General features: G+C 40.5%; 56 protein-coding genes and 2 pseudogenes (2 of these 58 cut by a window edge). 35 read left to right on the top strand and 23 right to left on the bottom strand.

From position 1 onward, the window contains the following. The 4 genes from queE to FTU75_RS02075 all read left to right on the top strand — a co-directional run. Nucleotides 1–385, top strand: partial view of a 7-carboxy-7-deazaguanine synthase QueE gene (gene queE / locus FTU75_RS02090; protein WP_180023340.1) — the 3' portion only. Its footprint begins 326 nt before the window's first position; the window shows 385 of its 711 coding nt (coding positions 327–711); its start codon lies off the left edge, out of view; its stop codon occupies nucleotides 383–385. A 29-nt stretch (nucleotides 386–414) separates the two neighbouring features. After that, the gene (gene queC, locus FTU75_RS02085) at nucleotides 415–1086 is read left to right on the top strand and encodes a 7-cyano-7-deazaguanine synthase QueC (RefSeq protein WP_078190349.1); all 672 of its coding nucleotides are present in this window, start codon (nucleotides 415–417) and stop codon (nucleotides 1084–1086) included. Nucleotides 1087–1099: 13 nt separating this feature from the next. Beyond that, nucleotides 1100–1507: a hypothetical protein gene (locus FTU75_RS02080; protein ID WP_078192024.1), complete on the top strand. Its 408-nt coding sequence runs from the start codon at nucleotides 1100–1102 to the stop codon at nucleotides 1505–1507. 134 nt (nucleotides 1508–1641) lie between these two features. Beyond that, nucleotides 1642–2100 carry a peroxiredoxin gene (locus FTU75_RS02075; protein ID WP_111883962.1) on the top strand — a complete coding sequence of 153 codons (459 nt, stop codon included), beginning with the start codon at nucleotides 1642–1644 and terminating at the stop codon, nucleotides 2098–2100. Nucleotides 2101–2159: 59 nt separating this feature from the next. Here FTU75_RS02075 and FTU75_RS02070 read toward each other — a convergent pair whose 3' ends face one another. Then, nucleotides 2160–2759, bottom strand: a complete 600-nt coding sequence (locus FTU75_RS02070) for a LysE/ArgO family amino acid transporter (protein ID WP_180115005.1) — start codon at nucleotides 2757–2759, stop codon at nucleotides 2160–2162. Nucleotides 2760–2898: 139 nt separating this feature from the next. Here FTU75_RS02070 and FTU75_RS02065 point away from each other — a divergent pair, with 139 nt between their 5' ends. Further along, the gene (locus tag FTU75_RS02065) at nucleotides 2899–3786 is read left to right on the top strand and encodes a LysR family transcriptional regulator ArgP (RefSeq protein WP_180115004.1); all 888 of its coding nucleotides are present in this window, start codon (nucleotides 2899–2901) and stop codon (nucleotides 3784–3786) included. 16 nt (nucleotides 3787–3802) lie between these two features. On the opposite strand, the gene FTU75_RS02060 is transcribed toward FTU75_RS02065, so the two are convergent. Both FTU75_RS02060 and FTU75_RS02055 read right to left on the bottom strand, forming a co-directional pair. Beyond that, nucleotides 3803–4369: a YceI family protein gene (locus tag FTU75_RS02060; RefSeq protein WP_180115003.1), complete on the bottom strand. Its 567-nt coding sequence runs from the start codon at nucleotides 4367–4369 to the stop codon at nucleotides 3803–3805. A gap of 85 nt (nucleotides 4370–4454) precedes the next feature. Continuing rightward, nucleotides 4455–5024 (bottom strand): nicotinate-nicotinamide nucleotide adenylyltransferase, encoded by a 570-nt coding sequence (locus tag FTU75_RS02055; protein WP_180023337.1) that lies wholly within the window; start codon nucleotides 5022–5024, stop codon nucleotides 4455–4457. A gap of 106 nt (nucleotides 5025–5130) precedes the next feature. Between FTU75_RS02055 and FTU75_RS02050 the strand changes: the two genes are divergently transcribed. Together FTU75_RS02050 and FTU75_RS02045 are read left to right on the top strand one after the other, a co-directional pair. Next, on the top strand, nucleotides 5131–5931 hold the full coding sequence (locus tag FTU75_RS02050) for an enoyl-CoA hydratase-related protein (protein WP_078192396.1): 801 nt from the start codon (nucleotides 5131–5133) through the stop codon (nucleotides 5929–5931). A 95-nt stretch (nucleotides 5932–6026) separates the two neighbouring features. After that, nucleotides 6027–6800 (top strand): nitroreductase family protein, encoded by a 774-nt coding sequence (locus FTU75_RS02045; protein WP_180009959.1) that lies wholly within the window; start codon nucleotides 6027–6029, stop codon nucleotides 6798–6800. A gap of 174 nt (nucleotides 6801–6974) precedes the next feature. Here the strand turns inward: FTU75_RS02045 and FTU75_RS02040 are convergent, their stop codons facing one another. Continuing rightward, a complete protein-coding gene (locus tag FTU75_RS02040; RefSeq protein WP_180115002.1) occupies nucleotides 6975–7292 on the bottom strand; it encodes an NGG1p interacting factor NIF3 in 318 nt (105 codons plus the stop codon). A gap of 15 nt (nucleotides 7293–7307) precedes the next feature. Further along, nucleotides 7308–8189 (bottom strand): LysR family transcriptional regulator, encoded by an 882-nt coding sequence (locus FTU75_RS02035; protein ID WP_180115001.1) that lies wholly within the window; start codon nucleotides 8187–8189, stop codon nucleotides 7308–7310. 156 nt (nucleotides 8190–8345) lie between these two features. On the opposite strand from FTU75_RS02035, the gene FTU75_RS02030 reads away from it, so the two are divergent. Then, nucleotides 8346–10088 carry an FAD-dependent monooxygenase gene (locus FTU75_RS02030; protein WP_180115000.1) on the top strand — a complete coding sequence of 581 codons (1743 nt, stop codon included), beginning with the start codon at nucleotides 8346–8348 and terminating at the stop codon, nucleotides 10086–10088. Between the two features lie 41 nt (nucleotides 10089–10129). Here the strand turns inward: FTU75_RS02030 and FTU75_RS02025 are convergent, their stop codons facing one another. The 5 genes from FTU75_RS02025 to FTU75_RS02010 form a co-directional block, all read right to left on the bottom strand. Continuing rightward, nucleotides 10130–10585, bottom strand: coding sequence for a hypothetical protein (locus tag FTU75_RS02025; protein ID WP_180114999.1), 456 nt, complete (start codon nucleotides 10583–10585; stop codon nucleotides 10130–10132). A 78-nt stretch (nucleotides 10586–10663) separates the two neighbouring features. Further along, on the bottom strand, nucleotides 10664–10792 hold the full coding sequence (locus FTU75_RS18310; protein WP_257223223.1) for a KGW motif small protein: 129 nt from the start codon (nucleotides 10790–10792) through the stop codon (nucleotides 10664–10666). 327 nt (nucleotides 10793–11119) lie between these two features. Beyond that, complete coding sequence (purL, locus tag FTU75_RS02020; protein WP_180114998.1) at nucleotides 11120–14956, bottom strand: phosphoribosylformylglycinamidine synthase; 3837 nt, start codon at nucleotides 14954–14956, stop codon at nucleotides 11120–11122. A 388-nt stretch (nucleotides 14957–15344) separates the two neighbouring features. Continuing rightward, entirely contained in the window at nucleotides 15345–16373 is a 1029-nt protein-coding gene (locus FTU75_RS02015) for a M20/M25/M40 family metallo-hydrolase (protein WP_180114997.1), read from the bottom strand. Between the two features lie 147 nt (nucleotides 16374–16520). After that, nucleotides 16521–18155 (bottom strand): arylsulfatase, encoded by a 1635-nt coding sequence (locus tag FTU75_RS02010; RefSeq protein WP_180114996.1) that lies wholly within the window; start codon nucleotides 18153–18155, stop codon nucleotides 16521–16523. 206 nt (nucleotides 18156–18361) lie between these two features. Between FTU75_RS02010 and FTU75_RS02005 the strand changes: the two genes are divergently transcribed. From FTU75_RS02005 to pal, 13 genes and pseudogenes are all read left to right on the top strand, one after another. Next, nucleotides 18362–19702: a deoxyguanosinetriphosphate triphosphohydrolase gene (locus FTU75_RS02005; RefSeq protein ID WP_180114995.1), complete on the top strand. Its 1341-nt coding sequence runs from the start codon at nucleotides 18362–18364 to the stop codon at nucleotides 19700–19702. Nucleotides 19703–19812: 110 nt separating this feature from the next. After that, nucleotides 19813–20415, top strand: coding sequence for a Holliday junction branch migration protein RuvA (gene ruvA / locus FTU75_RS02000; RefSeq protein ID WP_180114993.1), 603 nt, complete (start codon nucleotides 19813–19815; stop codon nucleotides 20413–20415). 245 nt (nucleotides 20416–20660) lie between these two features. After that, on the top strand, nucleotides 20661–21668 hold the full coding sequence (gene ruvB, locus FTU75_RS01995) for a Holliday junction branch migration DNA helicase RuvB (protein WP_180114991.1): 1008 nt from the start codon (nucleotides 20661–20663) through the stop codon (nucleotides 21666–21668). A gap of 97 nt (nucleotides 21669–21765) precedes the next feature. After that, the gene (locus tag FTU75_RS01990) at nucleotides 21766–22413 is read left to right on the top strand and encodes a hypothetical protein (RefSeq protein ID WP_180114989.1); all 648 of its coding nucleotides are present in this window, start codon (nucleotides 21766–21768) and stop codon (nucleotides 22411–22413) included. Nucleotides 22414–22437: 24 nt separating this feature from the next. Then, nucleotides 22438–22563, top strand: coding sequence for a hypothetical protein (locus FTU75_RS18305; RefSeq protein ID WP_257223222.1), 126 nt, complete (start codon nucleotides 22438–22440; stop codon nucleotides 22561–22563). A gap of 66 nt (nucleotides 22564–22629) precedes the next feature. Further along, a complete protein-coding gene (gene ybgC, locus FTU75_RS01985) occupies nucleotides 22630–23037 on the top strand; it encodes a tol-pal system-associated acyl-CoA thioesterase (RefSeq protein ID WP_078190367.1) in 408 nt (135 codons plus the stop codon). A 27-nt stretch (nucleotides 23038–23064) separates the two neighbouring features. Next, entirely contained in the window at nucleotides 23065–23763 is a 699-nt protein-coding gene (gene tolQ, locus FTU75_RS01980) for a protein TolQ (RefSeq protein WP_180114986.1), read from the top strand. Further along, nucleotides 23763–24212 (top strand): protein TolR, encoded by a 450-nt coding sequence (gene tolR / locus FTU75_RS01975; RefSeq protein ID WP_078190369.1) that lies wholly within the window; start codon nucleotides 23763–23765, stop codon nucleotides 24210–24212. The genes tolQ and tolR overlap by 1 nt, the downstream gene beginning before the upstream one ends. A gap of 3 nt (nucleotides 24213–24215) precedes the next feature. Beyond that, a complete protein-coding gene (gene tolA / locus FTU75_RS01970) occupies nucleotides 24216–25583 on the top strand; it encodes a cell envelope integrity protein TolA (protein ID WP_180114984.1) in 1368 nt (455 codons plus the stop codon). A 264-nt stretch (nucleotides 25584–25847) separates the two neighbouring features. Then, nucleotides 25848–26168: pseudogene (locus FTU75_RS18300) on the top strand (cell envelope integrity protein TolA); the annotation flags it as partial. A gap of 79 nt (nucleotides 26169–26247) precedes the next feature. Further along, a complete protein-coding gene (locus FTU75_RS01960) occupies nucleotides 26248–26769 on the top strand; it encodes a TonB C-terminal domain-containing protein (RefSeq protein ID WP_257223684.1) in 522 nt (173 codons plus the stop codon). 192 nt (nucleotides 26770–26961) lie between these two features. After that, on the top strand, nucleotides 26962–28245 hold the full coding sequence (tolB, locus tag FTU75_RS01955) for a Tol-Pal system beta propeller repeat protein TolB (protein ID WP_171263728.1): 1284 nt from the start codon (nucleotides 26962–26964) through the stop codon (nucleotides 28243–28245). Between the two features lie 68 nt (nucleotides 28246–28313). Continuing rightward, nucleotides 28314–28883 carry a peptidoglycan-associated lipoprotein Pal gene (gene pal, locus FTU75_RS01950; RefSeq protein WP_180034379.1) on the top strand — a complete coding sequence of 190 codons (570 nt, stop codon included), beginning with the start codon at nucleotides 28314–28316 and terminating at the stop codon, nucleotides 28881–28883. 268 nt (nucleotides 28884–29151) lie between these two features. Here the strand turns inward: pal and FTU75_RS01945 are convergent, their stop codons facing one another. Then, nucleotides 29152–29349, bottom strand: a complete 198-nt coding sequence (locus FTU75_RS01945; protein WP_078190373.1) for an NF038105 family protein — start codon at nucleotides 29347–29349, stop codon at nucleotides 29152–29154. 184 nt (nucleotides 29350–29533) lie between these two features. Here FTU75_RS01945 and FTU75_RS01940 point away from each other — a divergent pair, with 184 nt between their 5' ends. From FTU75_RS01940 to FTU75_RS01920, 5 genes are all read left to right on the top strand, one after another. Beyond that, entirely contained in the window at nucleotides 29534–30508 is a 975-nt protein-coding gene (locus tag FTU75_RS01940) for a class 1 fructose-bisphosphatase (RefSeq protein ID WP_078192041.1), read from the top strand. 52 nt (nucleotides 30509–30560) lie between these two features. Next, on the top strand, nucleotides 30561–31337 hold the full coding sequence (locus FTU75_RS01935) for an RNA methyltransferase (RefSeq protein ID WP_180114980.1): 777 nt from the start codon (nucleotides 30561–30563) through the stop codon (nucleotides 31335–31337). 160 nt (nucleotides 31338–31497) lie between these two features. Further along, entirely contained in the window at nucleotides 31498–32112 is a 615-nt protein-coding gene (locus tag FTU75_RS01930) for an RNA polymerase sigma factor (RefSeq protein WP_180034434.1), read from the top strand. Further along, a complete protein-coding gene (locus FTU75_RS01925; protein ID WP_078190377.1) occupies nucleotides 32109–32429 on the top strand; it encodes a hypothetical protein in 321 nt (106 codons plus the stop codon). The genes FTU75_RS01930 and FTU75_RS01925 overlap by 4 nt, the downstream gene beginning before the upstream one ends. After that, nucleotides 32419–32823 (top strand): DUF3106 domain-containing protein, encoded by a 405-nt coding sequence (locus FTU75_RS01920; protein WP_078190378.1) that lies wholly within the window; start codon nucleotides 32419–32421, stop codon nucleotides 32821–32823. Before FTU75_RS01925 ends, FTU75_RS01920 begins: the two co-directional genes overlap by 11 nt. 88 nt (nucleotides 32824–32911) lie before the next feature. Here the strand turns inward: FTU75_RS01920 and FTU75_RS01915 are convergent, their stop codons facing one another. The 4 genes from FTU75_RS01915 to cxpE all read right to left on the bottom strand — a co-directional run bounded on the left by FTU75_RS01915 (nucleotide 32912) and on the right by cxpE (nucleotide 39221). Continuing rightward, nucleotides 32912–35326 carry a CSLREA domain-containing protein gene (locus FTU75_RS01915; RefSeq protein ID WP_180114978.1) on the bottom strand — a complete coding sequence of 805 codons (2415 nt, stop codon included), beginning with the start codon at nucleotides 35324–35326 and terminating at the stop codon, nucleotides 32912–32914. 24 nt (nucleotides 35327–35350) lie between these two features. After that, complete coding sequence (gene rbtA, locus FTU75_RS01910; protein ID WP_180114976.1) at nucleotides 35351–37162, bottom strand: rhombotarget A; 1812 nt, start codon at nucleotides 37160–37162, stop codon at nucleotides 35351–35353. A 118-nt stretch (nucleotides 37163–37280) separates the two neighbouring features. Beyond that, nucleotides 37281–37985, bottom strand: coding sequence for a DnaA regulatory inactivator Hda (gene hda, locus FTU75_RS01905; RefSeq protein ID WP_078190380.1), 705 nt, complete (start codon nucleotides 37983–37985; stop codon nucleotides 37281–37283). A gap of 18 nt (nucleotides 37986–38003) precedes the next feature. Continuing rightward, entirely contained in the window at nucleotides 38004–39221 is a 1218-nt protein-coding gene (gene cxpE / locus FTU75_RS01900; protein WP_180021921.1) for a chloramphenicol efflux transporter CxpE, read from the bottom strand. Nucleotides 39222–39355: 134 nt separating this feature from the next. On the opposite strand from cxpE, the gene purM reads away from it, so the two are divergent. From purM to FTU75_RS01885, 3 genes and pseudogenes are all read left to right on the top strand, one after another. Further along, a complete protein-coding gene (gene purM / locus FTU75_RS01895) occupies nucleotides 39356–40426 on the top strand; it encodes a phosphoribosylformylglycinamidine cyclo-ligase (protein WP_078190382.1) in 1071 nt (356 codons plus the stop codon). 9 nt (nucleotides 40427–40435) lie between these two features. Continuing rightward, a complete protein-coding gene (purN, locus tag FTU75_RS01890) occupies nucleotides 40436–41065 on the top strand; it encodes a phosphoribosylglycinamide formyltransferase (protein WP_180114973.1) in 630 nt (209 codons plus the stop codon). A 411-nt stretch (nucleotides 41066–41476) separates the two neighbouring features. Further along, nucleotides 41477–41791: pseudogene (locus FTU75_RS01885) on the top strand (META domain-containing protein); the annotation flags it as partial. Nucleotides 41792–41869: 78 nt separating this feature from the next. Here the strand turns inward: FTU75_RS01885 and FTU75_RS01880 are convergent. After that, complete coding sequence (locus FTU75_RS01880; RefSeq protein ID WP_180114971.1) at nucleotides 41870–42679, bottom strand: alpha/beta fold hydrolase; 810 nt, start codon at nucleotides 42677–42679, stop codon at nucleotides 41870–41872. Next, on the bottom strand, nucleotides 42676–43701 hold the full coding sequence (gene sppA / locus FTU75_RS01875) for a signal peptide peptidase SppA (protein ID WP_180063185.1): 1026 nt from the start codon (nucleotides 43699–43701) through the stop codon (nucleotides 42676–42678). The genes FTU75_RS01880 and sppA overlap by 4 nt, the downstream gene beginning before the upstream one ends. Before the next feature lie 127 nt (nucleotides 43702–43828). Here sppA and FTU75_RS01870 point away from each other — a divergent pair, with 127 nt between their 5' ends. Further along, nucleotides 43829–44797 (top strand): lysophospholipid acyltransferase family protein, encoded by a 969-nt coding sequence (locus FTU75_RS01870; protein ID WP_180114969.1) that lies wholly within the window; start codon nucleotides 43829–43831, stop codon nucleotides 44795–44797. Nucleotides 44798–44829: 32 nt separating this feature from the next. Here FTU75_RS01870 and FTU75_RS01865 read toward each other — a convergent pair whose 3' ends face one another. The 3 genes from FTU75_RS01865 to FTU75_RS01855 all read right to left on the bottom strand — a co-directional run bounded on the left by FTU75_RS01865 (nucleotide 44830) and on the right by FTU75_RS01855 (nucleotide 49308). Then, a complete protein-coding gene (locus FTU75_RS01865) occupies nucleotides 44830–47289 on the bottom strand; it encodes a DNA internalization-related competence protein ComEC/Rec2 (protein WP_180114967.1) in 2460 nt (819 codons plus the stop codon). A 107-nt stretch (nucleotides 47290–47396) separates the two neighbouring features. Continuing rightward, the gene (gene lolD / locus FTU75_RS01860) at nucleotides 47397–48080 is read right to left on the bottom strand and encodes a lipoprotein-releasing ABC transporter ATP-binding protein LolD (protein ID WP_078192053.1); all 684 of its coding nucleotides are present in this window, start codon (nucleotides 48078–48080) and stop codon (nucleotides 47397–47399) included. Then, on the bottom strand, nucleotides 48073–49308 hold the full coding sequence (locus FTU75_RS01855; RefSeq protein WP_078190389.1) for a lipoprotein-releasing ABC transporter permease subunit: 1236 nt from the start codon (nucleotides 49306–49308) through the stop codon (nucleotides 48073–48075). Before FTU75_RS01855 ends, lolD begins: the two co-directional genes overlap by 8 nt. Nucleotides 49309–49336: 28 nt before the next feature. Here FTU75_RS01855 and FTU75_RS01850 point away from each other — a divergent pair, with 28 nt between their 5' ends. Continuing rightward, nucleotides 49337–49906, top strand: coding sequence for a PilZ domain-containing protein (locus FTU75_RS01850; protein WP_180114965.1), 570 nt, complete (start codon nucleotides 49337–49339; stop codon nucleotides 49904–49906). A gap of 7 nt (nucleotides 49907–49913) precedes the next feature. On the opposite strand, the gene FTU75_RS01845 is transcribed toward FTU75_RS01850, so the two are convergent. Both FTU75_RS01845 and FTU75_RS01840 read right to left on the bottom strand, forming a co-directional pair. Further along, entirely contained in the window at nucleotides 49914–50819 is a 906-nt protein-coding gene (locus tag FTU75_RS01845; RefSeq protein WP_180114957.1) for a DMT family transporter, read from the bottom strand. Between the two features lie 5 nt (nucleotides 50820–50824). After that, complete coding sequence (locus tag FTU75_RS01840; protein WP_372491130.1) at nucleotides 50825–51313, bottom strand: YaiI/YqxD family protein; 489 nt, start codon at nucleotides 51311–51313, stop codon at nucleotides 50825–50827. 265 nt (nucleotides 51314–51578) lie between these two features. On the opposite strand from FTU75_RS01840, the gene FTU75_RS01835 reads away from it, so the two are divergent. Next, nucleotides 51579–52511, top strand: coding sequence for a hypothetical protein (locus FTU75_RS01835; protein WP_180009976.1), 933 nt, complete (start codon nucleotides 51579–51581; stop codon nucleotides 52509–52511). Between the two features lie 603 nt (nucleotides 52512–53114). On the opposite strand, the gene serC is transcribed toward FTU75_RS01835, so the two are convergent. Next, a complete protein-coding gene (serC, locus tag FTU75_RS01830) occupies nucleotides 53115–54194 on the bottom strand; it encodes a 3-phosphoserine/phosphohydroxythreonine transaminase (RefSeq protein ID WP_180114955.1) in 1080 nt (359 codons plus the stop codon). A gap of 348 nt (nucleotides 54195–54542) precedes the next feature. On the opposite strand from serC, the gene FTU75_RS01825 reads away from it, so the two are divergent. The 3 genes in view from FTU75_RS01825 to FTU75_RS01815 are tightly spaced (at most 21 nt apart) and all read left to right on the top strand, a layout consistent with a single transcriptional unit that may run on beyond the window. Beyond that, nucleotides 54543–56030: a TolC family protein gene (locus FTU75_RS01825; RefSeq protein WP_180114953.1), complete on the top strand. Its 1488-nt coding sequence runs from the start codon at nucleotides 54543–54545 to the stop codon at nucleotides 56028–56030. Nucleotides 56031–56051: 21 nt separating this feature from the next. Further along, complete coding sequence (locus FTU75_RS01820) at nucleotides 56052–57215, top strand: HlyD family secretion protein (RefSeq protein ID WP_180114951.1); 1164 nt, start codon at nucleotides 56052–56054, stop codon at nucleotides 57213–57215. Nucleotides 57216–57217: 2 nt separating this feature from the next. Then, on the top strand, nucleotides 57218–57671 hold the 5' end (the start) of the coding sequence (locus FTU75_RS01815; RefSeq protein WP_180114935.1) for an ABC transporter permease. 677 nt of this gene lie beyond the right edge of the window; the window shows 454 of its 1131 coding nt (coding positions 1–454); the start codon lies at nucleotides 57218–57220; its stop codon lies beyond the right edge, outside the window.

Raw genomic sequence — 57671 nt, 5'->3', positions numbered from 1 at the left:
CTCATTAGAAACCAGCGGTGCTTTAGATGTCTCTAAAGTTGATCCGCGTGTTTCTAAAGTTATGGATTTAAAAACCCCAACTTCGGGTGAAGTTGCACGAAATTTGCTTAGCAACTTCGATCATCTAACTCAACACGACCAAATCAAATTTGTGATTTGTAACCGTGAAGACTATGAATGGTCAAAACAGCAAGTTGAGCGCTATAAGCTAAACGAAAAAGTTAGCACCATTTGGTTCTCCCCTGCATTCGCAGTAGAAAAAGGTGCGGTTCGTTTACCTCAACTTGCACGTGATTTAGCACAATGGATTTTAGAAGACCATCTCCCTGTTCGCTTCCAATTGCAATTACATAAGTTGCTTTGGAACGATGAAACTGGTCGTTAAGTTTTAAAGAATTATTTGGAGTAATGCATATGCGCCCTCGTGCCATAGTTTTATTGTCTGGCGGCTTAGACTCAACCACTTGTTTAGCTTGGGCTCAAGCGCGTTATGAATGTATCGCCTTGAGTTTTATGTATGGTCAACGTTCTACGACAGAACTAGATGCTGCTCGTGAGTTAACTAAGCAGGCTGGTGTAGAACATCGTGTTATTAATATCGATTTAGGTAACTTAGGTGGCTCTGCGTTAACTGACCATAGCATTGAAGTTCCTGATCATGAACAAGCCGGTATTCCTGTAACTTATGTACCAGCGCGTAACACGATTTTCTTGTCATATGCTTTAGCTGCGGCGGAAGTTTTTGGTGCAGAAGCGATTGTCATTGGTATTAATGCAGTTGATTACTCAGGCTATCCAGACTGTCGTCCAGAGTTTATCGAAGCATTTGCCAACATGGCTCGCCTTGCAACAAAGGTTGGCGTTGAAGGAAAACCACTTAAATTTGAAACACCTCTGTTACATTTATCCAAAGCAAATATCATTCGCTTAGGTATAGAACATGGCGTAGACTACAGTCAAACGGTGTCTTGCTATCAAGCAGATGACCAAGGTCGTGCTTGCGGTAAATGCGATAGCTGCCGTCTTCGTAAACAAGGTTTCGTTGACGCAGGTGTTGAAGATCCGACACGTTACATACCGAAATAACAAGGTAGGGTTTATGAAAAATTTAAAATCAAACATTATTCTTTCTGCTGCTTTCTCTGCAGCTGCATTGTTTGCTTCAGTTGCACACGCTGACAACGACAAGCTTCAACAAGCATATAAGAGCACTAACGTAAAATCTTCGTTAATTAATGTTTGTAAAGAAGAAACTGGCAAAGGTAAAAAACTAACTGCCGCTGAAGTTAGCAAATACTGTACTTGTGCTGTTGAAGCAGATGGTCGTTTAACCAATGCTCAAAAATGGGAAATCCAAAGCACAATCAACCAGAAGAAAAGCCCTGCAACACTCGCTTTTGTTCAAAAACAAAATAAAGACCTTCAAGCATGTTTTGGTCCTCAGTTAACAGGTAAATTAAAAAATTTAACTGAAGAAGCAATGAAATCTGCTCAAGCGAAAAAATAATTTTCGTCTTAAAAAAGCCTGCAAATGCAGGCTTTTTTATTGCTTTAAGTTCAAAGTAAATTCTGTATGATGGTCATATTTCACATACTTTGTTTAAGCCCCTTTAGGGATAAGACACGAAAAAGGAAATCTTCATGACTGAAATTAGCTTACCAAATCAAACCTTTCCAACTACCTCAGGTGAAGTTAACCTTGCGGAACTTAACAATGACTGGCTGATTGTTTACTTCTACCCTAAAGATTCAACACCGGGATGTACGACGCAAGCCATTGGGTTTTCATGCTTAAAAGATCAGTTTGATGCGCTTAATACACCAATCTACGGCATTTCTCGTGACTCGGTTAAAGCCCATCAAAACTTCACTGAAAAGCAAAATCTAAGCATTGATTTAATCAGTGATAAAGAAGAAGTGCTATGTCAGCATTTTGACGTGATTAAAGAAAAAAATATGTATGGCAAAAAGGTTATGGGCATCGAACGTTCAACCTTTATTTTCCATCATGGCAAGCTGGTAAAAGAATATCGCAAAGTCAAAGCTGCAGGCCATGCAGAACAAGTCTTAGAAGATTTAAAAGCACTACAAGCAGCATAAAAGTAATGATTTGAGCCTGCTCCTATAGGAATGGGCTCAAACTTAATAAGAGCTTCTAACTAGAGCAATAATGAAATTGCAATTCCCCACATCACAACGCCAATAATAAAGTCTAAAATTTTCCATGCCTTTGCACTTTGGAAGAGCGGTAATAAATAGCGCGCGCCAAATCCGAGGACAAAGAAAAATACCCATGAAGCTGTAATTGCCCCAATCGCAAAATATACGGCTGTCGATTCAAACTTCGTGGAAATAGATCCAATCAGCACAACCGTATCGAGATACACATGTGGATTTAACCACGTTAAAGCCAAGCAAATCAGTACCAGTTTCAATAATTTGGTTTCATTCTTCTCACTGGGCGCTAAACTGCTCGAAGTTTTAAAGGCTTGCAGAAAATGCTGTGCCCCATAAACTGTTAAAAACGTTGCGCCTAAATATTTCGCTCCACTCACAATTTCCGGATGACTTTCAACCAATTGGGAGAATCCGAGCACTCCCAATAAGATGAGTATCGAATCAGAAGCTGCGCAAATAGCACAAAGCCAAAAGACATACTGCTTTTTTAACCCCTGCTTGAGAATAAACGCATTTTGCGCACCAATCGCGATAATTAGGCTAAATCCAATTGCGAGCCCTTGCATATAACTGTGCAACATTTTTTAACTACACTTTCAAAGCATTAAATGAATGTTGCTATTATCGAAGCTTATTGTTAAAAATAAGTATTTATAAATAAATATCATTATAACTAAGTTTTTCTTAGTTTATAAAATTTCTAATGCTCATAGGTGACTCATGCTACAAAGCAAACATAGTGAAGCATTTCTTGCGGTTGCTGAAACAGGAAGCTTTGAACAAGCTGCACTACGTTTAAACATTACGGCATCTGCGGTCACGCTCAGGCTGCAAACTTTAGAAAAGAAATTAGGTCATGTGCTCATTGTACGTGAACGTCCGTGCCGCCCAACACTTGCAGGCCAATCTTTATTGCATTATTTACAACACAGCAAATTATTAGAACATAATTTTCTGCAAAATCTAACAGGACAAACGGGGAATGCTTTCTATCAAGTCAATATTGCAACCAATGCTGACTCACTTGCGACATGGTTGCTTCCGCTACTCAAAAATCTCTTAATTGAAGAAAAAATCGTGATTCATTTTCAGGTCGATGATCAGTCACAAACTCATCATTTATTAGAAGCAGGACTAGTCAATGCCTGTGTCACAACAGAATCGGAAGCCATGAAGGGCTGCATTGCAGAATATTTGGGTGAAATGCATTATCGATTTGTAGCAACCCCTGATTTTATCCAAAGATGGTTCGGTCAAGGCGTGACGCGAAATGCCTTAAGGGCTGCGCCTGCACTGATTTTTAATGAGAAAGATGACCTGCATACACAATCGATTCAGAAAAATTTCGGACTCAATCCTTCACAATATCCGCATCATTTCATTCCCTCTTCAACGGCATTTTTTGATGCCATTACGATGGGCTTGGGCTATGGATGGTTACCCGACTATCAAAGCAAAGACTTATTAGCAGCGGGAAAATTGATAGAGCTTTCAACAGAACTCAGTATTGATTTAGCCTTGTATTGGCATCATTGGAACCAACAATCAATTCAATTACAGAAAATAACTGCTTTTATGCTACAACACGCCAAAGATCATATGTGTTGAAGCCAGCAAAATAGGGTTATTCAATCCGCCATTGGCCTTTGAGCTGTATCAATACTTGCTCACCAACACCACCAAGTGCTTTACGCATACCAAAATCACTACGTTTAATGGTTGCTAAAGATTGAACATCCAACACTTTTGGATTTTGTGGACTAGGGGCAAGTGTGGTATCGAAGATCACAGGCTTAGTGATGCCACGAATGGTGAGATCCCCTCGAATCATATACTTGGCATAAGCCACGGGTTCGATTTGTTTACTGACAAACTTCACTTGCTTAAATTCAGCGGCATCAAAATATTCACTGCCCAAGATTAATCCTTTCAAGCTTGGGTTACTAAAACTGATGCTATCCACATCTAACACTAAATGCGCTGAACCTTTATGCGGAATTTCAGGATCAAATTTTAGGTTCGATTGAACCTTATTAAAGCGGCCTTCTACAATAGACAGCCCCACAGATTTAATACCAAAAGTGACCTGACTATTAGGCGTTAGCGTCCATTCAGCAGCATGTAGGGGAAATACGCAGCATAAAGCGAAGGCTCCCATATATTTTGCAAACGTTCCCTGACGCAAATTCATGTTTTTCTCCTGAATAAAACACAGCCTAAAAGCACTACAATGTTTATTTTTTACTCCATTGTGGTGCTAGAAATTTAGCGTTTTTTTATAGCAGATTTGTTTTATCCTGAGTCATAAATTTGTGTTGAAGTTGTTTATAAATGTCTGTCTGTTGAAATTTTTGCAAAAAATCAATGGTACCTTGAGGAAAGGCATCTCTTTCAATTTCACCACGAAAATACGCTTCACGTACTGGTGTCGCAGAAATCGCCCCTTCTAGACTATCCAGCTCAACCATTTCCCACTCGGGGAAGAATTTTAAATAATAAGAAGAATCATCTTTAAAATGCCCGATCAAACCGACTTTTGCATTCGTTTCAACTACATCATCTACCAAAGATTTGACTAACTTTTGCCATTTTTCATCGTTATATACATCAATCACATGCACAAACTTGATTCGCTTCTGATCTTGCTCTGAAAAATTCGACAGGATCATCTGCTCACGTTCTACAGCCAAAAATGGATTTTTGATATTACGTTCATTTTGCGCCGAACCCAGTGCTAAAAGCACATATTGACTTTGTTGTAAGGCAATTTTAATGGTTTGCAAATGCGCTAAATGGAACGGCTGAAAACGCCCAATGAAAACCAAATAATCAAATGTATATTTCATATCAAATCAAACTTTTTATGAACTGAGCAGTTGTGCCACAGGCTGAAATATGCGACATAATGTCGAGCATAAAATCAAAACGAAACTTTTACGCAAGGATAGTACGATGACACTGAGCTGTATTCAACAACCCCATGAACATTTGAATGCGAATTTGGACAATGGCGTACTGACCTTAGCCATTAACCGACCTCAGGCGAAGAACGCGCTGTATACAGAATTATATCTGTGGATTGCAAAAGCATTAGATGAAGCTGATCAAGATACTTCAGTGCGTGTAGTTGTACTCCGTGGTCAAGATGCAGACTTCAGTGCGGGCAATGACATGCAAGATTTTATGAAATCTGCTGCTCAAAAAGGACAAGCTCCAGCTTCAGAAGGCGCACCTTTTATTTTGTTAAAATCTGCTGCTCAATTTTCTAAGCCGCTGATTGCTGCGGTTCGCGGTGTTGCCATTGGGATTGGTGTTACGATTCTGCTTCATTGCGATCTTGTCTACAGCGACAATACTGCCCTATTCCAAATTCCGTTTGTGAGCCTTGGTCTATCGCCTGAAGGTGCATCGAGCAAGCTATTGGTTCAACAAGCCGGCTACCATAAAGCGGCGGAATTACTGTTAACTGCTCAGAAGTTTGATAGTGCGACAGCGCTTTCAGCAAATTTGGTCAATAGCATTGAAGAAGATGCTTATGCGACAGCTGCGAAAAAAGCAGCACAGTTATCTGCACTTCCACTAGCATCTTTGGTTCAATCAAAAGCATTAATGAAACATAATGTAGATGAAATCGTGGCATGGATTGACCATGAAGCTGAAATTTTCATGGATCGAGTAGGCTCTCCAGAAATGATGGAAGCTGTTGCCGCCTTTATGCAAAAACGCAAACCTGACTTCTCTCAGTTCAATTAATGTTTTAATGGAACTAAAAAACCACTCATATTTGGGTGGTTTTTTTCATCTCAGCCCCAATCTATTTTCTAAATTAAAAAACTGGATGTTTCCACATGACTGCAGTATCACAAACTGAAACTAAACCTGAAAAGAAACGCTACTACGAGCCTGCGCCTGAAGGCATCGATATCGAGAATTTTAAAAAAGTTGTACAAAGCCGTCGTTCTGTACGTAAGTTTACCGACAAGGCCATTCCAAACGACGTTTTAGATGAATGCTTAGACCTCGCCTTGCTTGCACCGAATTCATCGAATTTACAACCGTGGACATTCTATGTCGTTCAGAATCCCGCAAAGAAAAAACAATTGGTGAAAGCTTGCTTAGGGCAATTAGCTGCAAAAACTGCTGCTGAATTGATTGTCTGTGTCGCGCGTACCGACCGTGTAGATGAAATGGCAAAACGGAATATTTCGGAATTTCCATTTCCTGAAGCACCTGCAGCGGTACAGAAGTATTACAAGTTTATTCCTTATAACTATAAAACTGGTTACTTCAACGCCCTAGGTAACTTTAAGAAAGTTGCTTTCAAAGTTGCACGTACACTGGATAAACAATTGCCTGTAACAGCTTTTAATGAAGCAGATGCAAAACTTTGGGCGAGCAAAACCACAGCATTGGCTTGTGAAAACTTAGTTTTGGCTTTACGTGCCTATGGTTTTGACAGTTGTATGATGGAAGGTTTTGATGAACCTTTGGTGAAGAAGATTTTAGGATTAAATGCACAGCAATACCCAGTGATGGTGATTGGTGCAGGTGAACGTGCTAAAGATGGTGTATTCTTCCCTCAGTATCGTTTTGATCGTGAGCTGTTTATTCAGAAAATATAATTTGTTTTCAAAAGAATAGTCACAACCACAATCGACTGCATAACTTTAAATATTAGGTAAGTCCCGTCTCCCTTCGGGAAGAGGAGCATTCTTCGTAAGAGGATGAGGGGCATAATCTGATAAATCCTCTCCCTAACCCTCTCCTTTAAAAGGAGAGGGAACTTTCATTATGAATTAAAAACTTACATCCACCATTTGAATAAACTCAAATGCTGTCTCTTCATAAGGATGACTTACTTTTAAAGCCCTTGCGACCTCACTCGCTTTATCTTCAGGCACTATGGTTTCCACACGCCATTCAGGGATAGATTCAAGCTGATCCAACTCACCTATAAAAGGATTTGCACCTTTTACAGGTTTAAATTGCCCCGTCCCTAAAACTTGCCAAGCACAGTGTTCATAGTTACCAATACCACCTGCTCCTGCTTCAAAAACAGCCAGTTTAGTCGACTCTAGGTGAGACTCAGGTACATAATAAATCAGTTTTAACATTGGCTATTCCAGACGCTATTGTGCAGTTACATTATTTAAAGCACTGTAAATCATTTTCAATGCAACATTATTCGATGCATGCGGATAGGTTGCATATAAACCTAGTTTCGGTAATTCCACATCTGTTTGAATGACTTTAACCGAATCATTTAAAAACTTGAGTAAATATTCGGGCACAAAACTCAGGCCCATGCCCATATTAATCAAATTTAAATGCTGCATGACATTTGTTACCGACAGCATATGATCATGTTGATGCTGATCAAAAGGAATCAAGGCATTTAAGGTATCGTAAAAAACAGGAGAAGCATTTTGCTCACACATAATAATGGTGTGATTTTTTAATTCTTGAAGTTTTAAGATTCGATCTGATGGATGCAGATGCGCTGCACCGACTAGATAGATCTGCTCACTTAAAACCTGAATATTGGTAAAGTCGTCATGACTTAAGTGATAACGAGTAAAGCTAATATCCAATTCAGTATTTTTTAGTTTTTGAATCTGCTCTGTACACGTCAAGCTATGTAAATGAATTTTCAAATCAGGGATATATTGTTTTAATTGCGCCAAAATACTCGGCATAATTTTCAATTCTGCGACATTTAAAAAGCCAATATGTATTTGATTATTTTTGGCTTGCGCCACGTGGCGAGCTGCTGCTATAGCTTGTTTGGCATTTTCTAGTGCTTGCTCTGCATATTTCAGAAAAGCCTGCCCCTCATCGGTCAGTAAGACTTTTCGGGCAGAACGTTCAAATAATTGCACCCCAACCTCCTGCTCTAAGTCTTTAATTTGCTGACTGAGCGATGGTTGTGCTGTAAATAGTTTTTCCGCTGCCTTAGTGAAACTCTGTTCTTTCGCCACCGTCACAAAATAACGTAAATGTCGTAATTCCATTCGCTTCACTCCACACACTCACTACATCACCCGTGTCATGCAGTCAAAATACCAATAGATCTATAGTTTATATGAATATCCATTCTACTCGGAAAATCATTTGCCTAGACTGTGGACTATTCCAAGTTTGCGCTTCACATACACATGGAGTTTTGTATGACACAGCAATACGATACCGATGTTCTGATTATTGGCACAGGGCCTGCAGGTTCTACTTTAGGTTTAGCCTTGGCAAATTACGGTATTCAGGTTCAGCTTTTTACCCAATTTAATTGGTTAGCCAATAGTCCTCGTGCCCATATTACCAACCAACGTGCGATGGAAGTGTTACGTGACTTAGGTATCGAAGAACAGGTCAAAAAAATTGCAACGCCTTGGGAACAGATGGGTGAAAGCCTCATTACCACGAGCCTTGTCGGTGAAGAAATTGCCCGTATGAGTGCTTGGGGAACCGGTGATGAACGTCATGGCGATTATATTAAAGGCAGTCCTTGTCCATTGGTCGATCTCATTCAGCCGAAAATGGAAGCTTTGTTGGTAAAAAATGCGGCTGAACGTGGTGCAATTTATAATTTTAATACTGAATATTTGTCCCATGTGCAAGATGAGCATGGTGTAACAGCAACCTTTTTAAATCGTATTACCCAAACTGAATTCAGCTTACGTGCCAAATATTTGGTCGGTATGGATGGGGCAAAATCCAGAGTCCTTGAACAGCTTGATTTACCCCTTGAAGGGGTGATGTCTCGTGCAAGTACAGTCTATGTAACCTTTAAAGCTGATCTTTCCAAATACGTGCAACACCGCCCTGCTATTTTGCAATGGATTGTTAACCCTGAAGCGAGCTTTGGTGATTTGGGCATGGGCTTACTCCGTGCTATTACACCTTGGAATGAATGGATTATGGGTTGGGGCTTTGATATTTCCAAAGGCGAACCACAAGTCACCGAAGAGCAAGTTCGTGCGCGTTTAAATGCCTTTGTCGGTGCTGAAGTAGAAAATGTCGAAATTCAAAAATTATCCTATTGGTATGTAAACCAAACGTGGGCAACTGAATATTCTAAAGGCCGTGTGTTCTGCGGTGGTGATGCGGTACATCGTCATCCACCATCAAGTGGCTTAGGCTCAAATACCTGTATGCAAGATGCGTTTAACTTGGGTTGGAAATTGGCGTATGCCATCAAAGGTTGGGCTGCTCCTGCTCTACTTGAATCTTATACCACTGAGCGTGCACCTGTCGGCAAGCAAATCGTGGCGCGTGCCAATCAATCTCGCTTTGACTATAAGCATCTCAAAGAGGTATTTGGTTTTGACCAAGGCATCACAACTCAAGCTCAAATGATGCAACGTATTTTTGCGGAAGATGAACAAGCTACAGAAATTCGTCAAAAGCTATATCAAGCCTTAGAAATTAAAAACTTTGAGTTTAATGCCCAAGGTGTAGAGTTGAATCAACGTTATACGTCCAATGCAGTGATGGTTGAATCTGAACCTGAAGTATTTGAAAAAGACCAACAACTGTATTTACAAGCGACCACACGTCCGGGAGCAAAAGTTCCGCATACATGGTTGATTAATACCAAAGGCCAAAAAATTTCAACCTTAGACATCACAGGCAAAGGGCGTTTTACCTTAATTACGGGCTTGTCTGGCAAAGGCTGGAAGCAAGCTACAGAAGCTTTGGATTTGCCTTATTTGGATGTTATTCAAGTTGGTTCTCGTGAATACCGTGACGTTTATGGTACATGGAATGCGAAATCTGAAATTCATGAATCAGGCGCTGTCTTAGTTCGTCCAGATGGTTATGTCGCTTGGCGATACCAAGACAGTACTAATGCTGCTTTTGATTATGAAAATACGTTGAAGGCGGTGTTAAAACAGATTCAATTGGCTGTTTAATCAAAAAAACCACCTTCGGGTGGTTTTATTAATTCAATATTTTAGGATTTTTCTTTCCAACAATGTTGTTTTTTTTCTACACCTATTTCAGCTTTATCTAACAACAAGACTAAATTTTGTGTTCGCTGATTTGAACTTTTTGGCACAAAACTATTTTGACTATATCCATTTTTATAAACGCAAATCGACCAACTATATTTTGCTGGAAATATATGAATAAATTGCAAACTTTTCTCTGCAGAAAATGTAGCAATTCCGTCCTGTGTTTTTTTTAATGTAGATTCAGTAAAAGACTTGCCTTGCCATGTTGTAAGATTTAAAAATACTTCTGCATCGTCCAACTTTTCATTTTGATCATTGATAACAGTTATATTAATTTTCGGATGCTTCGTTTTTAAAATAGGAAAGCACCCACTTAACAATGTTGACGGAAACATAAAGCCTAAAAGTAAAAATATTTTTATATCTTTTAATAATACAAATTGTTTAAAGCTCATTATTAATTTTTGCAGTTTTTTAATTATGCATTAGTTTACATAAAAAACCGCCTCACGGCGGTTTCAATTGTTCAAATATTACATCTGCAAAGCATAACCCAAAACTAAAAACACCAACTGCAAACACACGACTGCACTAAAAAGCTTCCAGCCCTTTTTACGCAGCGCAGACTTATCCACTGCCGAATATTCTACTATTTTAATCATGTCATCACCTCATCATGAGTGTTGATACTGAACTCGTTTAGTTATCCATCTTTCTTTTATCTTGCTAGTCTTTAATCTTGCATAGTTATTGTGCATAAATTACACACTAGCATGTTTCCACAAATATAAAAGCAAAATCTAAACCAAGTTCAGTGGGAGAAATAAAAATTTAAAACCAACAAAAAACCACCCGCAGGTGGTTAAAAATCGAAAGCGATTATATGTGTAAAAATAAGCATTCACAATAATTAATATATCTTTTGGTAAATTTTAACCATAAAAAAGCCACCCGAAGGCGGCTCTTTTCTATGATTCATCTATCTAAGATTAACCAATAAATTTACGTGCATTACGGAACATACGTAACCAAGCACCGTCTTGATCCCAATCTTCTGGTTTCCAAGAATGCTGAATCGCACGGAAGTTACGTTCAGGGTGCGGCATCATAATCGTTGCACGACCGTCTTTAGACGTTACACCTGAAATCGCTTCTGGCGAACCATTCGGGTTCATTGGGTAATGCTGCGTTGGGTTGCCTTGGCTATCTACATAACGCAAGATCACTTGATCGCCAGCATTCAATGCTGCAATGTTTTCCGCGCTAGCAACCACACGGCCTTCACCATGTGCAACAGCGATAGGAAGAATCGAACCTTCCATACCTTCTAACAATACAGAGTTAGATTTTTCAACACGTACGTTGACTGCACGAGCTTCAAACATCTCTGAAGTATTGCGGTGGAAACGAGGCCAAGCGTCTGCACCTGGAATTAATGGTGCAAGCTGAGACAGCATTTGACAGCCGTTACAAATACCTAGGGAGAATGTTTCGTCACGGTTAAAGAATTTCTCAAATTGGTCACGAAGTTTAGGATTGAACAATACAGATTTAGCCCAACCGCCGCCTGCGCCCAATACGTCACCGTAAGAGAAACCGCCACATGCCACTAAGCCTTCAAAGTCATCAAGACTGATACGGCCAGCAAGCAAGTCGCTCATGTGTACGTCTACAGTGTTGAAGCCGACTTTATCGAATGCAGCAGCCATTTCTACATGACCATTTACACCTTGTTCACGCAGAATCACCATGTTTGGACGGCGTTCATTGATGTACGGTGCTTCGATAGGCTCGTTCAAATCAAATGTTGGTTTTGCAATTAAACCTGCATGTGATTTGTTAGCGATTAACGCATATTCTTGATCCGCAGTTTCTACGTTGTCACGCAGACGTTGGATTTGATAAGACACTTCAGTCCATGCTTGTTGCAAGTCTGCACGCTCAAATACAAGACCATTTACAGACAATTGATCTGTACTGTTCACTGTACCAACCACTGCAATCGCATCTTTTAAGCTAGATGCTGCAACTTCAGCTTCAAGTGTTGCCCAATCTGCTTTCGAAATTTGCAATACTGCACCAATTTCTTCTGCAAATAATGATTCAACAGATTGATCTTCAAGTGCTACACCTAGGCGTGAAGCGAACATCATTTCTGCAACAGTTGCCAATAGACCGCCATCACCGATGTCATGGTAAGCCTTGATTAGACCACGGTTGTTCCAGTCTTGAACCAATGCAAAGAATGCTTTGAAGTCATCGAAGCTGTCTACGTCAGGTGTTACAGAACCAATTGCTTTATAAACCTGAGCAAGGATCGAACCGCCAAGACGGAATTGACCTTTAGACAAATCAATACGTACCAGTACAGACTCGATATTTTTAAGTTCAGGTGTAAGTGTTTTGCGAACATCAGTCACAGGTGCAAATGCAGTGATCACGCCTGTCATAGGAGATGTTACAGATTTATCAACACCGTCATCATTCCAAGTTGTACGCATAGACAATGAGTCTTTACCTACAGGAATTGCGATACCTAAAGCAGGACACATTTCCATACCGATGGCTTTAACGCCTTCGAATAGCGCTTGGTCTTCACCCGGTTGACCTGCTGCAGCCATCCAGTTTGCAGACAATTTAATGTCACTGATCTGGTCGATTTTTGCAGACATGATGTTTGAAATTGATTCTGCTACAGATAAACGTGCAGAAGCAGCAGGATTCAACAACGCAACTGGTGGACGCTCACCCATTGCCATCGCTTCACCGGTATAACCAACAAGGCTAGTCGTTGTTACTGCAGCATCCGCTACAGGCACTTGCCACTTACCGACGAACTGATCACGTGCAACCATACCTGTAATCGAACGGTCACCAATCGTGATCAAGAACGATTTAGATGCAACAGTTGGGTTCTTAAGAACGCGGTAAATCGCATCTTTCAAATCTGTTACTGTTTCAGCAGTGAAGTCATCGCCTTTACGTTCAATTGTTTCATAAGAACGGCTCATACGCGGTGTACCGCCAAGCATCACTTGCATTGGCATATCCACAGCTTTGTTTTCAAACAATGGATCGTTCACAGTCAATTGACGCGCTTCAGTTGCTTCACCTAATACGGCGAATGGGCAGCGTTCACGTGCACACAGTGATTCAAATAATTCTAATGAGCTTGGACGGATGGCCAATACATAACGCTCTTGCGCTTCGTTCGACCAGATCTCCATCGGAGACATGCCTTTTTCAAGCGATGGAATTTTACGCAGATCAAGTACCGCACCTAACTCGTGATCGTTCACAAGTTCAGGCATTGCATTTGAGATACCGCCCGCGCCTACGTCATGTACAGACACGATTGGGTTATGATCTTCCATGCGCCAGCAAGCATCAATCACTTCTTGGCAACGGCGTTCCATTTCTGGGTTTTCACGCTGTACAGATGCGAAGTCTAGGTTTTCACCCAACTTACCGCTGTCCACAGAAGATGCTGCGCCACCGCCTAGACCGATCAACATTGCAGGACCGCCAAGTACGATTAAAAGATCGCCCGGTTGGATTGCATCTTTTTCTACATGGTCAGGACGGATGTTACCGTAACCACCTGCAATCATAATTGGCTTATGGAAGCCTTTTACATCGCCATTTACATTTTGTTCAAATGTACGGAAGTAACCATTTAATGCAGGGCGACCAAATTCGTTGTTAAACGCAGCCCCCCCCAATGGGCCTTCAATCATAATTTGAAGCGGAGATGCCATACGAGATGGTTTGCCGTAATTTTCTTCCCAAGGCTGTTCAAAGCCCGGAATGTTCAAGTTAGAAACAGTGAAACCTGTTAAACCTGCTTTTGGCTTACCACCACGGCCTGTTGCTCCTTCATCACGGATTTCACCGCCTGAACCTGTCGCAGCGCCTGCAAATGGCGCAATCGCTGTTGGATGGTTGTGGGTTTCCACTTTCATCAGGATGTGCGCGGCTTGGCTCTTGTATTTATAAACGTGATGACCGGTTTCTTCGTCTTTTTTCGGATAGAAACGCTGCGTATCAAAACCTACGATCACTGACGCGTTGTCTTTATATGCAGACAATACATCTGTTGGTGATTCTTTATAGGTGTTTTTAATCATTTGGAACAATGACAATGGCTGCACTTCGCCATCAATTGTCCATTCAGAACCGAAGATTTTATGACGGCAATGCTCAGAGTTTGCTTGAGCAAACATCATCAACTCGATGTCATGCGGGTTGCGACCCATTTTTGTGAAAGCATCGGTTAAATAATCGATTTCTTCATCAGAAAGCGCAAAACCAAATTCAGAGTTAGCTTTCACCAACGCTTCTTTACCTTGACCCAAAATATCAATTGAGTTTAAAGGCTTTGGTTCAGTTTCAGAGAAAAGTGCCGCAGCATCTTCAATAGCATTGAAAACGCTTTCTGTCATGCGATCATGTAATGCTAGTTTTACTTCATCAGAAACAGCATTTACACCCTTCAAAGTAAACAAAACACCGCGTTCAAGGCGATGAACCGGTGTATTACAGTTGGCAAAAATGTCTGTTGCCTTAGACGACCACGGAGAGATGGTTCCAACACGTGGCGTCACTAAAATTTGGACTTCGTCACTTGCTGCTTGGTGCAATTCAAAAGATTGACCATCGTTGAGAAGCTGTAAAGCGGATTGCTGTTGTTGCTCGTTGAGCGCTTGGTCAAAAAGGTAAACCCATTGACTTTCAATTGATTGAACAGAACTAATTGACGTTAAACGTGATAATAGTTGAGTTTTCTTAAATGAAGAATGTGCAGGTGCACCGGCAACGATAAACATGCTGATTTTGGCTCCACGGGATGATCGAAAAGACCATGCCACAATGTGACTTGAGAGAGCGCATATTCTACTGTGTATTAGTTAAATCAGCTAGATGTGAAAGTGAAATTGTAGTGCTTATATCGGCAAGTTTAGGCAATAATGCTTTTATTTTTAAATAATAAAATTGAATTTAGTCGCACAGATTAACACAAAATTATCTGATTTTTTCATTTCACCCTAAGAATAATATTCAAACTATAAAAATGTTTTATTTTTCATCAACAACTCACTTTTTAATCAAGCGTTCAAACTATATTTGAAAATGAATTTCAGGTCTAAATGTGTGAGATTTAAACCTGAAATTCATAAAAGACTAAAATCATTTCACATTTGAAATTGAAACATTTTATTTATTCAAATCTGACAATAGATGTTGAATTACATTGAGGGCTAAGTTCAGTGAGTTTACATCTACACTATCAATCGTATCGCAAGCCTTGTGATAGCACGGTGCAAATTCGAGTTCATCACCTTTCATTTGCTCATTAAATAAAATTAGTGAAGTAACGGGAACTTTCCCTAAAAATGGCAAAGTATCGCTTGCTGTTAAAGTCGTTACATCATCTTTAATCTGAATATTATTGGTTTTAAAATATTGACGCATACTTTGTTCTAATGCAGCATCCTGCGGGTGCTTAGGTAATTGGCTCATGCTGTCTAAGATTGGCTGATAATCACTTTGTATAAGTCCATTGGCTTTAAACTGTGCCGCCATTTCTGCAATTGATGAATGGTCACCATCGGCAATCATGATATTCGGATTCTTTGTTCCCACCATATCAACATTGATATAGGCTTGAATGCCTTGAAGCTGTTTCTCGCTGAGTGATTTCACAAAAGTTTGTGAACCTGCAATACCAACCTCTTCCGAATCCCAAAAGGCAAGATATAGTGTGTGTTTAGGTTTTACCTTTTGCTTCGCATAGTCTTGTAATAATGCTAACAATACTGCAACACCTGAAGCATTATCATTAATCCCAGGCCCCATTTTCACCGAATCATAGTGTGCGCCGACAATCACAGCGGTATCTTTGGATTGCCCTTCAATCTCAATCACAATATTTTGCCCAACGGTCTTTTCTCGATTTTCAAATGGCAACATTTGCGCGTGCAAGCCTGCTTTCTTGGCTTGTTCAAGAATATATTGTGCAGAAGCCAATCCACCTGCTGTACCTACTGCACGGTTACCACCATTGCTGGTCGCAATTTTTTGAAAAGCATCTAAATGCGCCATCATTTTTGTACTGTCTAAACTGATTTGCGAAGGTTGAACTGCTACGCTGGAAACTACTGGCTTTTGCATAGCAGTACATCCACTTAGCGCAAAGCCACAACTGATCAGCACACATGATCCCAATAAATACTTCATCTTCATTTTCAACCCTCTTTTTTATTACCATCTATTCATGGAAATTTTAAGTGAGCCACAACATGAAGATAAAGACACTTTAAGTAAGCTACTCAAAGTAGTGGACATAAAAAAGGAGCCTTTTTCAAAACCCCTTTTGTGTGGCAGTTTTAATTAAGCAGATTTATTCAATGCAACATTCGCATCTGCAAACTCAATCACGCCATTTTCTTTCACATAAACTTTCCAGTCTTCTAAGAGTTCATGCAGTTTTTCTGGATATTGCTCGGCCAAGTCATTTGTTTCGCCCGCATCTTCAATCAAGTTATACAACTGCCACTTGTTTGGCCCATTTGGCGCGGGGATAAACAGCGCTTTCCAGTCACCTTTACGCAGTGCCTTTTGCCCAAACAGTTCCCAGCCCGTAATGTGGTCTGCATCGTGTATGCGGTCTTGTTGCTGATTTAAATACGCTAAAATACTTTTACCGCGTAATGGCACCAAGTCACGGCCTTTATAGGTTGCCCCCGGATGCTGTACTTCCAATACATCTAATAATGTAGGTAGCCAATCCATCACTGTAAGAAATTCATGACTAATCCCTTGCTGGCGTTTCACACCTGCATATTTAATAAAGGCAGGTGTACGAATGCCACCTTCACTGGTATGGGCTTTATATAAACGCGATGGTGCTGTGGCAGCTTGCGCCCAATGTTCACCATACCAAACATAGGAATTGCCATTGCCAATATTATCTAAAGCATTGTCATAGTATTGAGCAATCACCGTCGAAAGATCGGGGCCAAATACAGGTAAAGCTTCCAGCTGTGCGCCTTCTGCACCATTATCAGACAAGAAAATAATCAGTGTATTGTCATATTCACCAGTTTGTTTTAGGTGCTCAATCACCCGTCCTACGTTTTGATCCAAACGATCCACCATGGCCGCATACACTTCCATCGTTCGGGCAGATTGCTGTTTTTCGGCATCTGCCAGTTCATCCCAAAATTTTGTTTTTGCTAATACGGGATGAATCGTTGCATCGGCATGCACCAAACCTAACTCACGCGCGCGGGCTAAACGCTTTTGGCGAAGCGCTTCTGGGCCTGCATCATACTTTCCATGGTATTTTTCAATGTCTTCGCGTGGTGCTTGAAGTGGCCAGTGCGGTGCCGAAAAAGGCAAATACGCAAAGAATGGACGTCCTTGACGCTGCGAATCATCCTGCAAATACCCAAGCAAACGCTCAGTAAAATAATCCGAAGAATAAAAATCTTCAGGGATTGATGTTATATATTCATCATTTTCTGCATATAAACCACGGGTGACTTTAAGTAAACCCGGAACCTCTTCTTCTGGAATATCCGCTTCAAATGCATAATGATTGGCAGCCCCAGGTAACAAGGTAAATGAACGCTCAAAACCACGACGTGCAGGAAAACGCTCTGGTGTTAGTCCTAAATGCCATTTGCCTGATAAAACAGTGTAATAGCCAGCATCCTGTAACAGTTCTGGTAGTGCGGCCACTTGATCATTTAAATAACCTTCATAACCCGGTTGCCCTTTTTGCTCTGGGCGTATTGCTTCTGCCATTGATCCCAAACCAGCCAAATGATGATCTGTGCCAGACAGCAACATTGAACGGGTTGGCGAACAGGTCGAGGCCGTATGAAAATTTGTAAATCTTAGGCCTTCAAGCGCAATCGCATCTAAGTTTGGTGTCTGTATTTCCCCGCCAAAGGCGCCTAAATCGGTAAATCCCAAATCATCTGCAACAATTAATAAAATGTTTGGCTGTTGTTTTGACATCTGTTTCTATCTGCATTTTTATTTAAAAATCTACAATGCCCGAAAACAGCTTTAAACCGTGTCAAAAAATTGACATTGTCTAGCTGAATTTCCGCAAAGCTATACACAGAATAGCGCATGAAAAGTGTCAATCTATGACGCGCCACTCTAGTGCATTGCACGTAATTTTGGCATCATGCATACAGCAAATAACTGAATAACGATAAATGACTCAAATGCGTTGGCTTGAACTTCTTTCTACAGTTCGTATTGGTAGCAATAAACACAGTTCTGAACAGGCACGTAGCCCTTTTCATAAAGACTATGACCGCATCATATTTTCGCAGAGTTTTCGGCAGCTTAATCGCAAGACCCAAGTTCATCCTTTAACTCAACACGATGGTATTCACACCCGACTTACGCATTCACTTGAAGTGTCTTGTATCGGGCGTTCACTCGGCATGTTGGCTGCGGAAAAAATTAAAGATGAATTGCCAATGTGGATTTCGCCTGCCGATGTTGGCGCGATTATTCAAGCCGCTTGTTTAGCACATGATATTGGCAATCCGCCTTTTGGGCATGCTGGTGAATATGCCATTCGCGAATGGTTCGATGATGCATCACATACAGACTTTTTAAAAGATTTAAGCCCAGAAGAAGAAGCCGATGTTCGTCAGTTTGAAGGTAATGCACAAGGCTTACGTTTACTGACTAAAATTGATTATCATCCGAATGATGGTGGTATGCGTTTAACCTATGCAACTTTAGGTGCATATTTAAAATACCCATGGCTATCCAAAACCATTGCATCACAAGGAAATACGCCTGCCAGTCAGCGTGCCAAGTTTGGCTGCTATCAAGCAGAAAAAGACATCTTGCAGCAAATTGCAGAGCAACTCGGTTTAATTCAACTGGGTGAATATCACTACTGTCGGCATCCTTTGACCTATTTGCTTGAAGCCGCAGATGACATTTGTTATGCCTTAATTGACCTTGAAGATGGCATTATCCTCAACATGTTGAACTATAACGAAGTTGAGCCAATTTTCCTTGATTTGGTCGGTGACTATGGCATACCTGCCGAATTGGCGATGACGGATACCACTTGGCAGCAGAAAATTGCCGCTTTGCGTGGCCGTGTGATGAAGCGTTTGGTTGAAGAAGTAACTACAGCTTTTGCACGTCATCATAATGAAATTTTGTCTGGCCAACTTAAAGGCAGTTTATTGCAATATTGCAGTGAAGATATTGAAATCGGGATTAACCATGCCAAAGAACTGGCTCGTGATAAAATCTTTGAACATCCGCATAAGGCAGGTTTGGAAATTATTGCACACCAAAGTTTGCAAAATATTTTGGATGCCTTTATTCCACTGACCACACCCAATAAAACTTTGAGCTTTAAAGAGCAACGATTGATGTCTATTTTACATCGTTCAGGAGCACATTTTGGTATGTCGCATTATGACAATATTATGCAAGTGCTCGATATCATCTCTAAGTTTTCAGATCATCAAGCCTATAATTTAGCGCAAGAGTTACAAGGGAATAAAGTTGGTTTCTTTTAAAGCTGAAAAAATGTGAAGGCTAGTAATTCGCTGGCCTTCACGCTAATCTCACAACAAATTGAAATTGAGCAAATAGCTCAGACTAAACTGAAATAAAGTGAATAAATGACATGATCGGATGTTTAATTGGTGAAGTGCTGGCATTGGAAGCACCAACAGTATTACTCAATGTAAATGGTGTGGGCTATGAAATTGACACCCCACTTTCAACATTTTGCCAACTACAGAAAGGTCAAAAAATTACCCTTTGGACACATTTGGCTGTTCGTGAAGATGCACAACTGCTGTATGGCTTTAGCAATGCTCAAGAAAAACTGATCTTCCGCACACTGTTAAAAGTCAACGGCGTAGGTCCTAAAATGGCGCTTGGCATTCTTTCAACGTTAAGTGTCGAAATGCTGATTCATACAGTTGAAAATGAAGATGTAAATACCTTAGTCAAAGTTCCGGGTGTAGGCAAAAAGACCGCTGAACGCCTCATGATTGAGTTACGTGATCGCTTTAAAGCGATGTCATCTGGCACAGTACCAAGCAATTCAACTTCAGAGCAAATCCAATTTACTCGTAATTCTGCCGTTGCTGAAGCTGAAGCTGCATTGCAATCACTGGGCTACAAACCACTAGAAGCACAAAAATTAGTGAATGCTGCCAAAGGTGACTTCACCGAAGCCAGTGATATCATCCGCGCTGCATTAAAGTCGATGAATAAATAATTTTTAGTTTCTAATGAGCACTGCATCCTTTGCCTTTTAGGGTTATAGACAGTATGTGAATCACGCAGGCGACAAGGATGTCGCCGTTAAACTGTGCTACAAGGACGTAGCATCAGTTTAACAAATGGGTTTTGTCACTTTTGCCCAGTCAAAAGTGAGAATCGCCTATACAATGGCATTTAAATTTCAATCGCTTTTTGAGGCTGTGATTTTTCCACAACGATATAGAGATTAGTTAAATAATTATGCAAGACCGTCTTATCAGTGGTTCAGAAAAACCCGAAGACCACTTCGACCGCGCCATTCGCCCAACTTCCCTTGATGACTACATCGGGCAGCCTGTCGTCCGTGAACAAATGGAAATCTTTATCGGTGCTGCGCGTGGCCGTGAAGAAGCGCTGGATCACACCCTGATCTTTGGCCCTCCGGGTTTAGGTAAAACCACACTGGCCAATATTATTGCGCGTGAAATGGGTGGCAACTTAAAATCGACATCAGGCCCCGTCCTTGAGCGTGCCGGCGACTTGGCAGCCATGCTGACTAACCTTGAAGAAGGTGACGTACTGTTTATTGACGAAATTCATCGTCTTTCACCGGTGATTGAAGAAATTTTATATCCAGCCATGGAAGATTATCAGTTGGATATCATGATTGGTGAAGGACCAGCTGCCCGTTCTATCAAGCTCGACTTACCTGCATTTACATTAGTTGCAGCAACCACACGTGCGGGACTACTCACCTCACCTTTACGTGATCGTTTTGGGATTGTGCAACGTTTAGAGTTCTATTCCGTAAAAGATCTGACTCATATTGTGACTCGTTCAGCAAACTTAATGGATGTACCGATTACTGAAGATGGCGCACTGGAAGTTGCACGTCGTGCACGTGGTACGCCACGTATTGCCAACCGTTTATTACGCCGTGTTCGAGATTATGCCCAAGTCAAAGGTACAGGCGAAGTGACCCAAGAAATGGCGCAACGTGCTTTAGATATGTTGAATGTCGATAAAGATGGTTTAGACACTTTAGACCGTCGTTATCTTTCAATGTTATTGGAACGTTTTGACGGCGGCCCTGCAGGTGTTGAAGCTTTGGCTGCAGCTATGGCTGAAGATTCAGGAACATTAGAAGATGTGATTGAACCGTATTTAATTCAACAAGGTTATGTCATGCGTACTGCACGTGGACGTATTGCCACCAATATGGCGTATGTACAGTTTGGTATGACACCACCAGAGCCGAAAGATAAGTAAACGATAATTCACTGAACGACTTCAGGGAGTTAAATGCTCCCTGAATGTTTATTTAAATTTTTAAATAAATTCAATCCACTACAAACAGCAAACTAAAATGATAAATCTTGAGAATAGAATAATTAACAAAATTAATAGCGAATACATTCAAAACCTACCATTAGACAGTGCCATTGAACACATTCCCAGAGAACAACCCATCAGTTCGTTAAGCCCTAAACAAATGAGTGATTTTGAAAGCTTATTTCACGCCGAATACAATTATTTTATCACTGTCGAATGTGAAAACATTCTCAGCAAAGAAACCATAGAAGTAAGTGAAGATAATATCTTAACTATTAAACAATCGCCTTCTGCATATCGTATAAAAAACCTGAGCTTCAACTATATTTCTGCCCTCATTTTTATTGGGACGTACTATCACGACGACGTACAAGTTTTGGTCAAGGAAAACTTTAAGCCAGCAAAAATTAATACATTTTATTTCAGCCTCTCATTCTTTGCTTTAGTCATACTCGTTTATGTGTTTTTCTGGATAGATCTAGCTAATAAACTTTTACTTATGTTAGTTATTGGCCTTGGCTTTTGCTGCTTAACGTATATGTATGAATCTTTAAAGGCATTACTCCCAAAGCAACAGAAAAAGAAAATGGAAGAAACTCACTTTCATATTGCGGGATATTTAGCAGCTCATCTACAGGATTTTGTCGATGCAAAATTTAAATTAGATGAACAAACAAATTAAAAGTAGTCTCTTTTTTAACCAATAATGACAACTACGAAAGTTAAAGATTTACGTGAGTTGAAACCTTGTGCCATTGGACTGATGACTCACGGTGCTAAACTGCCGGTCATTGAAGCACTTGACGAATCATTGAATTATCGCCATTTTTAAATGCTCTAATTCTTTGCTGAAGTGCAGACCAATATTTTTCAGATTTTATAAAGACGGAACACTCTCATGGCGAATAAATTCGAATTCAACATTCGTGTATATATTGAAGATACAGATGCAGGTGGCATTGTTTACCACGCAAATCATATTCGCTTTATGGAACGTACCCGCACAGAATGGCTACGCGCTTCAGGTGTAGACCATTATTGGCATCAAAAAGATTACAACTTTGTCGTTCATAAAATTAATGTGAAATATTCACGCCCTATATTAATGGATGACCTGATTACTGTTACAGCAAGTGTAGTTTCGTGTAAGGCTACGTCATTTGTGTTGCAACAAAATATTTATCGTGGTGATATTATGCTGGCATCAGGTGAGGTAGAATTGGCATGTATCAGTGCAGAGATGAAACCCCGTCGCCTTCCTGATGAAATACGTGAACTGATTCTGAAAGAATTGGAACAAGATTAAAAAAATTATTTGGCACATGTAGTAACTATGGCAACTCAACTAGAATCAACACTTAAAGTTTCAGACCTCATCTTACAAGCAAGTCCTGTCGTACAACTGGTAATGCTCCTGCTGCTCTTAGCTTCGTTATTCAGTTGGTATCTGATTGCCAAGTTACACATGAGTTATAAAAAAGCGCAGGCTGACGATGAACATTTCCAAAAAATCTTTTGGTCTGGCGCCGAACTCAACACTTTATACAACAATGCTCAGCTCAACTCGAAACGTGTTGGCCTTGAAGATGTTTTCTATCAAGGTTTAGGCGAATTTTTCAAACTTAAAAAACGTAATGCCAGCGCAGAACAATCAATTGAAGGTACAGAACGTATTCTTCGTGTGGGTTTAAGCCGTGACCAAGGACATTTAGAAAATGGTTTAGGCGCGCTTGCGAGTATTGGCTCGGTTGCACCCTATGTCGGTTTATTCGGTACTGTTTGGGGCATTATGAACGCCTTTATTGGTTTAGCAGATGTTGACCAAGTCACCCTTTCTACGGTTGCTCCTGGTATTGCAGAGGCATTGATTGCAACGGCTATTGGTCTTTTTGCGGCAATTCCTGCTGTACTTGCATTTAACCATTTCACAGCCAAAGGTGAAGCCGTTTATAATGATCGTGCTCTTTTTGCCGAAGAAATGGTTGCGTTATTACAACGCCAGTCTGTAGGTTCAACTCAGGACAATGACTAATGGCTATTCAACGTTCTGGACGCTTTGAGCGCATCAAAAAACCATTAAAAAGTGACATGAACGTCGTACCTTATATTGATGTCATGTTAGTTCTATTGGTGATTTTCATGGTCACTGCACCTATGATCACCACAGGTGTCAAAGTCGACTTACCACAGGCAAATGGCACGCCTATGCAAGCGGAAGATCGCCCTGCGATTGTTACACTTGAGGCGGATGGGACGATCAAACTCGAAGATAAAAATCATCAGAATGATGTACTCACACTTGATGAACTAAAATCTGTTTTAACTGCTTCGCAAAATGAAGCCAACGAACAGAAAAAGCAAATGAGTGTCCTGATTAACGGCAGTGAATCTCGTCCTTATGGTGAAGTCATGAAACTCATGTCTGCCCTTCAAGATGCAGGTTTAACACAAGTAGGTTTACTGACTGAGCCATTAAAGTAATTTATGAACAATTTGAAAAAGCCACCGTTTAAACAAAAAGCTGTTGCAATAGGCTTCACGCTTGGCGTGCATGTCATTGCAGTGGTTGGCTTGCTTTATCTGGGCATGAGTAAACCACCTGAGCCCCCTAAAAAAATAACCACTGTTTTGGTAAAACCGGAAGATTTAAAACCTGTAACACGTGAAGTCACTGAGTTTGATGAAACAGCACATGAAAATGTTGCTGAACACATCACCCAAACCGCAGAACCGAGTGTAGAACCCACTCCCGAAATTCCAACGGCTGCGCCGCCTAAGCCTGTCGAAACACCGAAAGCAGATCCACAGCTCGCTGCACAACAAGCACTTGCCGCAGCCAAAGCACAGCAGCTTGCTGAACAAAAAGCCGCTGATCAGGCCAAACGCGCTCAAGATCAAGCGAAAGCTGCCGAAGCAGCAAAATTAAAAGCACAGCAAGATGCGAAAGCAGAAGCTACGCGTCAACGTGCAGAAGATGCAGCTAAAGCCAAATCCGATGCGATAGCCAAAGCCAATGCTGAAGCCGCTAAACGTAAAGCCGATGCTGATGCCAAAGCCAAGGCTGAAAAAATCCGTGCCGATGCTTTAAGAAAAGCAGAAGCTGACAAAGCCAAAGCTGCAGCAACGGCAAAAGCCAATGCAGATGCAAAAGCCAAGGCCAATGCGGATGCTGCAAAACGTAAAGCAGATGCAGACGCGAAAGCTAAAGCCAATGCGGAAGCTGCAAAACGTAAAGCAGATGCTGATGCAAAAGCTAAGGCCAATGCAGAAGCTGTAAAACGTAAAGCAGACGCCGATGCAAAAGCTAAAGCCAATGCGGAAGCTGCAAAACGTAAAGCAGATGCTGATGCCAAAGCTAAGGCCAATGCGGAAGCTGCAAAACGTAAAGCAGATGCTGATGCGAAAGCCAAGGCCAATGCAGAAGCTGCAAAACGTAAAGCAGATGCCGATGCAAAAGCCAAGGCAGATGCAAAGGCTAAAGCCGATGCCGAAGCGCGTGAACGTGCAGCTGAGGAAGCCAAAGCATCATCTGCGCGCAAAGCCGCTGAAGAAGCTGCGCAGAAAAAGGCTGAAGCGAAGAAAATTGCCTCAACTGCTAAACGTGATTTTGAAAATAAAATTCGTCGTGCATGGGATACGCCAAGTGGTTCATTAGGTAAGACAGCAACTGCTCGCATTCAACTAAATGATGATGGTTCAGTTCGATCTGCTGTTGTGAATTCAAGTGATCCTGATATGGAAGCCAGTATTAAAGCGGCTATTCGTCAAGCCGCACCTTATCCGATGCCATCGGATCCTGATGCTAGACGAGAAGCTCGTTCAATTACCTCAACTTTCACATCTGCACGTTAATTTTTAAAATCCCTGCATACATTGTGGGGATTTTTTATTTACTTCTATAAAGAATCATAAAAGATGAAACCACTTTTTTTATTTTCTACACTCTTACTTATTTGCAGCCAAACAATTGCTCAAAGTCGGTCAATTTATATCCCCTCTTCGGCAACGCCTGAAAATATATCATCCGAACAATTTAAAGCTTTGCTGAAGGATAATGCTAAAACAAATCAACCTGAGCAAGCTTTACAAGAAGTACAATTTCCGCCTACAGCCATGGCAAAAAATTCAAATGATGAGGCTGCAAAGAAAAAAGCGGAAGCCAAGAAAATCGCTTCAACCGCTAAACGTGATTTTGAACATAAAATCAAACGTGCTTGGGATACACCACCTGGCTCTAGCGGTAAAACGGCCATTGCTCGCGTGATTTTATCTGAAACAGGTGCTGTCCAAGCAGTCATCGTAAGCTCCAGTGATCCTGATATGAAAGCCAGTATTGAGGCTGCAGTTCATGCTGCTGCACCATATCCGATGCCTAGCGACCCAGATGCTAGACGTGAAGCACAAAGTTTTACCTCTACATTTAGATCTTCAAATTAAGTTTGATAAATCCTTGCATTGATTGCAGGGATTTTTCTATTGATCAAAATCTCTAATCTTCCAATTGGATTAAGCTAAAATGATGCATTTCTTTAAATTTTCGTTTCTATTTTCTGTAATCGCAGGCTCATCATTAACCTTTGCAACCCCTACCAGCATTCAAACGGCTGACAAGATTCAACCTGAGAAAATAGCAGAGCGTTCCTCGAACGCAACAGCGGCTAAGACGAAGTCATATTCTGAACAAGATAAGCTTCAACTAGAACATAAAATTGCTGAAGCGAAACGGCAAGCTGAAGCAGATGCGGCTAAAAAAGCTGAAGCAAAAAAAATTGCATCTAATACAAAGAAAATAATACAGCAAACTATCCTTAGCAACTGGCAAGCGCCAGCAGAATCAACTGGGCAAAAAGCCAATGCTCGAATTACACTGACATCATTTGGTTCAATTCAATCGATAGTGATTCTTGGTGCGCCAAATCGTGCATTTAAAAAGAGTATTGAAAAAGCCATCCTTAGCTCAGCCCCTTTTGATTTACCAGAAAATCAAGATGCTCGACTTGAATCTCGCATTATCTCTATGCCCTTTCTATCTAAATAAGGTTATCCGTAAAGTGAAAGATTGTATTTTTTAAATAAAATGTCATCATCTTAGAAAAATATTTATTCACTAATTCACAGACGAATAACAGATTAATCATAATGTTGTGCTTTCAATATCCCAAAATCATGCCATTATGTGACACAACCTAATACAGACAATAACTCACATTTTTAGAGTAGTTAGCGAATGATGGAAATGACGCGTAAACATCTTCTTTGCTTAGCAATTATGACCGCTTTGAGTCCAGTTTTAATCACTCAAACACATGCACAGCTTCATCTTGAAATCACCAAGGCGCCTGAAGAGGCACCTAAAATTGCGATCGTGCCTTTTAGTAATGACTCAAATATTTATCCAGTGGTTGAAAATGACTTGAACCGCTCAGGTAAATTTACCAGTGCTTCTAAAAACTTACCTGCAACTGCAACAATAAATTCACCTAATGCAGAAGCATGGAAAGCTGCGGGCGTACCCTATGTCGTGACAGGTACATCAAAAACAACGGCTGATGGCTCTTATGAAATTCACTACCAACTGTATGATGTTGAAAAAAAACAATACCTGTTAAATGAACTACTCACTGTACCTGCTTCACGTTACCGTCAAGCAGCGCATATGATCAGTGATGCGATCTATCAAGCTTTAACTGGCATTCCAGGTGACTTCAGCGGCCGTATTGCCTATGTATTGCGTAATGCAGCAACACCAGATCAACGCTATACCTTACAAATTGCCGACACAGATGGGGAGCAGCCACGCACCATTTTGACTTCAAGAGATCCAATCCTTTCCCCTGCTTGGACACCTGATGCTAAAAAGCTAGCTTATGTTTCTTTTGAAACCAAGCGCCCTGCGATTTACATCCAAGACTTAGCAAGTGGTAACCGTGAAAAAGTAGCAAGTTTCCGTGGACTGAATGGTGCACCAAGCTTCTCACCTGATGGTAAATCGATGTTGTTTACCGCTTCAATGCATGGCAATCCTGAAATCTATCAAATGGATTTACAGACTCGCCAATTAAAACGCATGACCAATGACACAGCGATTGATACAGAAGCACGTTATGCCCCTGACGGTAAATCATTTATTTTTACCTCTGACCGTGGTGGCTCTCCACAAATTTATACCTACAACTTAAGTGCTGAAAGTGTCAAACGTTTGACTTTCCGTGGCGCTTTCAATGCACGTGGTACGTTAAGTGCGGACGGTAAAAAATTAGCTTTGGTGCATCGTCCTAGCGGTAGTAACTATAAAGTTGCGGTTCAAGACATTGGGTCTGGTGTAACCAATATTTTAACACCAACAAGTTTAGATGAATCCCCAAGCTTCTCTCCAAATGGTCAAATGGTGGTGTATGCAACACGTGAAGCAAACCGTGGTTTGCTCTCGATCATGTCTTTAGATGGTCGTTTCCGCATGAACTTACCAAGTGAACAAGGTGAAGTTCGTGAGCCAGCTTGGGCACCGAAATAAACACTGCATGATTTATTCAACAATAACTTTTTAATGAAACATCATAAATAACCGTCATGGAGATCAATATGAAAGCAATGAAACTGATTGCGCTACCTGTTTTAGCTACAGCATTAGTAATGACTGGTTGTGCCAGCCGTAAACCTGCAGCAGACGTACAAGCAGGACAAAACCCAAATAGCTCAACCACTGTAAACACTTCTGGTTTAAGTGAAGATGCAGCACTCAATGCACAAAACCTAGCGGGTGCATCATCTAAAGGTGTAACTGAAGCGAATAAAGCATTTTTAGCGAAGCGCGTAGTACACTTTGACTACGACAGTACAGAGCTTAGCAATGAAGACTTACAAACCCTTCAAGCTCATGCACAGTTTCTTGTTGCTAATGCAAACTCACGCGTGGCTTTAACAGGTCATACCGATGAACGTGGTACTCGTGAATACAACATGGCACTTGGTGAACGTCGTGCCAAAGCTGTTGAAAGCTTCCTGATTACAACAGGCGTAAGCCCTAACCAGCTTGAAGCAGTCAGCTATGGTAAAGAAATGCCAATCAATGCGGGTCATGATGAAAATGCATGGAAAGAAAACCGCCGCGTAGAAATTAACTACGAAGCTGTACCTCCGCTACTTAAATAAGACTTGAAAAAGTCTGAGCTAAAAAAAAGCACTCATTAATGAGTGCTTTTTTGACTTAACCCGTATCATTTAATTTATATCGTTTCATTTTCATCGTTCTGTTGCAGCGTTCTTTGCTTTAACTCAATTTAGCCCCTTAACTCAGGATAAATTCGATTAGCGGCTTTAGAACTTTAAGAAAATATCCAATTAAAAATGCAAATGAACGACTTTTAAAACGATATCCTTAGCTTTACCAACTAGAAAATTAGCTTAACAATCCAAATCATTACGCTTCTGCTTCTGGATGTTCAGCATTTTCTTTCTCTGTTTGCATCGACTCAATGAGATCATGTTTATTGAACTTTTTATACTCTGCTTTTGCTTCGTAACTGCTCCATGCAGCTTTTACGGTATCCGCAGAAATATCGTCTAAATTCAATCCCTCAGTTGCAGTCGGAGTCGCATCAAATTTTTGTGTGGTCATTGTTGTGCTCCCTGTCTTTCGATTTATACATTAGATTCAACATAGCATGTTATTCAGGACTTGCAAGGGTAAAATCACGACAAATAGTCTAGTTTAATTTTTCTTTTCCTTCGTTCTCATCTAAAATGTTGCACAATCACATTTTTATCATTTTTGATAAATTAATATTTGGAGTTTTCCGGTTATGTCAAATCTCACCCTTTCCCAATTTCTACAACAACAAAGTGGTAATCTTACTCCTGCATTAGCACAAGTTATTGAAACAATTGGTAATACATGCAAAGACATTGACCTTCTATTACAAAAAGGTGCTTTGGCTGGTGTATTGGGTAGCGCGCAACACGAAAACGTTCAAGGTGAAGAACAAAAGAAACTTGATGTCATTTCAAATGATTACCTCATCGATGCATTGAAAGTTCATCCACATGTCGGTGGTTTGGCTTCTGAAGAATTAGATGAATTCACTCCAGCTCAAGAAAATGGCGATTATCTTGTCTTGTTTGACCCATTAGATGGTTCAAGCAACATCGATATCAATATGTGTGTCGGCACAATTTTCTCAATTCTTCCTGCAAAAAATGCGGTAACGCAAGCTGAAGATTTCATGCAAGCGGGAGTTAACCAAGCGGCTGCAGGTTATGTACTGTATGGCCCATCAACAATGATGGCTCTAACTGTCGGTGCTGGCGTAGTCTTTTTTACTTTTGATCCAGAAAGCAAAGAATTCTTATTAACTAAAGATGCGATTGCGGTTGCAGCAGATACTAAAGAATATGCAATTAATGCATCGAACCAGCGTCACTGGGAAGAACCTGTAAAACGTTATATCGACGAACTTCTTGCAGGTAAAACTGGCCCGCGTGAAAAAGACTTCAATATGCGTTGGGTCGCATGCATGGTGGGTGATATTCATCGTATTCTTTGCCGTAGCGGTATCTTCATGTACCCATACGACTTCAAAGATCCGAAAAAAGCAGGTCGTCTACGTTTAATGTACGAAGCAAACCCAATGAGTATGTTGATGGAACAAGCTGGCGGTGCTTCTACAACAGGCCGTGTCCGCATTCTAGACATCCAACCAACAGAACTTCATCAACGTGTTCCTGTGATTATTGGTTCTAAAAACGAAGTTGACCTAGTTACGTCATACCATAATTAATTTCTTATAACGAAAGTCAGTATTTTTGCTGACTTTCGTGGATATCTCCCTCATGGCTCTGATTTATCTCGAATCAAAAGACAATCCGAAAATTAAGCACCTCCGTGGCTTAATCGAACAAAATGCCTACCGTAAAAAACAAGGTCAAACTGTTTTGGAAGGCACACACTTGGTGTTGTCATGGTTAGACTCAAAACGTCCAATCAAATCGATTTTCACCACTGAACAAGCAATTAACCATGCCGATTTCGACCACATTGCGGAACAATATCAAGGTGCTGTATTCATTCTAAGTGAATCTTTATATAAAGATATCAGTACACTTGGAACATCGATTGCTTGCTTAGCGATTGTGGATTTACCAAGTTCAAGTGAAGCGCTTAACTTCAGTGAAGACACCTTAATTTTAGACAACATTCAAGACCCAGGAAATGTAGGCACCCTACTCCGTTCTGCTGCCGCTGCAGGTATTGAGCAAGTTGTTTGTACCAAAGGCTCTGCATCGCTCTGGTCACCGCGTGTATTACGCGCAGGTATGGGCGCACATTTTTCATTAAATACCTTTGAAAATATTGCCCTTGAAGATATTTTGACGAAATTCAAAATTCCAGTGTATGCAACAAGCTCACATCTGTCTGAAAACCTATATAGCAAAAATTTACGCAAACAATGTGTGTGGATTTTAGGCAATGAAGGTCAAGGTGTTTCTGAGTATGCATTACAACATGCCGAAGCCGTTGCGATTCCTCAACCGGGTGGTCAAGAATCATTAAACGTAGCCATTGCTGGCTCGATCTGTTTTTTTGAAATGGTACGTCAGCGTCAGTAAAATCGTTATTTTATTGTATTTAGCGCTTAAGCCTGAAAAAAATAGACTACACTAGAAAAAATAATAATTCTTTTTGTCAACCTAACCGTTATTTCCATCGTTATTTGTATATGAATATGGAAATAACGGTGGGTATCCGATGACAGGATTTTCCATCTCTATGGATTTAGCACCCAAAAAGTCCGAGACGCAAGACAGCAGTGTTTTAAAAAGCACGGCTGAGTCTCGCCTGAAAAACTTCATGAATGAAGTGACGGGGCGTGCTTTAGTAATGATGGAAAGTGCAACGCACGGTCAACATGGCATTGCCATGGACTTGGTGCAAGAAGCCTTTATTTCCTTACATAAAGCTTATGCTGAAAAGTCCACAGAGGAATGGTATCCCCTGTTTTACACCATTTTAAATAACAAGCTGCAAGACTGGCGTCGAAAAGAAGCACGTCGTTCACAGCCGTTTTCCCTATTTAGAAAAGTCAGCCTAGATGACGACGATGTCGAGATACAGGATGTGGTAGATGAAACTACACCAAACCCTTTCGACTTTCTGGATCAGGCTGTCACTGCAGAGGAAATACAAGATGCTATCGCAGAACTTCCAGTCCGCCAGCAACAAGCATTTATGTTGCGAGCTTGGGAAGGCTTTGATACGCATACAACTGCAGAAATTATGAATTGTTCCGAAGGCAGTGTGAAAACACATTACCACCGTGCCATTCAAGGTTTACGTACCGCTTTGGCACATTTGAATCCACATATGGGAGGATCATCCGAATGAAACAAGATGATTTCTTAAAGCAAGTAACTTCCAAACTTGATGGACTCGCACAGCACCATAAAGACAAAGCAACTGTCATGAATAACGTGCTTGAAGATATTCATCAGCGCGAAACTTCACGTTATGGTTTCTGGAAAATGTCTGGCTTTGCACTTGCAGCAGCAATTGCAGGTTTTGTCATTTTACCAAATGCGACTGTACTGGATGACAAACCACAAAATCAGGTGATTTCAACCCCTAAGCTCTCCCCTCAAATGGTGGAAGATCTTGAAATGTTGATGGTTCTGGGTGAGGACAAAGTTCCACATGGCAGCTAAAAAATTAGCAATTGCATTCTGTGCTTTTAGTTTTTTGCAAACCAGTTTTGCTGGCTTTGATCGCTTTTGGATATTTTCAAAAGATGCAGATACTCAAGTCAATGAAACTTGGGATTCGCTATCTGAAGCAGAACAACAGGCTTTAATTAAAAAGTATCAGGCTCTCAAAGAGATTCCTGCAGATCAACGTGTCAGCTTGCAACAGCGCATGGATTGGTTCACCCAACTTCCAGACAGTGAAAAGCAGCGTATGCGCGAAACATGGCAAAAAATGAGTACTTTAGAACGTAAAGAACTCGCGACACGTATGCAAAAAGCTAGTCCTGATGAACGACCTGCTATTCGCGATGAGTATATCAATAAATATTTACAGCCTATCGCTGTCGTTCACTAATCAAAAACAACAGTATGTTGTGATAATCAAATCAATTACATTAGTTAAGTTATAAAAAAAGCCTCTTATCGAGGCTTTTTTTATTGTATTACTTGCTCAACCGACGCTGACGATACATACCTAAACCAATCAGTGTCAACAGCCCAAATAATCCCATCGAACCACCGCCGCTAGAAGAAGAGTTGGTATTTTTCGCTGTATTCTTAAGGGTCAGAATTGCATTGCTTGATGCAATGCCATCACTATCGACAACGCTATATTCAACAGGATAGTCAAACTGACTAAAGCCATTTTTTACTGAGAAGGTAATCTTGCCACCGTAGCAAGTTTCCTTTAAATAACTTGCTGGGCAACTGCCACTATACTCAGCTTCAAAGTTTAAACCTGCTGGGATTTTCGTAAAGCGAATGGGAATAATTTGGCCTTCTTCATTTTTATGCCATACCGATTTACCTGCTGGCATAGATGCAACTGGACCATCACCATCATCATTAGCATTTTCTAATAAATTATGGACGGTAACAGACAAATTATTTGACGGACTAATTGTGTATTGAGCAGCTTTGGCCACTGGGGTCATATTTTTAAATGCCACACGTACTACACCAGAGGATTCCGCCTGACTCCCTGTCTTTTGTTTTAGCGTATATTTACAAAAACCGTATTCGGTAGGCGCTGTTGTTGCCCCACTGGTGCGATATATAACGATTTGTTTTATTCCAGCATCCCAATCACAGTGCAGGTCATGTGGTGGATTACCCACAATACTTGCTTCGCCTGTACTAGACACCGTAATTTCACTACCAATGCCGATTGGTGAAGTCGTCACGGTATAGTTGTCAGCATTTAAGGCAATTTGTCGTGTTTCAGCACTTCCGTTCACAGACTCTTCTTGAGGTAATGATGCTGGGAATGGATCAAAATAAACTGCACGATATTTGAGGTTATTTTTTAATGCACTTAATACCGCTTCGTATTTTGTTAAATCATCCTGATTGGCAACTTTGTATTCTGCATAATCTGGATCGTCGATATCCTTTTTCAAAGCATCAATTGTATTTTGATACTTATCTTGCAGAGCTGTTAAAGACTCATTGGTAATATCTGCCATATCTGCTGCGGTTAAATTCATTAACTCAACCGAACCAATATCACATGTGTTTCTTTGCGTAGGTGATAACTGTAAAGTACCATCTGTGATCCGCAAAATGCCCCGTTGATCCGCATCACTACAGCCGTCTAAGCCAAGATTGATTAAGTCAAAACCACTGCCGATCGCTTTCGGATAATACAAAGGTAAATACAAATTATAAGCAGATTTTGTTTGTAGGGCGCTTAACAAAGTCCCCATAGCATAGCTACTTACATCATGGTTTTGCAGAAAGCTTTCCGTACTATTCAGCACACTTTCGGGTAAATCACACTGTGCGGCTGCCAGTTCAAATGCATTATTACTTGCCACAAATTTTTGACCATTATCAGGTACTGCATTATTCAGATAACGACAAGATTTTCCACCAGTATTGTAGGCCAATACATTGAAATACCAAGCCTTTGTACCATTGTTATCATAATAATAGGTACTAGCCGCATTGTTCTCGACTATTGTATTACTGGTTAAAACGAAGCTAGAAAAAGCACTTAAACGATCCGTTCCCTGAGAAATGGCACGGATAATACTACCCGTACTTGGATTTGCTTGGTTTTTTGCAATCGTATTTGCTGTCAGTTCAACCTTGGCATTTCCACAGAAGTCCATCACACTATTGCTCGTCGATGAACCATTTTGAATAATACTGCTTTGCTGGAACACAATTTCAGGCTGGGTATCCCCCAAGTTCCCGATACAGTCCATAGCGACAACACTACCTTTAGGTGCGACGTTACCCTGAACTAAACTGCTCACCAATAATGTTTTTTTCGACATATTATGCGCAACGGAGTAGATTGCACCGCCAGCAACTTTGGCTTGAGAGTTTTCAATTGCACCATTATTTAAGGTAAATGCTCCCCCTAAATACAAGGCACCACCACGGTCTTCTGCCATCCCGCCAGTAAGGCGTACATTATTGACGATAAAGTTGGCTTCTGAGCGTGAAGTATTAAAAATACGCGATTTGCCTTGGGCATTAATCGTCGTTCTAATATCCTCATAGGCAGGAAATTTCTGTGTCAGTAAATTTTTTGAATCATAGTTAAAGCGGCTTTTCCCCTCAATCACGATCTGATTGAGCGGAACTAACTCACCTTTGGTCAGAAGATATTCACCTGCTTCAAGTTGAATATAATCGGTCTGCCCATTATTTGGATTGCCGACATTACATCCACCAAAAGATTTGTTTTTACGCGCAGTTTCAATTGCTTCACGTAAAGAACATTGATTGAGATTTTCTCCATTTTCATCATCAAAGGTCGTAACTTTGATGATGTTACTTGTCGCTGCCATAGATGACATAGCCGCAAGGACCATCACCGCCAGCAATCCTTTTTTATAATTTTTCATGTGCTGTCCTTAATTCTATCCAGACTATTTTTTAAAGCGACGAAATCCAACTAAGCCAAGCAGCGCAAAAATACTCGCCCAGCCTAGAGCACCACCCGATGTTTTAACAGTTTTACTTTCCATTTCATTGTTTGGTTCTTGGAAAATACGCACTACTGCAGCTAAATAATTTTTTGCCGAAGTATTAAAACGGGTTGAAGACGTCACCACACGCAATTCAAAAATATCTGCGCCATGCCAATTTCCATTTGGCGTGTATTCAAAATCACCATTCAAATTCAGTGTAAATTTACCTTTTGATTCGGTGCTTTGTACAATTATTGGGCAACCATCTTGCCATGGCTCACCCGTTGGATTTGCCATACCCATCACTTTTGTACATTCTTCTTTTGGAATTAAATCACTGTCACCTAATGCATCTAAAATATTAAACTTGGCCACTTCACCTGTACGAATGTCTTTACCTAATCGAGGCATGCTCACAGGAACCACAATTTCGATTGCACCACGATCACACCAAACATCATCCAAATTACGATTTTTTCCACGCTGATCAGAAGACTCACAATACACATGATGCTCATTGCCATCTGCTGTGGTCTTGCCCTTATTTAATATCGGGCTTGAGAAAATCGTTTCGTAATCTAATAAAATACGAGGACGTAAATAACCAATAAATGCGTTATTTGCTGTGGTAAATGGACAGAAAAGTGCATTACGATCTTCTGTTAAGGTTTTACAGCTACCTTCATCTTCACCCGCGATTAAACTTGTCCCAGACCACACATCATTTAAATTTACAGCAGGCCCAACAGGACAACTCGCAGCCACTAAGTTGTTATAAAAAACAGATTGGTCTGTTCCTGAGTTCACGACTTTACAATCTTGAGCGGTGCCACTGAGCGCATTACCAATCACCACACTATTGGCTAAATAAGCATGCTCAGAAGTACTATTTAGTTCAATACCACCACTGTTCTTCAGTACTGTAATATTATTGAGTGCTAAACCATCACGTAAGTTGACAGCAAAACCTTTGTTTTTGAAAAAGGTACTATTGGCAATGATATTTTGAGGGTTACGGAACACCAACTTGCTGATGTCTGCGAGCCCATTTTGATTATAAACAATCGCTCGACCAGAAGTGCTTTCATTATTTTTGAACAAAGATGTATAGATTTCATAAGCCGGTGCTTCTGAGTAAATTGCACCCCCATCTACCGCTTTGTTGTTTTGAAAAATCGTGGTTCGTATATATAGACGGCTTGCTACAGCTGCGCCATCTTCTGAAAATCCAACATTGTAGATTGCACCACCAAGTCGTGCATAGCCATCTTCAAACTTTACATTTTCAAGTGTGAGTTTTTCATTATTAAAAATGATGCCGCCTTTATCAGCACATTGATCTTGCTTACATCCTTTAAATGAAATTTCTTTAAAATTGATCGCAAGTAGTTCTTTTTCGCCATCATTAATATTAAAAATTTGATCCTTACCCGTCATTTCAATGACGGCATTATTAAGACCGAGTACGACATCTTCATTGACGTTACTGTCATACGCCGTTTTCAGATTCAGTTCTGCTTTAATATCAATTTTTTTAGTGAGTTTATAAACTTCATTTTTTTTCAGAGAAATTGAGGCATAGGCGTCTTTACCCCCGCAACCATTATATCCGGCTTCTGGCATACCATTATTGATATATTCTATGGCTTCACGAAGTGAACATTCCTTGTCATCCTTTACAACATCTTCAGTGGTTGTAACGGTAATTTCTGCGCTAAATGCATGACCTGCCATGAGAAGCATGCCAATGCCTATGCTCTGTTTGAGCATATCCATCTCCTTAAATATTTTTTATCTTTTTATTCTTAAGTTGCACAATCCTTGCAACATTAAAATATTTTTATGTACTTTGTCACAGCTTGAGTAATTACTCAAGAATTTTTATTGCTTACCGATATTCATCAATTAGGGCAAAAATTTGTCTTAAATTGGCATGACTCAATTTGACTTTTTCACCTTTTAACATCTGAATCAGTTGTTCTAAAGATCTAAGTAAAATGGATGCCTGATGCGGCCCATGTGCCAACAAATAATCTACAATTTGTTGATCCATATGGATGCCACGTCGCGCCAAAACAGAGTTTACGAGTGCTTGTCGGTCTGCGTATAAACTACCATTTGGTACTTTTACACTGACAGCCTGAGTTAATCGAGACTGTAAATCTGGCAGTTCAAGTTTGAGTTCAATGGGCGCCAGCCGAGATGAAAAGACCAATTGACCACCTTCTTCGTTATTATAATTAATCAGGTGAAAAACAGCTTTTTGCCAATGTGGAACTCCGCTAATCGCTTCAATATCGTCTAAAGCCACCAAGTCATAGCGATCGAGCGAAGTAATCGCTTCAGTGGGAGCATCGAGCAATTCAAGCAATGAAACTTGAATTGCTGATTTACCAATTTCTAAATAGGAGTCACATATTGCAGACAGTAAATGGCTTTTTCCTGTGCCAGCTCCACCATAGATATAGAAACGATTCATTAAACCAGCATGTAACTGACGAACACCATCGATTACATGCCCCCAACTCGGCCCAGAAAAATCACTAATTCGAGCATCGAGTTGTGGTTCTATATCTAGCTGCAATTGACGCATATCTATATTTTGGCCTTATCAATCTTTATGTTCTGATCTTTCAATGTTACTCGAAATTTCAGGATCTTGCAGCGAATTTGCAGACTGATTTTTGAGCTCAATATCGACAGCAACTTGATTGGTTTCTACGTTTAAAGTGCCACTTGCAGCATCATTTACGACAAGTACATCATTTCGGTATAAATTACTTTTCTCGTAATTTTCGCGTGCATGACGTAATAAGACCACAATAATCGCTGCAACGGGTAGTGCAATGAGCATTCCGAGGAGTCCTGCCAATTGAGCGCCTGCAAGGACTGCAAATACCACTGCCACAGGAGACAAACCAATTTTGTCGCCTAATAAGAAAGGCTGTAAAATATAACCTTCTATTGCCTGCCCTACCATGAATACCACCAGTACTAAGGCCAAATGCACCCAATCCAAACCGAATTGGAACAGGCAAGCCACAATTGCCGAAATAATACCTACCGCAAAACCCAAATACGGAATAATACTGGCTAGACCCGCAATCATCCCAATGATGATACCAACCTCAATACCGACTAATTGGAGTCCAACCGCATAAACAACGCCCAATAAGAACATTACCAAGAACTGGCCTTTTACAAACGCGCCTAGAACTTCATGACATTCGCCTACGATGGTTAATGTGCTTTTTTCGTATTTGCGTGGAATAAGGCGACGCATGTTTTCTAACATTCGTTCCCAATCTAATAAGAAATAGAAAGCTATGATTGGAATTAAGACAATCGTGCCACCAATCTGTATGAAATTCAGACCCGATTGTGCCACTTTTAACAACATGGCTTGGATACTGTCTGCACTATAGTTGGTTTGAATATACTCCATGATCGCTGCTGACATTTGCTCTGTATCAATTTCCATCGGTACAAGATTAAATGTCTCTGATAACCACGGCAGGAATGTATAGTTGACCCAATGAATATTGCTTGGAATATTGTTTTTCGCATACATCAACTGTTCCCATACCAGTGGTACGAGGAACCACATTGAAAGGAATATAGCGACACCAATTCCAATAAAGACCAAACTGATAGATAACCAGCGCGGCAAGCCAATATTATGTAATTTATCGACTAAAGGGCTAAATAAATATGCAATTAGAAATGCGCCGATAAAAGGAACAACTACAGGCTTTAATAAGTATAAAACCCATATGATCAATGCTATCCCAGCAAGAATAAATATTCGGCGCAAGGTGCGATCACCCATATAAAGTCACCTTTTTTCAATGTAATCGTTATAGAAAGGAAAATATTTTAATAAAGATAACATTTTAGTGCGAAATAGCATAAGAGTTTTGCATATTCAGGTTATAATCCCCGCGCGAATGCGGAGACTTCATTATGAGCAACTCAACTTCTACCCCAAACACTGGTTTAAGCTACAAAGATGCAGGTGTCGACATTGAAGCGGGCGACGCGTTAGTCGATCGTATCAAATCTGTCGCGAAACGTACTGCACGTCCTGAAGTAATGGGCGGCCTAGGCGGCTTCGGCGCTCTTTGTAAAATTCCTAAAGGTTATGAAGAACCTGTTCTCGTATCTGGCACAGATGGTGTTGGTACAAAATTACGTTTAGCATTGAATTTGAACCGTCATGACACAATTGGTCAAGACTTGGTTGCAATGTGCGTAAACGATCTTCTTGTATGTGGTGCTGAACCACTGTTCTTCCTTGACTACTATGCAACTGGCCACCTCAACGTTGACGTTGCAGCAAATGTTGTGACTGGTATCGGTGCGGGTTGTGAACTTGCAGGCTGTGCATTGGTTGGCGGTGAAACTGCTGAAATGCCAGGTATGTATGAAGGCGAAGACTATGACCTTGCAGGTTTCTGCGTAGGTGTAGTTGAGCAAAGTAAAATTATTGATGGCTCTAAAGTTAAAGCGGGTGACGTTTTAGTTGGTGTTGCATCTTCTGGCGCACACTCAAACGGTTACTCACTTCTTCGTAAAATTTTAGATGTGAAAAACGTCGACCTTACTCAAATCGTTGATGGTCGTCCACTTGCAGATACAGCAATGGAACCAACACGTATTTATGTAAAACCAATTCTTCAGTTATTGAAAGAAGTGGATGTACACGCTATGGCGCACATCACAGGCGGCGGTTTACCGGGTAACTTACCTCGCGTACTGCCAAATGGTGCTCAAGCGGTAGTCAATGAAGCGTCTTGGGAATGGCCAGAATTATTCAAACTACTTCAAAAAGAAGGTGGTGTTGAACAATTTGAAATGTACCGCACATTTAACTGTGGCGTAGGTATGGTTCTCGTGGTTGATGCAGCCGATGCTGACAAAACTGTTGAATTACTCAATAGCCTTGGCGAAAAAGCATTCACAATGGGTCACATTGCAGATAATGCTGAATCTGTTGAAGGCGCTGACGAAAAAATCCGTGTAGTTTTCGCATAAGCAACGTTCATGATTAAAATTGCTGTACTTGTTTCAGGCAGCGGATCTAACCTGCAAGCCCTGATCGATGCCAATCTATCAGGTCAAATCGTTGGGGTGATTTCCAATAGACCTGACGCTTTTGCACTGCAACGTGCAAGAAAAGCAAATATTGCAACTGCAGTCATTGAACATAAGCAATATCCAAGTCGTGAAGCTTTTGATGATGTGATGCATCAACAACTGCTCGACTGGGATGTTGATTTGGTCATTTTGGCAGGCTTTATGCGCATTTTAAGCGCAAAATTTGTCAAAGCATGGGAAGGAAAAATGATTAACATCCACCCTTCTCTGCTGCCAAATTATAAAGGAATGCATACTCATCAACGTGTTTTAAACACCGGTGATGTCTTCCATGGCTGTACAGTTCACTATGTGACTGCAGAGCTGGATGCTGGTCAAGCGCTTGCTCAAGGCGTACTTAAAGTCAATGAGCATGATCATGCTGAAAGTCTGGCAGATCGGGTTCACGTGCTTGAGCATGTGATTTACCCTCAAGTGGCAGAATGGATTTGTAATGGCACCATTCAACACACTGAAAACGGTGTTTTATATCGTGGCGAGCCTTTGCAACAACCTATTCAATTCTGTAAGTTCTAAGCAACTGTATAATTTAACAATCAACGCATCTTAGGGTGCGTTTTGTTTTTTCAGTGCCAAATAAAACTCTATTTATTACTAAAATCTAAAATCTAAAATCTAAAATCTAAAATCTAAAATCTAAAATCTAAAATCCATTTTTGCAGAATGTTCAACTTTATGATCAATATGTAGTTTTTAGTTAATTAAAGCTTTTAGCATCATTAAAATAATAAGCTTATATTGCAATTAGAAAACCTTATAAATCTAGAAATATTACATCCTTCAAAAAAAAGTGGAGAAAATCACATGTTAAAATCCATCACACTGGCGACTTGTGCATGTATAACACTGGGTATGATTGGTTGTGCTACGACATCAAATCCGGCTACTGATCGTAATTTAGATAAATTATAAAACAAAAATTGGGTTGCGAGTGAAATTCAAGGCGTTAAGCTCGAAGCTGACCCTAACAATTCGAACGTACCCACCATCACTTTCGACGATACTCGTGTAAGTGGTTCAGATGGTTGTAATCGATTCATGGGCGGTTACGCTGTCCAAAACACAAAAATCCAATTTTCAAACCTTGCTACAACACAAAGAGCGTGTTTGACTGCGACAAATATTCCTCAACATTTTTCGCAGGCATTGAGCCAAGTTACTCGTTATGATGCCTCTAAAGATCATTTGAAATTTTTAGATGCCAATAACAAAGTTGTTTTACAATTTGAAAATGCGAAGTAAATCTCAAAAGTAGAATGTTTCATTCATAAAAAAAGCACTCTATAGAGTGCTTTTTTTATGTGTTGTGGTTTTTAAGGTTTAATGATGACGCTTAGGCAATTTAAGTAAATCTTTAATCAATTCAACAGTTTCCACAGGATGTTCCAATGGGAACATATGACTCCCCGCAGCAACTTTAAATGGAATCGCAAATTTTTTCTCAACCTTTTGTGGAAAGTGCCGAGCTAAAAATGGTCCCTGCTCTGCAATTAACTGCTGTACAGGTACTTGTGGTTGAGCATGAGGTAACCACCACAGTGAAGGATTAGTTCGAAAAATATGAACCTCATCATCACGTGAAATCGTCAATTCCACCCCACCACGCAGTTTATCGTCCATCAAGGCATGATCAATATAAGCTTGATAACAGTCTGGATCGAAATCTTTATAAAAACCTTTCGGCCTTAAAAGCTCTGCTGCTTGTTCACGGCTGTCCCAATGATCACGACGACGCTTCGACAAACCTGCTGGGGACATTTTATCGACGACTTTAAGTTTGAGGAGTTTTGCGATGTGCAAAGCAAAAGACTCTTTACCCATGATCATAGGCGGATCAATCATTAACACTTGTTCAAACAATTCTGGGCGTTGTAATGCAGCCTGAAATGTTAAAACCGAACCTAATGAGTGACCTAATCCAATCACCTTACGACCATTGGCCTGACGTACAATACTGTCAATGACTTGCTGTGTTAAGCTTTTCCAATGGTTATCGATTGGGTAACGCTTATCTGGCCCAAGTAACGGCACATAGATCACATCATATTCATCACTCAGTAAATCAAACAATTTTTGATAAACCCGTGATGGCACGCCATTGGCGTGCGCAAAATGAATTAACGGTTTCATTGTAATTTCGTGCTGTTTTCAGATTGAACCTGTTGTGACAATGCGCTTGCCAAACCTTGACCAAATGAACTTCCCATACGACCTAGTACAGAATCAAACGGACTATTTTCAATGGTGTAGTTCACGGCTTTTTCAGTTTTTAATTCACGTTTCAGGCTATTTAAACTACCTGTACGGTCAGCAATACCTAGCTTCACAGCCTGATCACCCGTCCAAAATAAACCTGAGAAAATAGCTGGATCATTTGATTTTAATTTCTTACCGCGACCTTCCTTCACTGCATTAATGAAATGCGCATGAACATTATCAAGTACACCTTGAACATGTGCTTTTTGTGCTGCATCTACAGGTTGAGTCATGGATAAAATGGCTTTGTTCTCACCCGAAGTCATGGTGCGATCTTCTACACCGAATTTTTGCATCAAACCACTAACACCATAATTCGGCATGATCACGCCAATCGAACCCACTAAACTTGAAGGATTGACAATAATTTCATCTGCCGCAGACGCAATATAGTACGCACCTGAAGCGCCTGTATCACCAATAATGGCATACAGTTTTTTATCGGTATGGGCTTTTTTCAAGTACTGAATTTCTTGCCAAATTTCATCAGACTGAACAGGTGAACCACCTGGTGAATTAATATTTAAAACAATCGCTTTGCTTTGTTTGTTTTCATAGGCTTTTTTCAAAGCTTTGATGGTATTTGCGCTGTTTACACTTTGCTTGTCCGCTGCAATGGTCCCAATGATATCAACCACGGCAATATGTGAACCCGCTGTCGCTGCTTGATCAGATGACGACATGCTGCAACTTTTTGCCATCGCAATGATAATAAATAGCAAATAAGCAAAGGTTAAAAATTTAAAAAATATACCCCATCTACGTGCTCTACGTTGTTCTTCAACGGAAGAAAGCACGGCTTTTTCTAATATTTTCCATTCATTTCCAGTTGGCTGCTGAATATTGTTTGAAGAACTTTGCTGTTTTTCTTCAGGTTTTGGTGGCCATTCGGACATAAAAAAACCCATTTGATCGTTAATTTGTAGTCATTATATACACGCTAATCGCTATAACTGTCTAATCAATTCATTTTCCCCTATAATTATTTTAAATTTTCTTTCATTTCTTTCAGACTTAAATAAGATGACCGACCAAAATTCACAGGACACCACATATCACCTGTTAAAATTTATCAGCCGTCAACCTATTCAAATTTCAAGATTAATTGCAAAAGGTTTGGCTGGGTTAGTCAATGTTTTAAAAATCTCTAAAACCTACTCTACGATTCAACGCAATCTCAAAATTGCATTGCCTGAATTATCAGAGTCAGCTCGCATTCAACTCACTAAACAAGCGATTCGAAACGAACTTTGTTCTTATTTTGAATTTTTTAACATTTGGGGTGCAAGTACAGAAAAAAATATTCAACGAATTCATCACGTACATGGCGCTGAATATTTACATGAAGCGCTCGCCCTACAAAAAGGCGTTGTACTCGTAGTACCACATTTTGGTACTTGGGAAATCATGAATGCATGGGTTGCGCAGTACACTCAAATGACCATCATGTACAAGCCGGTAAAAAGTGAATCTGCCAACAATTTTGTCCGTGCTGCTCGAAGCCGTGAGCAAGCAATATTGGTTCCTACGGATGAATCAGGTGTACGTCAAATTTTCAAAGCCTTAAAACAAGGTGGGACGACTGTAATCTTGCCAGACCATACCCCCAATGCCGGCGGCGAAATGATTCCATACTTTGGTATTCCACTAAAAACCAGCAACTTAAGTGCAAAACTAATTCAAAAAACCAAAGCACGTGCGCTCTTACTATATGCCATTCGTAACGATAATCATGGTTTTGATATGCATATCGAACCTATCGATGACAATATTTATCAAGGTAATGCAGATGATGGCTCGATGGTTATCTTTAAAGCAGTGGAAGATTTAATCCATCGTTACCCAGAGCATTATCACTGGAGCTATAAACGCTTTAAAGCCAATCCAAAATTGAGAAATCTATACAATATTAGTGATGAAGAAGCCGCTCAACGAATCCACGATATTCGTGAGGAATATCAACAGCAGCAAACAATGACAGTGGCTGAATAACATCTTCACGCCTTGCCCTTGAGCGAGTTTCTTTATTCGGCTTCTTTAGATAGCCTGCGATATAGATCGAGCCATTTATACTTTGTCCGCTCTTCAATTAGTTCAATTTGCTGTTTATTTTGCTTGAAATGGATACTTCCACTTTGTGCAGTTTGCAAAAGTGGAATGTCTAATTGTTTGAGACGTGTTTGGGTCATCTTTGCAGGATGTCCATAACGATTAAATCGCCCCGCAGAAGCAATCGCCAACTTGGGCTTAAAATGGTTTAAAAACGCATAGGATGAACTGTGCCGACTACCATGGTGTCCGAGCACCAAGACATCGACTTTTAGGTCTGGATAATCACTTAATATTTGATATTCAGTCTCCCAACCCGCATCCCCCATCAATAGAAAATGTCGTGGGCCATTGACGTCTTTGACCGTGACATATAGAACACAAGAACGTTCATTGGCATTCCATTTGGCATCTGTCAGATCTTCAGGCTTTGGCGAGAGTATTTCAAAATAGACTTGCTGATCCCAATTCCACTGCTGACCACGCTGACATAAGCGCTGTGGAGCTTGGTTTATGGTTTGTACCCGCTCATTACTTGAAAGCTGCCCAATATCAAGCTGTTGCTCCAATGAGAAAAAGCCACCACTATGGTCTTGATCTAAATGAGTCAATAACACCGGATCTAGTCGATGGACACCATTCACACTCAAAAATGGCCGGATGATATTTTGCCCGACACTAAATTGACTTTCATCATAGTTTCCACCGAAGTCTACCATCATATGATGATCTACAGAACGGATATAGATCGCCTGCCCTTGCCCCACATCTAAAATTGAAAGTTGAAAATTTGCTGAATTTTTCCATGGAATAAACAGAGCAAAAAAGGCAATGACCGACCAATATTTTGGCAAGATACCTTCAGGTAAAAATAAGATCACAATAGCCAATATCAACAGTAGGATCTGAGTTGACGTCAATGCGACATCTTGCATTTTTGGTGCAAAGAGTCGATCTAAGCCATAGAGAAATACATGCAATATCTCTAAACACAGATCATTGAATAAAAAAACCAATTGCGCCAGAGGAGTCGAAATATAAGAAAGTGCCCCTCCGATGATATCTAAAGGAACCACCACTGCCCCTAACCACGGGATGGCAAATAAATTACTTAGTGGGCTAATCCAAGTCACTTGTTTGAAAAAAATCACCATCAATGGAAATAAAGCGACAAAGATTTTCCATTGTGATTCCACCATCAACCACATTGAATGTTTTGACTTTTGCCAAAAATTGGCTTCCGCTTGAGCCAGTAAATGCTTCCTTAAGGTTTGATAAATCCGCAGTAAAATAAAGCATGCGCCATAAGACAACCAAAATGCCGCGGATAAAATACTAAAGGGATCCACAAGCAATAAAATTGCGGCACTAAAAACCAGCAGTTGAAAAGGCTGAATGGTTTGCCGTAACAAAAGTATGCTACTTGCGACAAGGCAAATCGTCAGTGTTCTCAGCGCCGGTATTTCAAAACCGGTAAATGAACAATATAGAAGGACACAGAAGATAAAGGGCATGACCAATACATATTGTTTGGGCCACTTGAGATAAATTTTGGGACAATATTTTCGAATAGCTAACTGCATCGCCCAACAAAGCATACTGGCAAAAACAAGTACATGTGGACCAGATATCGCCAATAAATGACTCATCCCAAAGCGTTGAAATAATTCACTGGTGCCTTCAGTGAGTAAACTTTTATCACCTGTAAGCAGAGCTAACAGCAAGCCATGATTCTGCAGCGGTTGTTGGTATATAAACGCTCTTAAATATAAACGTTGTTGTTCGACTTTTATTTTGAACTGGTGTAGCACACCTTGATGTCGTTGATACTGCTGCCCATAGCCCATCGCAATCACATGTTGAGGTGGTATTAATTCCACCGACTTCACCTTTAAACTGGCATGTATGTTTTGCTGTACGCTCCACCGCTCTTGGTCAAATGCACCTTCTGTCACATAGCTTTGGGTAGGTCGTAACTCACCATACATACGATAGTATTGTCCAGGGACCAACTGAATCGTCTGTTCATTATTTTGCAAAATTGAATTGGGTAAATACGCCATAAAATATTGAATCTGCTGATTCACATTGAGCACTTCAATTTTTTGCTGAATTGCTTGGTCTTTGAGTTGGCTGATCTGTGGAATATACGCTATAAACTCGCCTTGTCTGCTCTGATGTTCAACCAATGCCAAACGCTGATCGAGTTGAGTATTGGCGAAACTAAAGCCGAGAATTGCACCTATGCAAAGATTTGCACTGAGCTGTAAGATTTTCGAAAAGATACTTTTTAGTTTTGGTGAAATGTAGAGCTGTAGCACTAGCCAAATCAGGACAATAAAAAGCAACTGAGCTGTCGAGAGTTGTGGATTCCAAAACATGAACCCCATAAAAGAAATACCTAAAATCCAGCCAATACAAAAACTTTGTAACATGAGTCGTCATTATTTTTATTATGTGCTGGCAATAATAAAGCCCACCGCGGTGAGCTTCAATCAAACAATCTTAATCCACTAATTTTTTTACAAAATCAATTTAGCGCTTAGTCATCTACCCATAAACCATCTTGCATATGCAAAATCGCATCAGCAGATTGAGCTAAATATTCATCATGGGTCACAATTAGCATTGCCATGTTAAATTCTTTACGCAACTCAGATAGCAACTCAAAAATCTTCACCGCGGTTTTGCGGTCTAAGTTCCCTGTTGGCTCATCAGCCATCATCAACTTAGGTCTTGCTACCAATGCACGAGCCAAAGCCACACGCTGACGTTCACCGCCTGAAAGCTCACCCGGTTTGTGCGTCATACGATGCGAAAGTCCAACACGTTCCAACAGGTATTCAGCTTGCTGCTTGACTTCTTTGAAATTACTCGACTTCCGTAACATTAATGGCATCGCCACATTTTCAAACGCGGTAAATTCAGGCAACAAGTGATGGAATTGGTACACAAAACCCAAATGTTCATTGCGAATATAACCACGCTCTGCTTCACCTAAAGTGTCAAAGCGTTGACCATTAATCAACACTTGACCCGATGTTGGACGATCCAAGCCACCCAATACATGCAACAACGTACTTTTACCAGAGCCACTTGAACCAACAATTGAAACAAACTCACCTGCTTTGACTTGTAATGAAAGTCCGCGAATTACATCGACTGTAGACTTACCATCCGTAAAAGATTTGGTAATGTTTTGGGCATCTAAAACTAAATTACTCATAGCGTAGAGCCTCTGCAGGTTGAACTTTAGCTGCACGTAATGCCGGATAAATAGTCGCGATAAAGCTAAGACCCAATGATAAAGATACAATCACCACAACATCTTGCCATCTTAAATAAGACGGTAAATAGTTGATGAAGTAAGCATCAAACATATTTAAGCCCAATGTTGTATTCAACCAACCGACTAAATTACTAATACTCGATGCAGCGATAATCCCTAAAATCGCCCCTGACACCGTACCAATCACCCCAATCACTGTACCTTGCACCATGAAGATCCGTGTGATTGTAGCCGGTGAAGCGCCTAGTGTACGCAAAATGGCAATATCGGATTTTTTATCAGTGACCACCATCACCAATGAAGACACGATATTAAATGCTGCAACCAATACAATCAGGAACAGCAATAAACTTACCATTGCCTTTTCCATTTGAATCGCACTGAAGAGATTACCGTGCGTATAAGTCCAATCTGAAGCATAAAAGTTTGCAGGTAAATCACGCACAATTTCTTGAGAGACTTGTGGTGCTGCAAAAATATCATCCAACTTCATACGGATGCCTTGAGCACCATCTGGCAGTCTTAATAAAGTTGACGCATCGTTCAGGGCCACATAGCCCATCATCGAATCAACCTCTGCACCAATACTGAAAATACCCACAATTTTAAATCGTTTAAAACGCGGAACGACCCCAGCCGGCGAAGGTGTTGCTTCAGGAAGGACCAACGTCACACTGTCATTCAAGCCTAAACCTAAGGCATCTGTCATTTGCTTGCCGAGGACAATACCAAACTCACCTTTTTTCAGATTATCGATACTGCCTTCCACCATATGGTCTTGGATAATTGATACCTTTTTTTCATACTGCGGTTCAATCCCACTGACCATAATGCCAGACACTTGACCCTGTGCCGTCAACATTCCCTGTAATTGGGTGAATGGTGCGACCCCTTGAACATGCTCATGCTGCTCAATTTTTTTTGCAAGTTCAGGCCAATTTGTTAAAATTTGTGTTGAAGAAACAGTGGCTTGAGGTATCATTCCTAAGACACGAGTTTTCAGCTCACGATCGAAACCATTCATCACAGATAAAACTGTAATAAGGACTGCCACACCAAGCGTGAGGCCGATCATGGATACCAGAGCAATAAAAGAAATAAAGTGGTTACTGCGCCGAGCGCGAGTGTATCTCAACCCTATATACAGCGAGATTGGTTTAAACATAACCATCTAGTCCGAGGTAATATATATTATGGAAAACTTACAGCATCAAAGCGTTCAAACTGAACGCCGTGTAATGTCGCGTATCGATGCTGCTTTGCGCATCAACTATCAGATTATCTCTGATGATGTTGCACTGAATGATCCTTACGATCCTAATTTTGTATTGCCGCGCTATTTTCTACTACTTGCTGAATTAGATCAATTTGATCATGCACTCAACTACGAATTAGAACAATTAGCTGAGAAAGATCAACAAATTGCTCGAATCTTATCCTTATTTAACCAAAAGTTAAACCTTATTACGGGTTCTTTATACGACGCAATTGTACAAAGCATGTTACCAGTGCCTGAGCATGTGAATTTTTCAGAGACTGGTTTGAGCTTTTTTAGCGAACGCGCGATTAAAGAAGGTACTTATATCCATGTGACCTTAAGCCACCCTGAAAATTTCTTCCATATTGCGGCAACTGCGCAAGTGGTTTATAGCCGTGAAGAAGAAAGCAACTTATACCGTACGGGTGCCTATTTTATCACACTGCTCCCTCAAGACCGCGTCAAACTTGCAGAGTGTATCGCACTGACCCAATACAAAGAGTGATTTTTAATCAATGTTTTAATTTGTGGGCGAGCTCTCTGTTCGCCCGAAAATCTTTATAAAAATAAACAAACAAGCCTGATAATAGAATCACAGCACCAAGTAAAACCATCAATGATAATTTTTCATCATTCAGTAAAGCACCAAAGAGCATAGCAAGCATGGGTGTGAGTACCGTTGTTAAAGACAAAGTTGTCGCCTTGATGTTTTGTACCAGTTTGAAATAACAAAACATTGCAATCAATGAAGCCATAATCACTGCATAAAATAAGCCAATGAGTGCTTTGGTCGAAGGCATCTGTGTCGGTGCATACTGCCAAATAAACGGTAGCATTGCAGCAGAAAATAGTGCTGAGATAAGAATCGAACCCGTGGCTTGAGACATGGGCTGTAATGGCGCATTGACTTTTTTCACCCAAAAAATCGACATGCAGTAGACGAATACGCTCATTAACATTAAGACGATACCAACAGGCTGTACATGCTGATCACTGCCGCCTAAGCAAATAATGACTAAACCACAGACGGCAATCAACATCCCCATCCATTGCAAGCGATGCAGATAGGTATGAAAGAAGAAACGACCAATCAGACCCGTCATAATTGGTGCCAAACCAAACATCAGGGCAATAATGCCTGAGCTGAGATAGGCCGTTGCCATATAGGTAAAAATCTGAGAACCAATAAAACTAAACGCCCCTGCCAAATAACTGTGCAGGGAGGTTTTATCCATCGGCAGTTTATGTTTAAAAATAAACAATAATGCGAAAGCCAAGGGTAATGCGATAAAAAAGCGTAATGTCAGTGCCCAAAACGCATTGATATCACTTACACTCCAAACGATGGCAAGTGGCGTGGTTGACCAAATGAACACCAACAACGCATAAGTCATCGCTAGATTTGTTTTAGATGGCATGGTTTTTACTTCTGCGCCGTTTTACGTTTTTGCTTTTGAATGGTTTGATCTAAGCTGCTAGAAAATTCGCGCTTATCACGTTCAGAAATCGGGGCTGGGCCACCGGTTTGCACACCTGCGCCCCGTAAAGTATCCATAAAGTCACGTAAGTGTAGACGTGCTTTGACATTTGCTGTGGTATAGATCTCACCGCGTGGATGTATCGCTATACCGCCCCGCTCAATCACTTCAGCAGCAAGTGGAATATCCTGTGTCATCACGATGTCGTGCTCTTTCATGCGCTGAATAATTTCTTTATCCGCGGCATCTGCCCCGCTCATGACTTGAATTGAGTTAATCCGCACCGAAGGTGTTATCCCAACATTTTGATTGGCGACAAAAGTGACTTCTAACTGGTAACGATCAGAAGCCCGAATAATCACATCACGTAAAATGCGTGGTAACGCATCTGCATCCACCCATAATTTAAATGGCAGCACTGATTTTCCATTCACTTTTAAACATGACTCATAGTAACAAATCTACATGACAATTTGGGATCTGCATCCGCTGAATGGATCTACATTTCTCTAATCATGAGAATCAAAAAGCTGCAAAATGAGCAAAAGTTGAGCTTATTTTCCAATGCTTTTACATTTAAATCCTACTGAAAACATTTTTTATGCATGATTTCATGATAAATATGACGTCGGTGACTTGAAAATTTCAAATAACCCTCGATTTATTAATTATGAAACCAACCCAATATCAATTGTGCATATGAAAAAACAAAATAGCCCTGAAATTATCACTATTGAAGATCAAACTTTTGGTAGTCATGTTGAACATTGGAATTTGCTTACAGGCAACCCGACAACGGATGTACCAGTTTGGCTGGGTCAGGCATTGGATGCACCCATTATGCCGATGGGCTTATGCGCACAAGAATCTGATATGGATCAAAGTACCTGGCTGATTCAAGGTCCATCACAAGCGTCGATTCAACTGTGCCAAGTGATTGCGGTAGAAAATAATAAACCTAAAGCCGTTAAAACTGCATTTCCAAGTTTTGATAGCCCATATAAAACCAAAGCCACCATTGAACGTATTATTACCTGTAAATCCAATACGCAAGCTGTGCTTTGCCTCGACTTAGGCGCAAATACCAGTGTGTATGCTTTTGATAGTTTATATAGCGTCAATCACGACCAATATGAAAAAGATGCAAGCTACAGTGTGCAACTCAATGCTTGGGCCTATGAACTCGAAGCTGTCGCAGAACATGAACAGCTTGTCGTTGACGATCCTGCATCGATTAAACATCATCGTGCTTTAAACGATATCTTGGCAGCAAATAATGGTGTTGCCCCTGCAGACTTACACGAACAAATTAAAGCGTGGCAACCGAAGTCTGAAGATGACAAAGCACCAGTCACCGTCGATTTTTCTAAAATGGTTGCATACCTATATGGTGAAAACCTCGGACAAGAAGATGAAGCATGGTTCCAAGGGCATATTGTTGGCAAAACTGCCATGCAATTTAAAGAACAAGACTATACGCTGTATGATGTGACCTTAATCCACGAAGAAAACCAAGAAGCGGTGATTGTTCGTGTTGCAACACGAAATCCGGCGCATAAAGATTTCAATGTTGGGCAATATATTCGTGGCAACCTGTGGATACAAGCCAATATTTACGCAAAATCTGCCTAATTTGAATTCAAAAACCCTATTTCAAATAAAAAACCGCCTCAGTGCGGTTTTTTTATTTCTCGCTAATCATGTGTAATCGCTGAATATTTAAATGATTGAATATTTTTTATCCACAAGCTAGTCGATTTATTCTATTTTTAAATTCAAATTAAAATAACTTATCCACAATATTAAATTCAAAATAATGCTAATAAATAAATCCATCTGCAAAAGATAAAATATAAAAATCTAATATAAATAAATAAGATAGGAACTTTATGAAACTAAATTTAGCAATTCGGTTGCTTATTTTTAAATAAACTAAATAGTTTAGTAAGTTTATGGCAGATAGTACTTTATTTAATCAAATAATTATGTTAAAAATGCGTTTAAGAAATAGTAATTAACGATAAATAGATCGGAAAGAATATCTATGAAAGTCGTGCAAGAAGAAAACTTATCACAAGTTGACCATCACATGGAATCTCGATATCAAATCGAGCCAATGTCCTGCTTATTTTTTATGTTAGGTATGCTGATTTGTGCATACGTGTTACATACTTTTATTTTATAATCTATTCAATAAAAAAACCGGCATTTGCCGGTTTTTTTATGTCTTTAGGATTATGCGTTGCGTTTTGCAAAGTCATCCATAAAGTTAACCAGTGCTTGAACGCCTTCTAGCGGAACAGCATTATAAATACTTGCACGCATACCACCCACTGAACGGTGACCAGCTAAATTCAGTAAGTGGTTTTCTTCAGCTTCTTTCAAGAATTGTTTTTCCAATTCTGGATTCGCCAAAGTAAATGGTACGTTCATGATTGAACGGAATTCTTTTGCAATTGGATTTGCATAGAAATCGCTTGAATCGATATAACCATAAAGCAATTCAGCTTTTGCCATATTCGCTTGATAAATTGCGTCTACACCACCCTGCTCAAGTAACCATTCAAAAACAAGGCCAGATAAGTACCATGCATAAGTTGAAGGTGTATTCACCATTGAACCATTTTTCGCTTGAGCTGAATATTTCAAGATACTTGGAATATCTGCTTTCGCTTGATCCAATAAATCATCACGAATAATCACCAAAGTTAAACCAGCAGGACCAATATTTTTCTGAGCGCCTGCATAGATTAAACCGAACTTAGATACGTCTAATGGTGCAGATAAAATGCTTGATGAAAAATCGGCAACCAATGGTTTGTCTGTTTCAGGAATGTTGGCAAACTGAAGACCGCCAATGGTTTCATTATCTGCATAATGCACATAAGCTGCATCATCAGATAAGTTCCAAGTGCTTTGATCAGTAATCGCAAGTTTACCGTCAATGGTCGTACCTGCTTCAACAACATTAATGTCGCCATAACGCTGTGCTTCTTTCAACGCTTTTTCAGACCAAATACCCGTGTGGATATAGTCTGCTTTGCTGTTTTTACCCAATAGGTTTAATGGGATCGCAGAGAATTGCAGTGATGCGCCACCTTGAAGGAATAACACTTTATAGTTGTCTGGAATATTCATCAGCTTACGAAGATCAGCTTCTGCTTTCTCTGCCACAGCGACATAGTCTTTACTACGGTGGCTCATTTCCATGATCGAAAGGCCTTTGCCTTGCCAGTCAAGCATTTCAGCTTGAGCTTTTTCTAAAACGGCAGTGGGTAATGCAGCAGGACCAGCACAGAAGTTGTACGCGCGCATGAGTTTTCCTTTCAAAGTGAAACACAATAAAATGATGGCATTTAACCATATCTGACGCGTGCTTGCAGTAGTTAAAGCTGAAAATATTCCAATGCTGTCTGACATTTGAAGTCAAATTTTCAATAAAGATCAAAATTAATTCTTATTAATTCAAATTATTAGATTTACTGATATTTTTTATCCCTTGAATTGATGCTAATTTAAGGTCTTGATATGAGAAAAATGATGTGCGCTGCAAAGATAAAATTTATTTACATATGTATATGAAACAATACAACAACTTAGTGAATTTACCCAACTTCATCACAATGACTATAATGAACCCATCCTAGCTGTGAGTGTATTTTTATGCCTTTACCTCGAACAGATTATTCTATAAAAATTAAACATACATTTCGTTCAGGTTTACTGCTTGGCCTTGGTTGTTTCAGTGGCTTTTTTAGCCCCACCGTACTTGCGCAAAGTATCAGTTATAGCCAAGCAGAACAAAGTCTACTCACCAGCTCGTATAGTACTCAGGCCAACCAAGCGCTACAACAATCTGCCGAACTTCAAGCTCAGGCCATTAAAGGGCTTGGTTTACCTCGTGTGGATTTAAACGTCCGTGCCTATGCCTTTCATAATGAACTCGATATTCCTCTCGGTGCCCTAAAAAATAACTTAGAACAAACGCTGAGTAATGGCATTAATAATAAAATTGATGAAAGCTTACCGAGTGATTTGGCAGACCCATTAAAAGACAGTCTGCAACAGCCAATCCGTGATGGTGTCGGATTAATTCCAGATTCTTCCCAAGTGGTCTTAGATGATCAAGTGATCCGCCCTACCGTTTCCGTGATGATGCCGCTGTATACCGGTGGGTTAACGTCTAGCGCCAAGGAAATTGCCAATATTCAAGCCAAACGCAGCGCGATTAGCAGTGAACAACAACAAGATGTGCAACGTTTTGAATTAATCCAAGCCTATTTTAATGCTCAATTACAAAAAAAATTAGTCGAAAGCAGCCGCTTCAATTTAAATGCGATGCAACAACACTATGCCAATGCGCTCAAAATGGAACAACAGGGTTTCATTAGCAAAGGTCAGCGTATGCAATTTGAAGTAGCGAAGAATAATGCGCTCAGAACTTTTCAAAATACTGAAGCGAATCTTCGCTCTAGCTTATTTAAGTTAAACAACTTAATGCAAAGCAGCCAAATTACCGATCTTTCAACGCCATTATTTATCAATCAGCAACACAATCAAAATATAACCGCCTTACTAAAAAGTTATCAGGATCAATCTAGTTTGGTACGTAAAATGCAATTGGACAGTCAATTGGCCGGTGCTAATGTGAAAGCCCAAAGCGCTGCAAAAAAACCCAACGTCTTTGCCTTTGGCGAATATAGTCTTGACGATAAACAAAACTGGATCGTTGGTGTTGCCGCTCGCTACAACTTATTTTCAGGTGTTGATAAAAACAAATCCGTACAAGCCGCTGAACTTCAACGTTATGCATCTGAGTTAATGACTGAGCGTACCAAACAAGAAATTGAAAGCCTGATTTATAGCTCTTTTAATGAAGTCACTAGTGCTCAACAAAGTCACCTGTTGTTACAGCAAAATCTAAAAGCCGCACAAGAAAATTTAAGAATCCAACAGCTTTCATTTAAAGAAGATATGGGAACAGCCACACAAGTCATTGATGCACAAAATGCACTGAGCGGACTACAAAGTGAAATGGCGCTCAATGCTTATAAATACGTGATGTCACTCGCAACACTGCTACAAAGTCACGGGAGCATTGACCAGTTCCAAAGCTATATCAATCAATCACACACCGACTATATTCGCTAAGCTTAGCCGAGGGGAAACAATATGAATCAGGAGCCAACTGATCACCAAGAAGATGCCTCTGCGAAAGCTGAAACATCCCAATCCAATGTCTCGACTTCAGACGTTTCATCTACAGCAAATACTGCCGAGGATACTCAAGAAAAAGTGGACAGCAATACCGATGCAGAGACGATGAATTCCTCAAAGCCAAGCCGTAGTAAACCTGCTTTGATCAAGTTCGGGATTGGCATCGTTTTAATTCTGCTTTTGACACTGATTGCATTTGGCTTATGGAAAAGTTATCAGCCCAAGCAGGTTGAATTACAAGGTCGAGTTGAGGCTGAAACCATCCACATTAGCACCAAAGTACCCAGTCGTATCGAAGAAATATATGTGCATGACGGTGAAAAAGTACAAGCAGGTCAAGCACTGGTTCGTTTAACCAGCCCCGAAGTCGATGCAAAGAAACAACAGGCTTTAGCTGCACTCCAATCTGCGCAAGCACTGCAATCCACAGCTGAACGTGGCTCTCAACAAGAAAATATTGATAGTTTATATGCCAATTGGCAAAGTCTAAAAGCACAGCAACAATTGGCGCAAACCACCTACCAACGTGGTCAAAACCTCTATAAAGAAGGTGTCATTTCACGACAACGCCGTGATGAAATGCAAGCTGCCGCAGTGTCTGCTGCACAAATGACAGAAGCGTCTTATCAACAATATGCGCGTGCAAAACGTGGCAGTACACCGCAACAACAAAGCTCGGCAGATGCCCAAGTCAAGATTGCGCAAGCCGCGTTGGCTGAAGCCAATGCACTTGAGGCTGAAACCAAATTGTTTGCACCCTCTAATGGCACCATTTCAAAAACCTATGGCAAAGTTTCAGAATTAGTTGCGATGGGTGTGCCCGTAGTGAGCCTGATTCAAGATGATAGCTTATGGATTAGCTTAAATGTCCGTGAAGACCAGTATGCTCAAGTGTATCAACTCAAGACCATGCAAGGATTTATACCGGCGCTAAACAAATCTGCCGATTTTAAAATTGATCACATCGAAGCCGAAGGTGAATTTGCAACGATTAAAACCACGCGACAAACGGGCGGCTATGACATTCGTAGTTTTAAAGTCCAACTGAAACCCGCTCAGCCGATTGCTGACTTAAAAGTGGGTATGAGCGTGTTGTTTAAAATTGAAGAGCGTAAATAATAATGTTTAGGGGCATTCTGCGTGAGTTTCGCTATTTGATGCAGCATAAATGGGACTTGTGTATGGTCACACTTGCCCCTGCCCTTGTGATTTTGCTCTTTACTAATATGTTTGCTCAAGGCAAACCAGACCATTTACCCATCGCGATCATAGACCAAGATCAAAGCAGTTTAAGCCGTAACATTACTCATTTTGCGCAGCTCAACCATACGTTAAAAGTAGCCACCATTACACCCAGTAAGGATGATGCTGAAAAGCTTTTAAATCAGACTCAAATTTGGGGCTATATTCATATTCCTGCTGGCGCGGAGCAACGACTGGTTCAAGCAAAAGATGCAGAAGTCAGCATTGCCTATAACCAAAGCTATTTTAGTGTCGGCAATAGTATTTCATCAGCCATGTTACTAAGTACATTACAAGCTATGGCCGATTTTAGTGGTCATCAGTATTTAGAAA

Source organism: Acinetobacter sp. YH12140, assembly GCF_013418475.1.
Lineage (GTDB): Bacteria > Pseudomonadota > Gammaproteobacteria > Pseudomonadales > Moraxellaceae > Acinetobacter > Acinetobacter amyesii.
Note: the sequence above shows the minus strand (reverse complement) of the source record. Positions and strands in the feature narration are given on the sequence as shown.

What these genes read in the sequence shown, in the direction of transcription:
- queC (WP_078190349.1), top strand. Translation starts at nt 415, where the DNA reads ATGCGCCCTCGTGCCATAGTTTTATTGTCTGGCGGCTTAGACTCAACC.
- FTU75_RS02080 (WP_078192024.1), top strand. Translation starts at nt 1,100, where the DNA reads ATGAAAAATTTAAAATCAAACATTATTCTTTCTGCTGCTTTCTCTGCA.
- FTU75_RS02075 (WP_111883962.1), top strand. Translation starts at nt 1,642, where the DNA reads ATGACTGAAATTAGCTTACCAAATCAAACCTTTCCAACTACCTCAGGT.
- FTU75_RS02070 (WP_180115005.1), bottom strand. Translation starts at nt 2,759, where the DNA reads ATGTTGCACAGTTATATGCAAGGGCTCGCAATTGGATTTAGCCTAATT.
- FTU75_RS02065 (WP_180115004.1), top strand. Translation starts at nt 2,899, where the DNA reads ATGCTACAAAGCAAACATAGTGAAGCATTTCTTGCGGTTGCTGAAACA.
- FTU75_RS02060 (WP_180115003.1), bottom strand. Translation starts at nt 4,369, where the DNA reads ATGAATTTGCGTCAGGGAACGTTTGCAAAATATATGGGAGCCTTCGCT.
- FTU75_RS02055 (WP_180023337.1), bottom strand. Translation starts at nt 5,024, where the DNA reads ATGAAATATACATTTGATTATTTGGTTTTCATTGGGCGTTTTCAGCCG.
- FTU75_RS02050 (WP_078192396.1), top strand. Translation starts at nt 5,131, where the DNA reads ATGACACTGAGCTGTATTCAACAACCCCATGAACATTTGAATGCGAAT.
- FTU75_RS02045 (WP_180009959.1), top strand. Translation starts at nt 6,027, where the DNA reads ATGACTGCAGTATCACAAACTGAAACTAAACCTGAAAAGAAACGCTAC.
- FTU75_RS02040 (WP_180115002.1), bottom strand. Translation starts at nt 7,292, where the DNA reads ATGTTAAAACTGATTTATTATGTACCTGAGTCTCACCTAGAGTCGACT.
- FTU75_RS02035 (WP_180115001.1), bottom strand. Translation starts at nt 8,189, where the DNA reads ATGGAATTACGACATTTACGTTATTTTGTGACGGTGGCGAAAGAACAG.
- FTU75_RS02030 (WP_180115000.1), top strand. Translation starts at nt 8,346, where the DNA reads ATGACACAGCAATACGATACCGATGTTCTGATTATTGGCACAGGGCCT.
- FTU75_RS02025 (WP_180114999.1), bottom strand. Translation starts at nt 10,585, where the DNA reads ATGAGCTTTAAACAATTTGTATTATTAAAAGATATAAAAATATTTTTA.
- FTU75_RS18310 (WP_257223223.1), bottom strand. Translation starts at nt 10,792, where the DNA reads ATGATTAAAATAGTAGAATATTCGGCAGTGGATAAGTCTGCGCTGCGT.
- purL (WP_180114998.1), bottom strand. Translation starts at nt 14,956, where the DNA reads ATGTTTATCGTTGCCGGTGCACCTGCACATTCTTCATTTAAGAAAACT.
- FTU75_RS02015 (WP_180114997.1), bottom strand. Translation starts at nt 16,373, where the DNA reads ATGAAGATGAAGTATTTATTGGGATCATGTGTGCTGATCAGTTGTGGC.
- FTU75_RS02010 (WP_180114996.1), bottom strand. Translation starts at nt 18,155, where the DNA reads ATGTCAAAACAACAGCCAAACATTTTATTAATTGTTGCAGATGATTTG.
- FTU75_RS02005 (WP_180114995.1), top strand. Translation starts at nt 18,362, where the DNA reads ATGACTCAAATGCGTTGGCTTGAACTTCTTTCTACAGTTCGTATTGGT.
- ruvA (WP_180114993.1), top strand. Translation starts at nt 19,813, where the DNA reads ATGATCGGATGTTTAATTGGTGAAGTGCTGGCATTGGAAGCACCAACA.
- ruvB (WP_180114991.1), top strand. Translation starts at nt 20,661, where the DNA reads ATGCAAGACCGTCTTATCAGTGGTTCAGAAAAACCCGAAGACCACTTC.
- FTU75_RS01990 (WP_180114989.1), top strand. Translation starts at nt 21,766, where the DNA reads ATGATAAATCTTGAGAATAGAATAATTAACAAAATTAATAGCGAATAC.
- FTU75_RS18305 (WP_257223222.1), top strand. Translation starts at nt 22,438, where the DNA reads ATGACAACTACGAAAGTTAAAGATTTACGTGAGTTGAAACCTTGTGCC.
- ybgC (WP_078190367.1), top strand. Translation starts at nt 22,630, where the DNA reads ATGGCGAATAAATTCGAATTCAACATTCGTGTATATATTGAAGATACA.
- tolQ (WP_180114986.1), top strand. Translation starts at nt 23,065, where the DNA reads ATGGCAACTCAACTAGAATCAACACTTAAAGTTTCAGACCTCATCTTA.
- tolR (WP_078190369.1), top strand. Translation starts at nt 23,763, where the DNA reads ATGGCTATTCAACGTTCTGGACGCTTTGAGCGCATCAAAAAACCATTA.
- tolA (WP_180114984.1), top strand. Translation starts at nt 24,216, where the DNA reads ATGAACAATTTGAAAAAGCCACCGTTTAAACAAAAAGCTGTTGCAATA.
- FTU75_RS01960 (WP_257223684.1), top strand. Translation starts at nt 26,248, where the DNA reads ATGATGCATTTCTTTAAATTTTCGTTTCTATTTTCTGTAATCGCAGGC.
- tolB (WP_171263728.1), top strand. Translation starts at nt 26,962, where the DNA reads ATGGAAATGACGCGTAAACATCTTCTTTGCTTAGCAATTATGACCGCT.
- pal (WP_180034379.1), top strand. Translation starts at nt 28,314, where the DNA reads ATGAAAGCAATGAAACTGATTGCGCTACCTGTTTTAGCTACAGCATTA.
- FTU75_RS01945 (WP_078190373.1), bottom strand. Translation starts at nt 29,349, where the DNA reads ATGACCACACAAAAATTTGATGCGACTCCGACTGCAACTGAGGGATTG.
- FTU75_RS01940 (WP_078192041.1), top strand. Translation starts at nt 29,534, where the DNA reads ATGTCAAATCTCACCCTTTCCCAATTTCTACAACAACAAAGTGGTAAT.
- FTU75_RS01935 (WP_180114980.1), top strand. Translation starts at nt 30,561, where the DNA reads ATGGCTCTGATTTATCTCGAATCAAAAGACAATCCGAAAATTAAGCAC.
- FTU75_RS01930 (WP_180034434.1), top strand. Translation starts at nt 31,498, where the DNA reads ATGGATTTAGCACCCAAAAAGTCCGAGACGCAAGACAGCAGTGTTTTA.
- FTU75_RS01925 (WP_078190377.1), top strand. Translation starts at nt 32,109, where the DNA reads ATGAAACAAGATGATTTCTTAAAGCAAGTAACTTCCAAACTTGATGGA.
- FTU75_RS01920 (WP_078190378.1), top strand. Translation starts at nt 32,419, where the DNA reads ATGGCAGCTAAAAAATTAGCAATTGCATTCTGTGCTTTTAGTTTTTTG.
- FTU75_RS01915 (WP_180114978.1), bottom strand. Translation starts at nt 35,326, where the DNA reads ATGAAAAATTATAAAAAAGGATTGCTGGCGGTGATGGTCCTTGCGGCT.
- rbtA (WP_180114976.1), bottom strand. Translation starts at nt 37,162, where the DNA reads ATGCTCAAACAGAGCATAGGCATTGGCATGCTTCTCATGGCAGGTCAT.
- hda (WP_078190380.1), bottom strand. Translation starts at nt 37,985, where the DNA reads ATGCGTCAATTGCAGCTAGATATAGAACCACAACTCGATGCTCGAATT.
- cxpE (WP_180021921.1), bottom strand. Translation starts at nt 39,221, where the DNA reads ATGGGTGATCGCACCTTGCGCCGAATATTTATTCTTGCTGGGATAGCA.
- purM (WP_078190382.1), top strand. Translation starts at nt 39,356, where the DNA reads ATGAGCAACTCAACTTCTACCCCAAACACTGGTTTAAGCTACAAAGAT.
- purN (WP_180114973.1), top strand. Translation starts at nt 40,436, where the DNA reads ATGATTAAAATTGCTGTACTTGTTTCAGGCAGCGGATCTAACCTGCAA.
- FTU75_RS01880 (WP_180114971.1), bottom strand. Translation starts at nt 42,679, where the DNA reads ATGAAACCGTTAATTCATTTTGCGCACGCCAATGGCGTGCCATCACGG.
- sppA (WP_180063185.1), bottom strand. Translation starts at nt 43,701, where the DNA reads ATGTCCGAATGGCCACCAAAACCTGAAGAAAAACAGCAAAGTTCTTCA.
- FTU75_RS01870 (WP_180114969.1), top strand. Translation starts at nt 43,829, where the DNA reads ATGACCGACCAAAATTCACAGGACACCACATATCACCTGTTAAAATTT.
- FTU75_RS01865 (WP_180114967.1), bottom strand. Translation starts at nt 47,289, where the DNA reads ATGTTACAAAGTTTTTGTATTGGCTGGATTTTAGGTATTTCTTTTATG.
- lolD (WP_078192053.1), bottom strand. Translation starts at nt 48,080, where the DNA reads ATGAGTAATTTAGTTTTAGATGCCCAAAACATTACCAAATCTTTTACG.
- FTU75_RS01855 (WP_078190389.1), bottom strand. Translation starts at nt 49,308, where the DNA reads ATGTTTAAACCAATCTCGCTGTATATAGGGTTGAGATACACTCGCGCT.
- FTU75_RS01850 (WP_180114965.1), top strand. Translation starts at nt 49,337, where the DNA reads ATGGAAAACTTACAGCATCAAAGCGTTCAAACTGAACGCCGTGTAATG.
- FTU75_RS01845 (WP_180114957.1), bottom strand. Translation starts at nt 50,819, where the DNA reads ATGCCATCTAAAACAAATCTAGCGATGACTTATGCGTTGTTGGTGTTC.
- FTU75_RS01835 (WP_180009976.1), top strand. Translation starts at nt 51,579, where the DNA reads ATGAAAAAACAAAATAGCCCTGAAATTATCACTATTGAAGATCAAACT.
- serC (WP_180114955.1), bottom strand. Translation starts at nt 54,194, where the DNA reads ATGCGCGCGTACAACTTCTGTGCTGGTCCTGCTGCATTACCCACTGCC.
- FTU75_RS01825 (WP_180114953.1), top strand. Translation starts at nt 54,543, where the DNA reads ATGCCTTTACCTCGAACAGATTATTCTATAAAAATTAAACATACATTT.
- FTU75_RS01820 (WP_180114951.1), top strand. Translation starts at nt 56,052, where the DNA reads ATGAATCAGGAGCCAACTGATCACCAAGAAGATGCCTCTGCGAAAGCT.